The 57,671-nt window shown below is 55.6% G+C and carries 47 protein-coding genes (2 of these 47 running past the window's edge); 29 read left to right on the forward strand and 18 right to left on the reverse strand.

Annotated elements, in window-relative coordinates:
- The 8 genes from EU557_RS05785 to EU557_RS05820 form a co-directional block, all read left to right on the forward strand.
- On the forward strand, nucleotides 1–143 hold the final stretch of the coding sequence (locus EU557_RS05785; RefSeq protein WP_135529440.1) for an NADH-quinone oxidoreductase subunit D. 1,126 nt of this gene lie to the left of the window's left edge; 143 of the gene's 1,269 nt are visible here — the last part of the coding sequence; the start codon falls outside the window, past its left edge; its stop codon occupies nucleotides 141–143.
- A gap of 22 nt (nucleotides 144–165) precedes the next feature.
- Nucleotides 166–735, forward strand: coding sequence for an NADH-quinone oxidoreductase subunit NuoE family protein (locus EU557_RS05790; RefSeq protein WP_073284781.1), 570 nt, complete (start codon nucleotides 166–168; stop codon nucleotides 733–735).
- 20 nt (nucleotides 736–755) lie between these two features.
- The gene (gene nuoF, locus EU557_RS05795; protein WP_135529441.1) at nucleotides 756–2,096 is read left to right on the forward strand and encodes an NADH-quinone oxidoreductase subunit NuoF; all 1,341 of its coding nucleotides are present in this window, start codon (nucleotides 756–758) and stop codon (nucleotides 2,094–2,096) included.
- A 45-nt stretch (nucleotides 2,097–2,141) separates the two neighbouring features.
- Nucleotides 2,142–3,143 carry an NADH-quinone oxidoreductase subunit G gene (locus EU557_RS05800; RefSeq protein ID WP_135432813.1) on the forward strand — a complete coding sequence of 334 codons (1,002 nt, stop codon included), beginning with the start codon at nucleotides 2,142–2,144 and terminating at the stop codon, nucleotides 3,141–3,143.
- A gap of 65 nt (nucleotides 3,144–3,208) precedes the next feature.
- Nucleotides 3,209–4,291 carry an NADH-quinone oxidoreductase subunit NuoH gene (nuoH, locus tag EU557_RS05805; protein WP_135432811.1) on the forward strand — a complete coding sequence of 361 codons (1,083 nt, stop codon included), beginning with the start codon at nucleotides 3,209–3,211 and terminating at the stop codon, nucleotides 4,289–4,291.
- A gap of 51 nt (nucleotides 4,292–4,342) precedes the next feature.
- On the forward strand, nucleotides 4,343–4,918 hold the full coding sequence (locus tag EU557_RS05810) for a NuoI/complex I 23 kDa subunit family protein (protein WP_135529442.1): 576 nt from the start codon (nucleotides 4,343–4,345) through the stop codon (nucleotides 4,916–4,918).
- 101 nt (nucleotides 4,919–5,019) lie between these two features.
- A complete protein-coding gene (locus EU557_RS05815) occupies nucleotides 5,020–5,529 on the forward strand; it encodes an NADH-quinone oxidoreductase subunit J family protein (RefSeq protein ID WP_135529443.1) in 510 nt (169 codons plus the stop codon).
- Between the two features lie 363 nt (nucleotides 5,530–5,892).
- Nucleotides 5,893–7,548 (forward strand): serine hydrolase domain-containing protein, encoded by a 1,656-nt coding sequence (locus EU557_RS05820; RefSeq protein WP_281062595.1) that lies wholly within the window; start codon nucleotides 5,893–5,895, stop codon nucleotides 7,546–7,548.
- Between the two features lie 104 nt (nucleotides 7,549–7,652).
- Here the strand turns inward: EU557_RS05820 and EU557_RS05825 are convergent, their stop codons facing one another.
- Nucleotides 7,653–8,024, reverse strand: a complete 372-nt coding sequence (locus EU557_RS05825; protein WP_210115986.1) for a hypothetical protein — start codon at nucleotides 8,022–8,024, stop codon at nucleotides 7,653–7,655.
- A gap of 112 nt (nucleotides 8,025–8,136) precedes the next feature.
- Nucleotides 8,137–8,751, reverse strand: coding sequence for an RNA polymerase sigma factor (locus EU557_RS05830; RefSeq protein WP_245326168.1), 615 nt, complete (start codon nucleotides 8,749–8,751; stop codon nucleotides 8,137–8,139).
- 289 nt (nucleotides 8,752–9,040) lie between these two features.
- On the opposite strand from EU557_RS05830, the gene nuoK reads away from it, so the two are divergent.
- The 4 genes from nuoK (at nucleotide 9,041) to EU557_RS05850 (ending at nucleotide 14,441) form a co-directional block, all read left to right on the forward strand.
- Entirely contained in the window at nucleotides 9,041–9,373 is a 333-nt protein-coding gene (gene nuoK / locus EU557_RS05835) for an NADH-quinone oxidoreductase subunit NuoK (protein WP_135432801.1), read from the forward strand.
- Between the two features lie 123 nt (nucleotides 9,374–9,496).
- Nucleotides 9,497–11,455 (forward strand): NADH-quinone oxidoreductase subunit L, encoded by a 1,959-nt coding sequence (gene nuoL, locus EU557_RS05840; protein ID WP_135529445.1) that lies wholly within the window; start codon nucleotides 9,497–9,499, stop codon nucleotides 11,453–11,455.
- Between the two features lie 60 nt (nucleotides 11,456–11,515).
- Nucleotides 11,516–12,985 (forward strand): complex I subunit 4 family protein, encoded by a 1,470-nt coding sequence (locus EU557_RS05845; protein ID WP_135529446.1) that lies wholly within the window; start codon nucleotides 11,516–11,518, stop codon nucleotides 12,983–12,985.
- 46 nt (nucleotides 12,986–13,031) lie between these two features.
- Entirely contained in the window at nucleotides 13,032–14,441 is a 1,410-nt protein-coding gene (locus tag EU557_RS05850) for an NADH-quinone oxidoreductase subunit N (protein ID WP_135529447.1), read from the forward strand.
- A 64-nt stretch (nucleotides 14,442–14,505) separates the two neighbouring features.
- Here the strand turns inward: EU557_RS05850 and EU557_RS05855 are convergent, their stop codons facing one another.
- The 3 genes from EU557_RS05855 to EU557_RS05865 form a co-directional block, all read right to left on the reverse strand.
- Nucleotides 14,506–15,762 (reverse strand): OmpA family protein, encoded by a 1,257-nt coding sequence (locus EU557_RS05855; protein ID WP_167855097.1) that lies wholly within the window; start codon nucleotides 15,760–15,762, stop codon nucleotides 14,506–14,508.
- 1,140 nt (nucleotides 15,763–16,902) lie between these two features.
- On the reverse strand, nucleotides 16,903–17,568 hold the full coding sequence (locus EU557_RS05860; RefSeq protein WP_135529449.1) for an SdpI family protein: 666 nt from the start codon (nucleotides 17,566–17,568) through the stop codon (nucleotides 16,903–16,905).
- Entirely contained in the window at nucleotides 17,565–17,837 is a 273-nt protein-coding gene (locus EU557_RS05865; RefSeq protein ID WP_135529450.1) for an autorepressor SdpR family transcription factor, read from the reverse strand. The genes EU557_RS05860 and EU557_RS05865 overlap by 4 nt, the downstream gene beginning before the upstream one ends.
- A gap of 277 nt (nucleotides 17,838–18,114) precedes the next feature.
- Here EU557_RS05865 and EU557_RS05870 point away from each other — a divergent pair, with 277 nt between their 5' ends.
- Complete coding sequence (locus EU557_RS05870; protein WP_135529451.1) at nucleotides 18,115–19,626, forward strand: DUF4394 domain-containing protein; 1,512 nt, start codon at nucleotides 18,115–18,117, stop codon at nucleotides 19,624–19,626.
- Nucleotides 19,627–19,701: 75 nt separating this feature from the next.
- On the opposite strand, the gene aspS is transcribed toward EU557_RS05870, so the two are convergent.
- Nucleotides 19,702–21,468, reverse strand: coding sequence for an aspartate--tRNA ligase (gene aspS / locus EU557_RS05875; RefSeq protein WP_135529452.1), 1,767 nt, complete (start codon nucleotides 21,466–21,468; stop codon nucleotides 19,702–19,704).
- 284 nt (nucleotides 21,469–21,752) lie between these two features.
- Between aspS and EU557_RS05880 the strand changes: the two genes are divergently transcribed.
- The 8 genes from EU557_RS05880 to EU557_RS05915 all read left to right on the forward strand — a co-directional run bounded on the left by EU557_RS05880 (nucleotide 21,753) and on the right by EU557_RS05915 (nucleotide 31,850).
- Nucleotides 21,753–22,652, forward strand: a complete 900-nt coding sequence (locus EU557_RS05880) for an ABC transporter ATP-binding protein (protein ID WP_135529453.1) — start codon at nucleotides 21,753–21,755, stop codon at nucleotides 22,650–22,652.
- Nucleotides 22,653–22,694: 42 nt separating this feature from the next.
- A complete protein-coding gene (locus EU557_RS05885) occupies nucleotides 22,695–26,315 on the forward strand; it encodes an ABC transporter permease/M1 family aminopeptidase (protein WP_135529454.1) in 3,621 nt (1,206 codons plus the stop codon).
- A gap of 291 nt (nucleotides 26,316–26,606) precedes the next feature.
- Nucleotides 26,607–27,068, forward strand: a complete 462-nt coding sequence (locus tag EU557_RS05890) for a hypothetical protein (protein WP_135529455.1) — start codon at nucleotides 26,607–26,609, stop codon at nucleotides 27,066–27,068.
- A 114-nt stretch (nucleotides 27,069–27,182) separates the two neighbouring features.
- Complete coding sequence (locus tag EU557_RS05895) at nucleotides 27,183–27,746, forward strand: hypothetical protein (protein WP_135529456.1); 564 nt, start codon at nucleotides 27,183–27,185, stop codon at nucleotides 27,744–27,746.
- A gap of 189 nt (nucleotides 27,747–27,935) precedes the next feature.
- On the forward strand, nucleotides 27,936–28,382 hold the full coding sequence (locus EU557_RS05900) for a nucleoside deaminase (RefSeq protein WP_135529457.1): 447 nt from the start codon (nucleotides 27,936–27,938) through the stop codon (nucleotides 28,380–28,382).
- Between the two features lie 146 nt (nucleotides 28,383–28,528).
- Nucleotides 28,529–29,137, forward strand: coding sequence for a superoxide dismutase (locus tag EU557_RS05905; RefSeq protein ID WP_135529458.1), 609 nt, complete (start codon nucleotides 28,529–28,531; stop codon nucleotides 29,135–29,137).
- 207 nt (nucleotides 29,138–29,344) lie between these two features.
- Nucleotides 29,345–30,637, forward strand: a complete 1,293-nt coding sequence (locus tag EU557_RS05910; RefSeq protein ID WP_135529459.1) for a nucleoside permease — start codon at nucleotides 29,345–29,347, stop codon at nucleotides 30,635–30,637.
- 97 nt (nucleotides 30,638–30,734) lie between these two features.
- The gene (locus EU557_RS05915) at nucleotides 30,735–31,850 is read left to right on the forward strand and encodes an AAA family ATPase (RefSeq protein WP_135529460.1); all 1,116 of its coding nucleotides are present in this window, start codon (nucleotides 30,735–30,737) and stop codon (nucleotides 31,848–31,850) included.
- 274 nt (nucleotides 31,851–32,124) lie between these two features.
- Here EU557_RS05915 and EU557_RS05920 read toward each other — a convergent pair whose 3' ends face one another.
- Nucleotides 32,125–36,612 (reverse strand): DUF7619 domain-containing protein, encoded by a 4,488-nt coding sequence (locus EU557_RS05920; RefSeq protein ID WP_135529461.1) that lies wholly within the window; start codon nucleotides 36,610–36,612, stop codon nucleotides 32,125–32,127.
- Between the two features lie 502 nt (nucleotides 36,613–37,114).
- Complete coding sequence (locus EU557_RS05925; RefSeq protein WP_135432762.1) at nucleotides 37,115–37,534, reverse strand: nucleoside-diphosphate kinase; 420 nt, start codon at nucleotides 37,532–37,534, stop codon at nucleotides 37,115–37,117.
- Between the two features lie 372 nt (nucleotides 37,535–37,906).
- Here EU557_RS05925 and EU557_RS05930 point away from each other — a divergent pair, with 372 nt between their 5' ends.
- The 6 genes from EU557_RS05930 (at nucleotide 37,907) to EU557_RS05955 (ending at nucleotide 42,898) form a co-directional block, all read left to right on the forward strand.
- Nucleotides 37,907–38,950 (forward strand): DHH family phosphoesterase, encoded by a 1,044-nt coding sequence (locus tag EU557_RS05930; protein WP_135529462.1) that lies wholly within the window; start codon nucleotides 37,907–37,909, stop codon nucleotides 38,948–38,950.
- Nucleotides 38,951–38,998: 48 nt separating this feature from the next.
- Nucleotides 38,999–40,048 carry an FKBP-type peptidyl-prolyl cis-trans isomerase gene (locus EU557_RS05935; RefSeq protein ID WP_135529463.1) on the forward strand — a complete coding sequence of 350 codons (1,050 nt, stop codon included), beginning with the start codon at nucleotides 38,999–39,001 and terminating at the stop codon, nucleotides 40,046–40,048.
- Nucleotides 40,049–40,224: 176 nt separating this feature from the next.
- Nucleotides 40,225–40,656: an FKBP-type peptidyl-prolyl cis-trans isomerase gene (locus EU557_RS05940; RefSeq protein ID WP_245326169.1), complete on the forward strand. Its 432-nt coding sequence runs from the start codon at nucleotides 40,225–40,227 to the stop codon at nucleotides 40,654–40,656.
- 53 nt (nucleotides 40,657–40,709) lie between these two features.
- A complete protein-coding gene (locus EU557_RS05945; protein ID WP_135529465.1) occupies nucleotides 40,710–41,288 on the forward strand; it encodes an FKBP-type peptidyl-prolyl cis-trans isomerase in 579 nt (192 codons plus the stop codon).
- Nucleotides 41,289–41,296: 8 nt separating this feature from the next.
- A complete protein-coding gene (locus EU557_RS05950) occupies nucleotides 41,297–41,794 on the forward strand; it encodes an FKBP-type peptidyl-prolyl cis-trans isomerase (RefSeq protein WP_135529466.1) in 498 nt (165 codons plus the stop codon).
- A 135-nt stretch (nucleotides 41,795–41,929) separates the two neighbouring features.
- Nucleotides 41,930–42,898, forward strand: coding sequence for an FKBP-type peptidyl-prolyl cis-trans isomerase (locus EU557_RS05955; RefSeq protein WP_135529467.1), 969 nt, complete (start codon nucleotides 41,930–41,932; stop codon nucleotides 42,896–42,898).
- 87 nt (nucleotides 42,899–42,985) lie between these two features.
- Here the strand turns inward: EU557_RS05955 and recO are convergent, their stop codons facing one another.
- The 4 genes from recO to EU557_RS05975 all read right to left on the reverse strand — a co-directional run bounded on the left by recO (nucleotide 42,986) and on the right by EU557_RS05975 (nucleotide 47,586).
- The gene (gene recO / locus EU557_RS05960) at nucleotides 42,986–43,708 is read right to left on the reverse strand and encodes a DNA repair protein RecO (protein WP_135529468.1); all 723 of its coding nucleotides are present in this window, start codon (nucleotides 43,706–43,708) and stop codon (nucleotides 42,986–42,988) included.
- Between the two features lie 150 nt (nucleotides 43,709–43,858).
- On the reverse strand, nucleotides 43,859–46,228 hold the full coding sequence (porZ, locus tag EU557_RS05965; RefSeq protein ID WP_135529469.1) for a type IX secretion system anionic LPS delivery protein PorZ: 2,370 nt from the start codon (nucleotides 46,226–46,228) through the stop codon (nucleotides 43,859–43,861).
- 180 nt (nucleotides 46,229–46,408) lie between these two features.
- Nucleotides 46,409–47,032: a thymidine kinase gene (locus EU557_RS05970; protein ID WP_135529470.1), complete on the reverse strand. Its 624-nt coding sequence runs from the start codon at nucleotides 47,030–47,032 to the stop codon at nucleotides 46,409–46,411.
- 221 nt (nucleotides 47,033–47,253) lie between these two features.
- A complete protein-coding gene (locus EU557_RS05975) occupies nucleotides 47,254–47,586 on the reverse strand; it encodes a 2Fe-2S iron-sulfur cluster-binding protein (protein ID WP_135529471.1) in 333 nt (110 codons plus the stop codon).
- A gap of 34 nt (nucleotides 47,587–47,620) precedes the next feature.
- On the opposite strand from EU557_RS05975, the gene EU557_RS05980 reads away from it, so the two are divergent.
- Nucleotides 47,621–48,799: a hypothetical protein gene (locus EU557_RS05980; RefSeq protein WP_135529472.1), complete on the forward strand. Its 1,179-nt coding sequence runs from the start codon at nucleotides 47,621–47,623 to the stop codon at nucleotides 48,797–48,799.
- 133 nt (nucleotides 48,800–48,932) lie between these two features.
- Here EU557_RS05980 and rodA read toward each other — a convergent pair whose 3' ends face one another.
- The 6 genes from rodA to purH all read right to left on the reverse strand — a co-directional run bounded on the left by rodA (nucleotide 48,933) and on the right by purH (nucleotide 56,845).
- Nucleotides 48,933–50,231 carry a rod shape-determining protein RodA gene (gene rodA, locus EU557_RS05985; RefSeq protein ID WP_135529473.1) on the reverse strand — a complete coding sequence of 433 codons (1,299 nt, stop codon included), beginning with the start codon at nucleotides 50,229–50,231 and terminating at the stop codon, nucleotides 48,933–48,935.
- A gap of 83 nt (nucleotides 50,232–50,314) precedes the next feature.
- Nucleotides 50,315–52,153 (reverse strand): penicillin-binding protein 2, encoded by a 1,839-nt coding sequence (mrdA, locus tag EU557_RS05990; RefSeq protein WP_135529474.1) that lies wholly within the window; start codon nucleotides 52,151–52,153, stop codon nucleotides 50,315–50,317.
- A 214-nt stretch (nucleotides 52,154–52,367) separates the two neighbouring features.
- Nucleotides 52,368–52,901, reverse strand: coding sequence for a hypothetical protein (locus EU557_RS05995; protein ID WP_135529475.1), 534 nt, complete (start codon nucleotides 52,899–52,901; stop codon nucleotides 52,368–52,370).
- Complete coding sequence (gene mreC, locus EU557_RS06000) at nucleotides 52,898–53,824, reverse strand: rod shape-determining protein MreC (RefSeq protein ID WP_135529476.1); 927 nt, start codon at nucleotides 53,822–53,824, stop codon at nucleotides 52,898–52,900. The genes EU557_RS05995 and mreC overlap by 4 nt, the downstream gene beginning before the upstream one ends.
- A gap of 116 nt (nucleotides 53,825–53,940) precedes the next feature.
- Entirely contained in the window at nucleotides 53,941–54,966 is a 1,026-nt protein-coding gene (locus tag EU557_RS06005; protein WP_135529477.1) for a rod shape-determining protein, read from the reverse strand.
- Between the two features lie 343 nt (nucleotides 54,967–55,309).
- Entirely contained in the window at nucleotides 55,310–56,845 is a 1,536-nt protein-coding gene (purH, locus tag EU557_RS06010) for a bifunctional phosphoribosylaminoimidazolecarboxamide formyltransferase/IMP cyclohydrolase (RefSeq protein WP_135529478.1), read from the reverse strand.
- A 290-nt stretch (nucleotides 56,846–57,135) separates the two neighbouring features.
- Between purH and EU557_RS06015 the strand changes: the two genes are divergently transcribed.
- Nucleotides 57,136–57,671, forward strand: partial view of an acyl-CoA dehydrogenase family protein gene (locus EU557_RS06015; protein ID WP_135529479.1) — the 5' portion only. 664 nt of this gene lie beyond the right edge of the window; only the first 536 of its 1,200 coding nucleotides appear in the window; it begins with the start codon at nucleotides 57,136–57,138; its stop codon lies beyond the right edge, outside the window.

Below are 57,671 nucleotides of genomic sequence, written 5' to 3' on the forward strand. Positions count from 1 at the left end.
GCACGCCATACCGCCTGCACTTCCGCCGCCCCTGCTTTATCTACTACCAGGCCTACACCGAAATGGTAACTGGTCAAACGCTCTCCGACGCCATCGTGACGCTGTCGTCGATGAACGTTATCGCCGGCGAGCTGGACGCGTAGTTTTTTGCTGAATTTGACTTTTATGGAGACGACTGCCGTCAAGCCGCAATTTTCTGAAGCCGCGCAGGCTGAAATTAAGCGTCTGCTCACCCACTACCCCGACGAGCGTCGGAAATCAGCTCTGCTGCCGGTGCTGCACATTGCCCAGGCCGAGTTTGGTGGCTGGGTAAGCCCCGAAGTACAGGACCTGGTAGCTGAAACCCTCGGATTGAAGCCCATTGAGGTGTATGAGGTTTCTTCCTTCTACACCATGTTTAACCTGAAGCCGGTAGGCAAGCACGTGCTGGAAATCTGCCGCACGGGTCCTTGCATGCTGCGCGGCTCCGACGAGCTGACTGCCCATCTGGAGCGCATTACAGGTGCTAAAGTGGGTGGACCCGCTTCGGAAGATGGCCTTTTCACTTTGAAGGAAGTGGAATGCCTGGCGGCTTGCGGCTTCGCCCCCATCGTGCAGGTGCGTGAGAAGTACTACGAGCAGTTGGATACGCCGGAAGCGGTGGATGCCATGCTCACGGAGCTGCGCAACCAAGTGCACCGCCCCGCCCTGCCGTGGGAAGAAACTGGCCTACCAAACGCGCTGGCCAACAACTAACGTCTTTCAGCTCTGAACCTATGGGACGCAAACTGCTGACCGAACATATTAACGTTGAAGGCATCGACACATTTGAGGTATACCGCAAACACGGCGGTTACCGCTCGGTGGAGAAAGCCATCAAGACCATGACCCCCGACGAGGTGGTGGAAGAAGTGAAGAAGTCGGGCCTGCGGGGCCGCGGCGGCGCAGGCTTCCCCACCGGTATGAAGTGGAGCTTCCTGGCGAAGCCCGAAGGTGTACCGCGTTACCTCGTGTGCAACGCCGACGAATCGGAGCCCGGTACCTTCAAGGACCGTCAGTTGATGTCGAAGCTGCCTCACCTGCTCATCGAGGGCATGATTACGAGCTCGTACGCGCTGGGCGCTAATACCTCGTACATCTACATCCGCGGCGAGTTGTTGTACGTGCTGCGCATCCTGGAAAAAGCAATTGCAGAGGCCTACGCCGCTGGCTTCCTTGGTAAGAACATTCTGGGCTCGGGCTACGACCTCGACCTGCACGTGCACCCCGGTGGGGGAGCTTACATCTGCGGTGAGGAAACTGCCCTGCTGGAGTCTCTGGAAGGCAAGCGTGGTAACCCACGCAACAAGCCTCCATTCCCGGCTGTGCAGGGCCTCTACGCCCGCCCCACGGTAGTAAACAACGTGGAGTCGATTGCGGCGGTGCCGGTAATTGTGAATGAAGGCGGCGACGAGTACGCCAAGATTGGTATTGGCCGGAGCACGGGCACCAAGCTGATTTCCGCCTGCGGCCACCTTAACAAGCCTGGCATCTACGAAATCGAGCTAGGCCTGCCCGTTGAAGAGTTCATCTACTCTGATGAGTACTGCGGTGGCATTTGGAAAGGCCGGAACCTAAAGGCTGTTGTGGCTGGTGGCTCCTCCGTTCCGATTCTACCCACTGAACTGATTTTAAAGACTGCTGCCGGTGAAAACCGCCTCATGACTTATGAGTCGCTTTCTGATGGTGGTTTCGTGACGGGTACTATGTTGGGCTCCGGTGGCTTCATTGCCATGGACGAGACCACCTGCATCGTGCGCAACACCTGGAACTTCTCCCGCTTCTACCACCACGAGTCGTGCGGGCAGTGCTCTCCCTGCCGTGAGGGCACGGGCTGGCTGGAGAAGGTATTGCACCGCCTCGAGCACGGCCACGGCCACATGGAAGACATCGACCTGCTGGTAAGCGTGGCGAAGCAAATTGAAGGCAACACGATTTGCCCACTGGGCGAAGCGGCTGCCTGGCCGGTTGCTGCTGCCGTGCGTCACTTCCGCGACGAGTTCGAGTGGCACGTAACCCACGCTAAGCAAGCTGCTCAGCCGGGGGCTGTGTATCCTGGCGCGGCAGTACTGGCTTAATTTCTAGTAATTGACTTTCTCTTCCTTTTCCGGAAGCTCTGAATAATGGCTAAAATAACCTTTGATGGCGTTGAGGTAGAAGTTCCGGACGGAACCACTATCCTGAATGCAGCCCGCCAGATTGGGGGCAGCATCGTTCCTCCGGCCATGTGCTACTACACGCCGCTGAAAGGATCGGGTGGTAAGTGCCGCGCCTGCCTCGTGCGCGTAGCCGCTGGCTCGGCCAAAGACCCACGCCCAATGCCCAAGCTGGTGGCTTCGTGCGTGACGCCCGTGCAGGATGGCATGGTTGTCGAGAATACGACTTCCGAGCAAGTACTGAACGTGCGCAAGGGCATCGTAGAAATGCTGCTCATCAACCACCCCCTGGATTGCCCCGTGTGCGACCAGGCTGGTGAGTGCGACCTGCAGAACTTTGCCTTCGAGCACGGCGTGTCCACGACTCGCTACCAGGAGGAGCGCCGCACCTTCGAAAAGATTGATATCGGGCCGCTGATTCAGTTGCACATGACGCGCTGCATCTTGTGCTACCGCTGCGTATACACTGCCGACCAGATTGCCAAAGGCGACCGGGTTCACGGCGTGTTAGGCCGCGGCGACGCTGCTGAAATCGGCACCTATATTGAGAACATCATCGATAATGACTTCTCCGGTAACGTGATTGACGTGTGTCCGGTAGGTGCTCTTACCGACAAGACGTTCCGCTTTAAGCAGCGGGTGTGGTTCACCAAGCCGGTAAATGCTCATCGCGACTGCCCCAAGTGCTCCGGCAACGTGGTGCTGTGGTACAAAGGCAAGGACGTATTGCGCGTAACCGCCCGTAAGGATGAGTACGGCGAGGTAAAAGAGTGGATTTGCAACGAGTGCCGCTTTGAGAAGAAGGAAACGGCGGATTGGACCATTGAAGGCCCAGCCCATATCGACCGCTCTTCGGTAATCTCGGCCAACCACTACGAGTTGCCTGTGCTGAACCAGTCGGTAGTGGCCGACTTACCCGAAAGCACGCAGCGCGAACTGGCTAAGAACCCTCCGCTTAAGCTCGGTTAAATAAACAAACGTTGTGCGGAGCTAAGCGAAACACAACGGACGCCTTTTAGCTATTAACCTTTCCAATGATTGAACTACCCGCACTAGGCTGGCAATCCATTGTCATCTTCGTTGTATTCGCAGTATCGCTGCTGATTGCGACCTATTGCACTTACGCTGAGCGCGTAATTGCGGCGTTCCTGCAGGACCGTGTAGGCCCCGACCGTGCGGGCCCATATGGCCTAGCGCAGCCCTTGGCCGACGCCGTGAAGATGTTCACCAAGGAAGAGTTCTTCCCCGGTGGCGCTAACAAAGCGCTGTTCGTATTCGGTCCTTGCCTAGCTATGATTACGGCGCTGATGTCCTCAGCCGTAATTCCGTTTGGTAACAACCTCACCTTCGGCAACAACGCTTTCTTCCTGCAAGGCATTGAAGTGAACATTGGTATGCTGTGGATTTTCGGCGTGGTTTCGCTAGGGGTGTACGGCGTTATGATTGGTGGCTGGGCCTCCAACAACAAGTTTTCCTTGTTGGGTGCCGTGCGGGCCGCTTCGCAGAACATTAGCTATGAACTGGCCATGGGCATGGCCCTGATTGCCGTGCTGATGATGTCGGGTACGCTTTCGTTGCGCGAAATCACGCTGCAGCAGTCGGTAGCCGGCGAGTGGCACTTCTGGAACATCGTGAAGCAACCGCTGGGCTTTATCATCTTCTGCGTGTGTGCTTTCGCTGAAACCAACCGTACTCCCTTCGACTTGCCTGAGTGCGAAACAGAGCTGGTGGGTGGTTACCACACCGAGTACTCTTCAATGAAGCTAGGCCTGTACCTGTTCGCTGAGTACGTGAACATCTTCGTGGTTTCGGCCGTGATGAGCGTGCTGTACTTCGGGGGCTTCAACTTCCCCTTCCAATATGAGCTGCGCGACTGGTTCGTGAACAGCCAGGGCTGGGAGTTAACTTCGGCTCAGAACCTAATTACCATTCTGGGTACCCTAGGCCTGTTCGCCAAGATCTTCGGCTTCATCTTCTTCTTCATGTGGATTCGCTGGACCCTCCCGCGCTTCCGCTATGACCAATTGATGCGTTTGGGCTGGACGATTCTGATTCCGCTGGCCGTTATCAATATTCTCATCACCGGCGGGCTCATCCTGTTCGGGGTGATTCAGTAACATCCACTACTTTGCCCGCATCTATAAGAGGCAGGCAAAAGGACTATCTATATGCAACTCACCAACCGAGCCAAGAAACTAGAGAAAAAGCCTATGACGCTGGCTGAGCGGGCTTACCTGCCGGCTATCTTCCAAGGGCTTTCTATCACGATGCGGCACTTCTTCATGAAGAAGGCCACCATTCGTTATCCCGAGGAGACGCGCCCATTTTCGCCCGTATTCCGCGGTTTGCACGTGCTCAAGCGTGACGAGCAGGGCCGGGAGCGTTGCACGGCCTGTGGCCTGTGCGCCGTAGCCTGCCCCGCCGAAGCCATTACTATGGTAGCTGGCGAGCGGAAGAAAGGCGAAGAAGGCCTCTACCGCGAGGAGAAGTATGCCATCAGCTACGAGGTAAACATGCTGCGCTGCATTTTCTGCGGCCTCTGCGAGGAAGCCTGCCCGAAAGCAGCAGTGTACCTGCAGCCCGATAAAATGGCACCCCCACGTTTTGAGCGCGACGAGTTTGTGTACGGCAAAGACCGCTTGGTTGAGCCAGTGTCGCCAGACCAGCGCTCCGTACGTGGCATTCAGTTGACGCCCGAGCAAGCTGATGCCTTGCGCAACAAGCTTGCGGCCCAACCGGCTTAATCATATACTGCCATTCCGAGCGAAGCGAGGAATCTGAGTTAGCCTCTAGGCCAGTCCCCAGATTCCTCGCTCTGCTCGGATGACAACATCAACTTCGTAGTATGTCTCCACTCTTCCTCTTTCTGTCGTTTGTGGCGCTGATCAGCGCGCTGGGTGTGGTATTCGCCAAGAACCCAGTGCACAGCGTGCTGTTCCTGATTCTGACGTTTTTCTCACTGTCGGGACACTATTTGTTGCTAAACGCGCAGTTCCTAGCGGCCGTGAACATCATCGTATATGCCGGGGCCATCATGGTGCTGTTCCTGTTTGTGATAATGTTCCTGAACCTGAACGTGGATACGGAGCCCCACAAGCCCGCTCTAGCCAAGATAGCCGCTGCCGTAGCTGGTGGCTCATTGCTGCTGATTATGGTGGCTGCTATGCGCGACGTGCACCCAGCAGGCTATGATGCTGCTACCTTCAATTCACAGATTGGTATGGTTGACCAGCTAGGCCTAGTGCTTTACCGTCAATACCTATTGCCCTTCGAACTGGCTTCTGTGCTGTTCTTAGTAGCTATGGTGGGTGCCGTAATGCTAGGCAAACGCGAAGTGGGAGAGCGACACTTCTAGTATACTACCTCCTTTAATCCAAAACCGGCCGCTGACAATTCAGCGGCCGGTTTTGTTTTTAAGTACTCTACAGAGCTTATTTAACCTCCTATATAACCATCTAATTGTCAATCGGTCAGCGAGACTCATTTTCCTAAAAAAATCTAATTTCTTCTTTTAATCTACTAGCGCTTTTCTCAGAATTATCTAATAAAATTGCTGTAACAGCTGAGTCTCAAAAGGAGATGATTCAGGCTGCTTACCTCACTCTTACAGCAAGTTGGTTCTGTGAAGAAATTGCTGGCCTTTCTACTAGGCCTATTGGCTTTCCCGGCATTAGCACAAACTGGAGTATCGAGCCCAGAGCTTGCTTCATGCGACGCTGTGGTTCAAAAGTTCATGGAGCGCTGGAAAATTCCGGGAGCTTCAGTAGCCATTGGCCGGCAAGGCAAGCTAGTCTATGCCCGGGGCTTCGGCCACGCCGACCTAGGCAACTCTCAGCTAATGGAGCCTTCCAACTTGCTACGAGTGGCTAGTGTTTCGAAGCCAGTAACATCTATTGCCATCATGAAATTGATGGAGGAAGGCAGATTGGAGCTTCAGCACAAAGCCTTTGGTCCCGAAGGCTACCTCAACGACGCCTACTATACCAGCGTCATTACCGACAAGCGCATCTACGACATCACGGTGCAGCAACTGTTGGAGCACTCTGCGGGCTGGAACCGAAATGCCGGAGTAGATGGCTTTGATGGCTCCGACCCAATTGATTTCCCCCTGCACGTAGCGCAGGTCATGCACGTGCCCAACCCCGTGGGAGACTCTACACTCGTGCGCTTTCTACTGAGTAAAGACCTTAACTTCAAACCTGGCTCCCGCTTCTCTTACTCTAATATTGGGTATTTGGTCTTAGGGAAGATTATCCAGAAAATTACTGGTCAGCATTACGAAGCTTGGGTGCGGCAAAACGTGCTAGAGCCCAGCGGCGTGCTGGAGGCCCATCTGGGCCACAATCTGCTTGCCGACAAGCTGGAGCGCGAGGCTGAGTACTTCTGCTCAACTACTAAGAAGTCGTGTTACGGTACGGGCAAGAAAGTACCGTATGCCTATGGAGGGGCAAACCTGGAGGCAATGAACGCCCACGGGGGCTGGCTGTTCACGGCCCGCGACTTGGTGCGCCTGCTCATGGCCGTAGATGGGTCCCCCACCCGGCCTGATATTCTGCTCCCCTCCACCCTCGATACCATGACGGCACCCTCGCAGGCTACTAAGCGCTATGCGAAAGGGTGGATGATAAACAAGCATAATGTGTGGTGGCATACGGGCTGCCTGAATGGCTCTACCAGCATATTAGCCCGCAACTCCGAAGGCTATACTTGGGCCATTTTGCTAAACTCCTGCCCTAATACGAATCGTTTCTGGAACGATGTGGAAGAGCTAGGTTGGGACTGCATTACGAGCACCAATAACTGGCCTACGCACGATCTATTCCCCCCGGAACAAAATGCCAGTTCCTTACGCTTAGTCAAGGCCACTGCTGGCACGGCTACCCTGGGTTGGCATAATGGCAATGGCACGCACCGGTTGGTAGTGATGCGCGAAGATCAGCCTGTTAATGCCTTCCCGAATGATGGCCATACATACGCCAGCGGCCAGATCTTTGGCCAGGGAGATGTGCTTGGCACAGGAAATTCCGTGGTATCGGCAGGCACAGATAGCACGGTGACTATAACTGGCCTACGGCCAGGCCATACGTACTACGCTCGCGTGGTGGAATACAAGTTGGGAAATGAAACCAGCCAGCAACCGGTGTATACGCTGGAGGGCAACCCCGTATTGCAATTTCGCACATCTTCTCCCCAGCCCCTCGTAAAGGCAAAGCGTAGCTCTAAGTCAGTAGCTAAAAACCGGGGTAAGGCGGTGAAGAAGCCCACCCCTACTCCTGTTAAGTCACCATCCACAGCACCCATCGATCAGGCAGTTCATCCTTCGCCGTCACCACTTTTTCACTTGCGCACCCTCTTGAACTGGCATAAAGGGTAACCTCTAGGCCACATACTTCACTAGCAGAATAAAAGAAGATGCGGAGTAAGTGATAACAAAAACGCCCACCTGTATGGTGGGCGTTTTTGCTTGTAGTGCTGTAACTAGACTAGCGGCTGAGATTCTTCGACTGGTTTGCGCCGCATCCAAGCCGGTCCGCAAGCGCCCTGCATCTTCTGCCGGAATTTCTCTTGCTCCTCAGGCGTGAGGCTGGCTATGCGAGCCTCCATCTTGTTGCGCCAGGCGCGGCGGTGACGGCTCCAGGCACCGGGCCGGCCGCCCCGAAAGCCTCCGAACAAAATGCGCGTGAGCACTAACAGGCCTAGCGTTTGGGGGAAGGTGATAAAAGGCCCGTGGAAGAGGTCAGGTACCAGCCAGTTCCATAGCGTCATGGTGAGGTAACCGGCGGCAGCCACAAACAGGGCCGCAAAGAGAATAAACTTGAGGCCACGTAGCAGCCAAAAAGAGCGGTTCATATGAGTGTGCAACTAAATGAGTGGGAGAGGTTGATGCTGAGAGGGCAATTCAAGAGGTTGAGAGGCAAGGCCCTGTTGGAAAGCAAGGCATTGGGCAATCAACTCGGCAGCATCAGTCGGTGAACAGTTCGGTGTAGAGGGTTTGCAGGCGCTTGCGCAGGTGCTGAACCGCGTAGTGCTTGCGCGAAATGAGGGTTTTGAGTGGAACGCCTGTTTCTTCTTCCATCTCGCGGAAAGTTTTTTCCTCCAGTTCGTGCCAGATAAATACTTCCCTTTGAGCGGCTGGCAATTCTGCCAACGCATCGGTAAGGGCCTCCATCAAGGTCTCACGCAGCAGACGATTCTCCGGAGCATCGTCGGGGGCGGGCAGGATGTCAGCCAGCAGCAGAGAGTTTTCATCGTCGCCTAGGCCAGTCGGCAGCAGTTCATCCTCCAGGGAAGTAGGCTTTTTCTTCCGGTAGAGGTCCGTGATTTTGTTGCGGGCCACCCGGAAAAGCCACGCCGCGGCCTGCTCCACCGGTTTCAGCATCCGGTAGCTTTCTACCAGTTCCGCGAAGACGTCCTGCAGCACATCTTCGGCTTCGGCCGGATCAGGAATGCGGCGGCGGATGAACTGCAGCAGCCGGCCGCGCTGCGCACGCACGGCCTCCTGAATCTGCTGGTCCTGATAGCCTGCCGTCATAGGGCGCGATGCGTCGAGCGCGAGAGTGAGAGGGTGCGTTTCCATTCTACAAAGGCAGACGGATAGGCCTCCAAATTACTTGATCTGCACTCAACATTTTATTTCATGCCCCGTAGCGGTGTGGCCTAGGTTGGGCTGGACAGAACTAGTTTGGCAGATTTCAGGCCGACTGTAGTTGGATGGCTCTATGAGGCAGCGCACCTTCCCCTATAGTAGCATATACAGCTAGTGGATTTTAAGGTGGCGTTTTCCAATTTTCAGGATACCTTTGCCAGCTAATTAACGAGTAGCTGAGCTTCCGCCTGCTGCTTTATTTCGCTGTCAGCCCCACCGCATGGACCAGAACATACCGCAGGTTATCCAAACGGTTCCTCTCCAATATTACGTCTTCTTCGCCACTGCCCTGTTTTCCATCGGCGTGGTAGGGGTTCTGACCCGACGTAATGCCATCATCATTTTTATGTGCGTGGAGCTGATGCTCAACGCCGTGAACGTGCTGCTGACGGCCTTCTCGGCCTACCGCGCCGACCCCAACGGGCAAATCTTCGTGTTTTTCATCATGGCAGTAGCCGCCGCTGAGGTGGCCGTGGGCTTGGCCATCATCGTGATGATCTACCGAAACCTCCAGAATACCGACGTCAATCTGCTAAACCGACTGAAGTTCTAACCTCTCCCCAACCCCTCCGGGAAAGAGGCCTAGGCTGCTCTGGCAACGTCCTGTAGGGCGTTGTGGTGATAGCTCAGGTCCTTCGCTCAGGTAGGGATTGTAAAGAGGTTCACGCAGAATCTTATGCAAGAACAAGTAACGCAAGTAATTCCTGCAGCCGGCGCGCCGTACTCTACCCTGCTGTACGTGCTGATTCCGCTGCTGCCTTTCCTGGGTTTCCTGGTGAACGGCCTGCTGAATAAGCGGCTTTCCGGCACGGTGGCCGGTATTATCGGTAGCGCCACGGTGCTGGGTTCGTTCCTGATTTCGGCGATGCTGTTTGCCAACTTCAGCTACCCCTACACCGTCACGCTGTTCGACTGGATTTCGGTCGGCACGATGCAGATTCCCTTCTCTTACCAGATCGACCAGCTCAGCCTGATTATGCTGCTGCTCGTAACGGGTGTTGGTTTCCTGATTCACGTGTACAGTATTGGCTACATGCACCACGATGAGAACGTGGGCAAGTTTTTCGCCTTCCTGAACCTCTTCGTGTTCTCGATGCTGGTGCTGGTACTGGGAGCCAACTTCGTGATTCTATTTATCGGCTGGGAAGGTGTGGGCCTTTGCTCCTACCTGCTTATTGGCTTCTGGAACAAGGAAACGCACAACAACAATGCCGCCAAGAAAGCCTTCATCATCAACCGCGTGGGTGACTTGGGCTTCCTGCTCGGTATCTTCCTGATTTATCTCGCCTTTGGCTCGGTACAATACGCTGAGGTATTCCAAAAAGCCTCGCTAGGCCAGTTCGGCACGTATGGTGTGGGCGTGGTGACGGTGATTACGCTGCTGCTATTTGTGGGTGCTTCCGGTAAATCGGCACAGATTCCGCTCTACACCTGGCTGCCCGATGCCATGGCCGGCCCTACTCCGGTTTCGGCCCTGATTCACGCCGCAACTATGGTAACGGCGGGTATCTATATGATTATCCGCGCCAACGTGCTGTTCACGCTGGCCCCCGATACGCTCGAAGTTATTGCCATTATCGGCGCAGCTACGGCCCTGTTTGCCGCCACCATCGGTCTGGCGCAGAACGACATTAAGAAGGTACTGGCCTACTCTACCGTTTCGCAGCTGGGCTACATGTTCCTGGCTCTGGGCGTGATGGGCTACAGCACCTCCCTATTCCACGTGCTCACGCACGCTTTCTTTAAGGCTCTGATGTTCCTGGGCGCTGGCTCCGTGATTCACGCCATGAGCAACGAGCAGGACATCCGCCGCATGGGTGGCCTACGTAAGGCGCTGCCTATTACGTTCATCACCTTCCTGATTGGCTGCTTGGCTATTTCGGGCATCCCGCCCTTCGCTGGCTTCTTCTCAAAAGACGAAATTCTGACCCACGTGTATGAGCACAGCAAGGTGCTGTACGTGGTAGGCCTGTTCACTGCCTTCCTGACGGCGTTTTACATGTTCCGCCTGCTGTTCCTCACCTTCTTCGGCGAGTTCAGGGGCACCGAGGAGCAGAAGCACCACCTCCACGAGTCGCCGGCTTCTATGACGTTGCCGCTCATCGTGCTGGCTATTCTGGCCGCCGTGGGTGGTTTCATGGGAGCCCCCATGTTCCTGGGCAAGCACTACCTCGCCGACTACCTCGCGCCCCTCTTCACCTACTCACAGACGATCAACCCTGAGGCGTTTGCCGGGGAGGTTGACCACGCCACCGAGCTGATGCTGATTGGCCTCTCCGTAGGCGCCGGTGTACTGGGCATTATCCTGGCCTACGTGCAATACGTGAGCCGTGGCACCCGCCCCGCCGAGGACGACGCGCAGCGCTCTGCTCCTGAGAACGTGGTGTACCACAAATACTACATCGACGAGCTGTATAATTCCCTGTTCGTGCGCCCCATCATGGGTCTTTCGAAAGGGCTGTACCGCTTCGTGGAGAATGGCATCATTGATCCGGTAGTGAATGGCCTAGGCCGCATCACGATGGGCGGCGGGCAACTGCTGCGCTACGTGCAAACCGGCTCCGTGGAAACCTACCTCATCCTGATGGTAGTAGGCATTGTGCTGGTGCTGGCGCTGAACTACGTGAAATTCTAAACTTCCTCTGACGGCCGGACCCGACGCTTCTCGCCGGCTTCATCCGCATCCAGATAACGTATGCTGACTGTTATCCTCCTACTCTGGCCCGTGGCGGCCGCCCTGCTGCTGCACTTCTTTAAAGGCGGCGCTGCCCGGGTGGCGGCGTTTGGCGCGGCGCTGGTCGAACTCGTGCTGGCGGTTTACGCGGCCCTGACCTTTAACGTCAACCACACCGGACAATTCTCCTTCAATCACGAGTGGATTGCCTCCGCGGGTATCAACTTCCACGTGGGCATGGATGGCCTCAGCCTCCTGCTAGTGCTCTTGACGACGTTCCTGGTGCCCATCATTCTGCTGGCTGCTTATCGCCGCAAGATTGAGAATGAGTCGGTGTTCTACGCGCTGGTGCTCTTCATGGAGACTGGCCTAGTGGGCGTATTCACGGCCCAGGATGCTTTTCTGTTCTACTTCATGTGGGAAGTAGCCCTCATTCCAATTTACTTCCTAGCCGGTGTTTGGGGCGGTGAGAACCGCGCGAAGGTGACCTTCAAGTTCTTCCTTTACACTATTGTTGGCTCGCTGTTCATGCTGGCCGCTTTCGTGTACCTCTACTTCCAGACTGGCCCGGCCGCTAGTGGCCTAGCCACCCACAACTCCGACATTGCCTCGTTCTATAACCTAAACCTGAGCGTGCAGGAGCAGTCGTGGCTGTTCTGGCTGATTTTTGCGGCCTTCGCTGTGAAGATGCCCATCTTCCCCTTCCACACCTGGCAGCCCGACACCTATACCGAGTCGCCGGCGCCGGCTACCATGCTGCTTTCGGGCATCATGTTGAAAATGGGTATCTACGGCTGCATGCGCTGGTTACTGCCAGTGGTACCGTCGGGCGTAAGCCAGTGGCAGAACCTCGTGCTCATCCTCGCTATTATCGGCATTATCTACGGCGCTATCATTGCCATCCGTCAGCAGGACGTGAAACGCCTGATTGCTTACTCCTCGCTTTCGCACGTTGGCCTGATGGCTGCCGGCGTATTCTCGCTCACGCAAATAGGCCTACAGGGTGCTAGCATTCAGATGCTGGCTCACGGCATCAACGTGGTAGGCATGTTCTTCATTGCGGATGCTATTGAGCGCCGCACTGGCACCCGTACTATTGCCGACCTAGGTGGCCTAACGCGTCAGGCGCCAGTCCTGACGGTGTGCTTCCTGGTGCTGTTGCTGGGTACGGTAGCACTGCCCCTTACCAACGGCTTCGTGGGTGAGTTTCTGCTGCTGGCTGGGGTATATGAATATAACGCCTGGATGGGCGCCGTTGCTGGGGTTACTATCATTCTGGCGGCCGTGTACCTACTCCGCATGTTCCAGCGCGTGATGCTGGGCCCCGACTCTTCTTTCACCGCGACGTTCACCGACTTGACCGGTGCCGAGCTGGCCGTGCTGGTACCGCTCATCGTGCTAGTTTTCTGGATTGGCTTGTTCCCGAACATGTTCCTGCACCTGTCGGAAGGCAGCGTGATGAACATTTTGAACGAGGTGGTAAAACGCTAAACAGCTGGTAGAGCAAGGCCTTCGCCACGCGCTCCATTGAGACGACATGAATTCAATCATCCTGCTATCTGTTCTCGGCCTCGGCAACCTGTTCCTCGGGTTCCTGCGCTCCAACCGGCTGCTGCTGCCCGCCGCCATGCTCATGCTGGCGCTGGTGTTCGGCATCAACCTGATCGACTGGAATGAGGGCGCCCAATCGTACTTCAACAACATGCTGGTCATCGATAATTTCTCGGTGGCCTTTACTGGTGTTGTAATCTTAACGACGTTTCTGCTTATCCCCTTCTCGCAAAAGTTTGTGCGTGACGGTGAAGCCAACCTGGCCGAGTACTACTCTCTGCTGCTATTCTCGCTGGTAGGTGCCGTGATGATGGTGGCCTACAACCACCTGCTCATCCTGTTCGTGGGTATCGAGACTCTCAGCATTGCTATGTACGTGCTGGCTGGCTCTGATAAGCGTAACCTGCGCTCCAACGAAGCTGCCCTGAAGTACTTCCTCATGGGCTCGTTCACCACTGGCATCCTGCTGTTTGGTATTGCGCTTGTGTATGGTGCAACGGGCACGTTCCAGCTATCGGACATCAGCTTTGCCGTTCAAAACCCCATCAACGACTCTCTGCAGCCCATGCTCTATATCGGCATGCTGCTGATGCTGGTGGGAATGGGCTTTAAGGTGTCGGCGGCCCCCTTCCACTTCTGGACGCCCGACGTGTACGAAGGCACGCCTACCTTCTTCGCGGCCTTCATGAGCACTGTGGTAAAAGCAGCTGGTTTCGCGGCTTTCCTCAAGCTCATGGTGCAGGTGTTCCCGGCAGCCTCGGCTCAAGGTGTATGGCTGCCCACACTTACTGCCATGTGCGCCCTCACGCTGTTGCTGGGTAACGTAGGTGCCGTAGCACAAACCAGCGTGAAGCGTATGCTGGCCTACTCCAGCGTTTCGCACGCCGGCTACCTGCTGATTGGCCTAGTGGCCTTCAACGGCCAGCTGGAAGGTGCTTCTGCCAATGCCATCTTCTTCTACTCCCTGGCCTACTCAGTAGCTACGGTAGCTGCCTTTGGAGTGCTGAAGCTGGTAGCTGATCAGCGCCAGCGTGAAGATTACAATGGCCTGAATGGCCTAGCCAAAACCAATCCGCTGCTGGCTTTCGTGATGACGGTAGCTATGCTGTCGTTGGCCGGGATTCCGCTCACGGGGGGCTTCTTTGGTAAGTTCTTCATCTTCTCGGCGGCAGTAGAAAACGGCTACATCGGCCTCGTAGTATTCGCGGTGGTAATGTCGATGGTGAGCATTTACTACTACTTGCGCCCCATCATCGCCATGTACATGCGCGAAACGGATGTGACGACTGATGAGCCGATTCTAGTTAGTTCCTTCCAGTCGGCTGCCTTGTTTGTGCTGGCCTTGCTGACGGTAGTACTCGGAGTGCTGCCCGGCTTAATAAGCGGCATTCTCTAAGCCACTTCTCCGGTTATAGACTAAAGAAAAAGAGCGGCCTGTGGGCCGCTCTTTTTCTTTAGTCTTACTTCTTGATCACGCGCAGGCTGACGCGCCGATTCATGGCGCGTCCTTCCGGAGTGGCATTGGTGGTCAGGAAGAACTTTCCCCCGTAGCCTTTTGACTCTAGCCGTTTCATATCGATGCCGATGCTACTCAAGGCCAACATAGCCGCTTTGGCCCGACTCTCGCTGAGCTGAAAATTAGTAAGAGCGTTGCCGGTGCTGTCGGTGTAGCCTCCAAACTTTACTCGGGCCGCCGGGAAGGCTCGCAGAATGCTGGCAATATTGCGCAGTTGCTCGCCAGAGCCTTCGGTCAGGATAGCCTGCCCCTTTTCGAAATAAATTCGGTCGCAGTTGATCCATCCTTTCGTGCGGTTCACGGAATCTACCTGCATGCTCGGGTCACTCAGAAACTTATATAGTTGGCTTTCGGTAGAAGTTGCCCCAATCTTGAGCGTAGTGCCATCAGCTAACCTTAGAGTTGTAGGCTGGCCAGTATCGTAGATGTAGGTATCGGCGGTAGGGTCGTAGTGGCCGGGAGGCAGTGGCTCAGCGGCGGCCTTAGGCTCCACACTGGTGACATTGCTACGCGGCGCTGCATCCGTTTCTGTACGCTGTATAAGTGCCACAGTCGAAGCTGGGCTTTCTGCTTTAGCCTTGGTTATGGGTGGCTCTGGGTCATGCCCAATTACGTAACCTAGCCCCAGGGCTACCACCAACAGGCCTGCCAACTGCCACCGCATCATATGATGCGGTTTGCTTTGATTAGCCCTTCCAAACGGCGCCGGCGCTGCTCCCCCTTTTCTACTCATTAGCCCCTCAGGGGCCCGCACCGGGGCTTGCGCTACACCTCCAGCTCCTGGAATTGTAGCAGGCGCTAACGGCTCCCTTTTTACGAGCTGTTGAGTAGATGGAACGCGGCTATACGCTGGCACTGCCTGTAAAATCTCTCCCTCCTGGGCCTGCAACCAGTGCAAGAGCCCGAAGGCGGGCAGCTCGTACCGGCTGGCATATTTCCCTAAGGCTCCTAACGTGAAGGCCAGCGTGTAGCCCAACACCGTGGTATCTTCTACTGGCCGAATACCCGTTGCGGCAGACAGGCAATGCAGCGTCATGCCATAGGCTGGGCCTAGGGCATCTTGCATTAAGGTGGAGCAACGGCTAGCCCAATCCGTAGTGAGTAGCACCTCAGCATTTTCAGGTAGGCCAGCGGCCACTGCTTCCTGAGCCAGATGGCCTATAACATCAGTGGACCCATCCTGCTTGCCTATTTCCAGCAAACCGTTTACCGCTAAAGGTATGGTTTGGCGCAGTCCCTGCCTGATTCTCTCCTCCTCAACGGTAAACGTTGTACTTAATAACCCGATAGCGTCACTAGAGAAACAGCTCCTCACTAGGTCCAACACTTTGTGCTCCATCATAACAACACATTAAGTGGATGATACACACAAGTTACCCAATTAGTTAAAAACAATAATATTTCACTAATTATTATTACTAAATCAACCCAAAGCACCTACCCATTCTGCACAAGCAAGCTCATCTATACTCTGGCTGATAAGAATGGCCTAGGCTACTAGGTATCAGCCCTTTCTTGTCTGGTTTGGGTGAGCTAGTAGCTACTTTGACTTCACAGTGATTTTTTTAGTTAGATGACGCGAGACGCGCCTCAACTTGCGGCAGATTCTGCCAGACAAGTTGCGCCTTGGAACAACAGTTTATTCATAAGTGCAGCGGACGGCATCGTCTGGGACAGGATTATCACCCCGGAATTTGAGCAGCAGTCGGGACTTGCGGGTAATGCGAGGCCGGTCGTCTCCTCGTAATATACCTGGGCTACATTCTTGCTCTGATTATCATCATTGGGCGTAGATATCAGAACATCTCAGCCATTAGGAGCACCACTTAGCGGTAGGCTTCCTCCCTCCCAGACTATGCTCATGGTTAGGGCTGGCATCCAATGTAAAATCCTCACTTGGTACCCAGCTATACACAGCCGCGCATCAAGTGAGGATTAGCAAGGAAAAGCTGATAAGGCATCAGCCTAAAATGGTTGTACACTCTAGGCCAAGGCTGGGCTGTTGTTCAGGCAAAGGCCCACCAGAGTAATCAGTAGTTGGCGTCGAGGTTTGCTCATAGTGGTACAGGTTAGTATGAATAGATTAGGTCAGAGCCCAGAACTACCCAACTCCTCAGCCGATAGCTCCAAACCCAATGCGATATAAATATCAATAATTAATCTTCTATTCACAACAATTTTTCTTTTAGAGCTCAGCAGCAACTTGCTCTTCCAGTGCTCATTACCCAAACTCGAGAGAAACACACGCTATTTCCGTCTGCCACCAAGATGCGCAGAAATTTAGCGTGACTTGCTCCGCGTAAAGCACGCTTACCGCTTTTAAACGAAGACAGGTAGGGCTTCAGGCCGTACCTGCAAGTTTCTGCTCCTGCCGATACTGCCAATACGAATAGATATACGCTCCTACTGCGGTACCTAAAATACCGATGAGCAAGGCAGCAGTGGCCACCTCGCCCGGCCATACTAGGCCTAGCACAACGCTGAGCATACCAGTGAGAAAAAATAAGCGGCCTGCTAGCCGGTGCGTACGCGCCCAATTGGTAGGAAACTCCAGTGCCCAGGGTGTTCTGATGCCTACAAAATAATTAGGGGGCACAGTGGTTAGGTAATTTCCTATTAACGCGAAAAACAGGCCTAGCACAACGGGTAGGAGCTGGCCGGGGTGCTTCTGCGGGTGCAGTGCGGCGTACAGACTCAGAATATTAAGGCCCGCCAGAAGCCCTACCAGGGCCAGCGTGAGCTTCTGAAAATTGGTGCTTTTGGTATCAAGCCGGTGCTTAGGATCTAAGCGAGGCAGGAAGAGGAGGAGCGAGTATAGGCCTAGCGGCAAGGCTACGCAGGGCAACCACATAGTGTGCTTGTCAGTGAACCCATTGGCTTGCCCATCGGCGCCAAAGTGCGTCGGTATCTGCTCAGGCAAGGAGTTCCAGGTGTAGGCCAGGTAGAGTGCCGGCAGCAGAACGGCCGCGAGCGTTAGCAACTGCCACAGGGAGAAGGAAGATTTCATGGGGTAGAGTCTGACGACGGCTTAAACTGCAGCAGCCATCCGAGCAGCTCGTCCATCACCGTCATGTTAAGGGTATATGTCACGAATTGGCCCTGTTTGTCACTGTTCACCAGATCGGCCTGCCGGAGCAGATCGAGGTGATGGCTGATGGTGGGCTTGGAAAACGTAAAGTGGTCGGCAATTTCCCCGGCCGTGAGGGGCCGCTCGCGCAGCAGTTCCAAAATGGCCCGCCGGGTGGGGTCGTTGAGGGCTTTAAAGAGGGTATTCAATGCACCTTGTTATTTAGATAAATATCTAAATACTTCATCTAAAATCAAACATCCATTGCTGATTATTCAGCAATCAAGCGTCTGCATGTCGGCAGCTGCGTGCTCTGCTTATCTGCTTTAACGGGCTTGGATACATACGCAATTAGGGTAGCAAACCCATTTTAATTTCTTTTTAACGCCTATAAATCAATTGGTTACATTAAATATTCACCCGCTACAATCTGACTGTTCAGGTCGACTCGTAAGCCTCGACATAATCAAGACACTATCCCAGACCATGAAACAGATTTTTCTTAACAACGCTCGTTTGGTTGCTTTACTGCTCGGAACGGCCGGTGCCCTTACTGCCTGTGATGAAGATTCAGACGATGTTTCTCCCCCCAAGAGTGACTTGGTATTTCAGGCTCTTTCCGACAACAACCAGTTGTTGCAGATGAATGCTAATAATGTGGGAAGCGCACCTACGCCGTTAGCCATTACCGGACTGCAGAGTGGGGAGAAAATTATGAGTATTGATTACCGGCCGGCTACCGGGCAGCTGTACGGCTTGGGAAGCACCAGCCGCTTGTATGTCATCAACCCGACTACCGGCGCGGCTCGCATGATTGGCTCAGGGGCCTTTACGCCCGCCATCAACGGTACCACTGCTACCATCGATTTTAACCCTACTGTTGACCGCATTAGATTGGTGACTAGCTCGGGCCAGAACCTTCGCCTGAACCCCGAAACTGGCACCGTAGCCGCTACCGACGGTAACATCAATGGTGTTGCCAGCGCTATGGTCTCGGCAGTGGCCTACACCAACTCCATGGCGGGGGCAAGTTCTACCACCCTCTTCGATATTGACCCAGCCACCGACAAGCTCTACCGGCAAGACCCACCCAACGATGGTACCCTTGTGCCAATTGGCGACCTGGGAGTAAATGCCACTGGAATGGCGGGCTTTGATATTGGGGGCAATGGCAACGAAGCGTTTGCAGCCCTAACGGTCGATAACCGCTCTGGCTTATACAAAATTGATCTGGCATCAGGCAAGGCCACGCGCTACGATGATTTCTCCAGCAATATCATTGGGGTAGCCATTCCTACCCAGGCAGTGGCCTACGGCGTGGATGCCGATAACAACTTTGTGGCTTTCAACCCTACCAGCCCACTTATGCAGGTAGCTAAGCCCATTACGGGCGTGCAGACTGGTGAGCGGATTGTAGGCATCGATATGCGGCCAGCTAACGGGCAACTGTATGGCCTGGGCAGCACCAACCGCCTCTACACCATCAACCTTGCTACGGGGGCAGCTACGGCAGTGGGAGCAGGTGTGCCGCTGCCACTCACTGGTACCGAGTTTGGCTTTGATTTTAACCCCACTGTAGACCGCATCCGGATTATAAGCAATACGGGCATCAACCTACGCGTAAACCCTGCCGATGGCGTGGCCATTGTAGACGGCCCGCTGAACCCTGGTACGCCTAACGTAACGGCCGCCGCCTATACCAACAACTTTGCGGGTGCCACCTCTACGGTTCTGTTTGATATCGACTCGAACACGGATATGCTCTACCGCCAAGATCCACCGAACGCCGGCACCTTGGTATCAATTGGCGCCCTCGGGGTGAATACAACGGGCGTAAACGGCTTCGACATTGGCGGCACCAGCGGCACTGGCTTCGCCGTCCTGACGGTGGGCACCACCGCCAGCGTGTACACCATTAACCTGACCAGCGGAGCAGCCACCAAAGGCGCCGACCTACCCAAGCCTCTGCAGGCCATGGCCGTTGGCCTGGGTTTCTAGTATATATTCCAACAACGCAAAAAGCGGTTCCTGATGCATCAGGAACCGCTTTTTGCGTTCTTAAATCATGCACTCTTACTTTCCAGCTACCACATCGGTCTTGATGCTCAGCTCTTTTAGCTGCGCGTCTGAAATCTGGGCGGGTGAGTCGATCATGACGTCGCGGCCGGAGTTGTTCTTGGGGAAGGCGATAAAGTCGCGGATGGAGTCGGCGCCGCCGAAGAGGCTGCAGAGGCGGTCGAAGCCGAAGGCGATGCCGCCGTGGGGCGGCGCGCCGTACTCGAAGGCGTCGAGCAGGAAGCCGAACTGCGCTTTAGCCTCCTCATCGGAGAAGCCCAGCAGCGAGAACATGCGAGCCTGCACGGCGCGGTCGTGGATACGGATGGAGCCGCCTCCCACTTCTACCCCATTTATTACCATGTCGTAGGCATTGGCGCGCACTTCCCCGATGGTGTCGGGGTTGTCGAGCAGGGCCACATCCTCGGGTTTAGGAGAGGTAAAGGGGTGGTGCATGGCGAAGTAGCGGCCCTCCTCTTCGATGTACTCAAGCAGGGGGAAGTCAACTACCCACAGCGCCGAGAAGGTGTCCTTATCACGCAGGCCCATGCGCTGGCCCATTTCCAGGCGCAGCTCCGAGAGGGCTTTGCGGGTTTTGTTCGGCTCACCAGCCAGTACCAGCAGCAAGTCGCCGGGCTGGGCATTGAAGGCGGCTTTCCATTGCTGGAGAGCTTCCTGTGAGTAAAACTTATCCACCGACGACTTCACGGAGCCATCGGCCTCAATGCGGGCATACACTAGGCCAGTGGCACCCACTTGAGGGCGCTTCACGAACTCCGTCAGCTCATCGAGCTGCTTGCGGGTGTACACGGCCGAATTGAAGGCATTGATGCCCACCACTAGGCCAGCGTTGTCGAAGACGGGGAAGTTGTGGCCTTTCACTACGTCATTCAGCTCCACAAACTTCATTTCGAAGCGCGTGTCGGGCTTGTCGTTGCCGTAGTAGCGCATGGCATCGGCGTAGGTCATGCGGGGCAGCGTCCCGATTTCCAGGCCTTTCACTTCGCGGAACAGGTATTGCACCAGTCCTTCGAAGGTGCTCAGAATGTCCTCTTGCTCCACAAACGACATTTCGCAGTCAATCTGGGTGAACTCGGGCTGGCGGTCGGCGCGCAGGTCTTCATCGCGGAAGCACTTCACAATCTGGAAGTACCGGTCGAAGCCCGACACCATCAGCAGTTGCTTGAACGTTTGGGGCGACTGGGGCAGGGCGTAAAACTCGCCAGGATTCATGCGGGAGGGCACCACAAAGTCGCGGGCGCCTTCTGGGGTGCTCTTGATGAGCACGGGGGTTTCTACTTCAATAAACGCCTGGCCGTCGAGGTAGCGGCGGGTGGCCTGGGCCACGCGGTGGCGTAGCATCAGGTTCTGGCGCACGGGGTTGCGGCGCAGGTCGAGGTAGCGGTACTTCATCCGCAGGTCGTCGCCGCCGTCGGTTTCGTCTTCAATCAGGAAGGGCGGCAGTTTGGCCGGGTTCAATACCTCCAGCTTCTCCACCCGAATCTCGATGTCGCCAGTGGGCATCTTGTCGTTTTTGGAGTAGCGCTCTGCCACTTTCCCGGTCACGCAGATGACAAATTCACGGCCTAGCTGGCGGGCCTGCTCGCGCACTTCAGCCGACTCCACGCCTTCCTCCAGGGCCAGCTGCGTGAGGCCATACCGGTCGCGCAGCACAATCCAGAAGATGCCGCCCGCGTCGCGGGTGCGCTGCACCCAGCCGCATAGGGTTACGGTTTGACCAACGTGTTCGGCGCGCAGTTCGCCGCAGGTATGAGAACGAAGCATAAGTCTATTTTTTGACGAAGATACTAGAAGATGCCAACGGATTTCCCGCAAACCTGCCGCAGAATGCAGACAGGCCTAGGGCACCGCCGTGTGAGAATCTATGCGTTTGCTCAGCAGCACTCACCAGGAAACTTCGCTCGCAAGCCCGTTGCCCCTCTCTAAAGCCGGGTTGGTTGAAAAGCGGAAGGTGTTCATACCCCTTTTTCTATGTTTGAGATAGGTCATTCTGCCAACAGTCCGGCTCCCCTATTCATCTGTCAACCATACTCTTTCGCTCCGCTCTCATGGAACTGGCTATTGAACACCTCTCCAAAACATACCCCAATGGCACTCGCGCCCTTAATAATGTGACGTTGCGCATTGCACCGGGCATGTTTGGTTTGCTAGGCCCCAACGGCGCCGGAAAGTCGTCGTTGATGCGCACTATTTCTACACTACAGGAAGCTGATTCGGGCAGCATTACGCTCGGGGATATTGACGTGCTGCGCCAGCCGGAGCAAGTACGCCAGGTGCTAGGCTATCTGCCGCAGGAGTTTGGCGTGTACCCTAAAGTATCGGCGGCGGAGCTACTGGAGCATTTTGCGGTGCTGAAAGGCATCAGCAATAAGCGTGAGCGGCGGCAAGTGGTAGATGCGCTACTGCACCAAACCAACCTGTGGGAAGCTCGCAACAAGAACTTGGGCGGCTACTCTGGCGGCATGAAGCAACGCTTTGGCATTGCCCAGGCCCTGCTCGGCGACCCTAAGCTCATCATTGTGGATGAGCCCACCGCTGGCCTCGACCCCACTGAGCGCAACCGCTTCCATAACCTGCTGGCCGAAATTGGGGAGAACCGCATCGTAATTCTGAGCACGCACATCGTGTCCGATGTGTCGGACTTGTGCCGACAGTTCGCCATCATCAACAAAGGCCAGGTGCTGCACACCGGCGACCCACTGCAGGCCATTGAGGAAATGCGCGGACAGATCTGGCGGCGTAGCGTGAGCAAAGAGGAGCTAGGCCAGTATCAGCAGCAGTTCTCCGTGATTTCGTCGCGCCTGTTTGCGGGCCAAACCATCATTCACGTGCACAGCCTTGCGCAGCCCGGCAATGGTTTTGAGGCCGTAGAGCCCACGCTGGAGGACGTGTATTTCGCCCGCATTCACGCGGCCGAGCAGGTAGCCGCAGCAGTAACGCAAGGATAATCATACGTCAGGCACTGGCCTACACCCCAAAAGAGACTGACTATGTTTCGAGAGATATTCCTGTTTGAAATTCGGTACCGCCTGAAACGACCGGCTACGTACATCTACTTTATCCTGCTGACGGCCATGGCCTTCCTGCTCATGCTAGCCGTGGGCGGCGTGTTTGGCGCCAACGTGACCGTGGGCGGAGGCGGTGGTCGGGTGCTGGCTAACTCGCCCTACCAGATTACGGCCATCCTGATGGTCATGAGCCTATTCGGGAGCTTTATTACTTCCTCCATGATGGGTACGCCGGTGTACCGCGACTTTGAGCACCGCACGCACTCCCTGTACTACACCACGCCCATCACCAAGTTTGGCTACCTCGGCGGGCGCTTTCTGGGCTCGTTTGTTGTGACGGTGGGCATTTTCCTGGGGGCCGCGCTAGGCCTGTGGCTGGCAACCTATTGGCCTACGATGCTGCCGGCCAAGCTGGGGCCGAACCATCTGGCCACCTACCTGCAGCCCTATCTGCTCATTGTTATTCCCAACCTGTTTCTGACGGGCGCTATCTTTTTTACCGGTGCTACGCTATCGAGGTCGGCTCTGGCTATTTACCTGGGTGGGGTACTTTTCTTGGTGCTATATACCATCAGCGCCAACATTAAGCAAAACTTGGATAGCGAAACGCTGAAGAACCTGATGGACCCGCTGGGTGCCAGCGCCATCGACCTGACCCAGCGTTACTGGACCGTGGCCGAGCGCAATACGCAGCTGCTATCCTGGACGACCTATATGGTCCAAAACCGGCTGCTGTGGGGCACCGTAGGCCTGCTGACGCTGGTGGCGTGCTACGTCTTTTTCCAGTTTTCCTTCGCTAATAAAGGCGCTTCCGGGTCGCGGCCCAAAGCGGCGCTGGGTGTAGTAGCGGCTCCTACCTCATTACAGCTGCCTACTGTCACGCCGCGCTTCACTCCTGGCCTAGCGTGGGCCCAGCTGGGCCGCCTGCTCCGCCTGGAGTTTTTTAGCACCATCCGGAGCGTTTACTTTATTGGCATCCTGGGGGCGGGCCTGCTGTTTCTGCTGATTTCGGGGCTACAGGTAGGGAAAATCTATGGCACAAACACCTACCCCGTTACGCCGGTGGTGGTGCAGTTGCTGGTGGGCACCTTCGCCTTGTTCCAGCTCATCATTATCACCTTCTACTCGGGGGAGCTGGTGTGGCGCGAGCGGGACTCCAATATTCATCAGATCTATGATGCCATGCCCATGCCCAGCTGGGTGCCGTTCGTGGCCAAGCTGGGGGCTCTGATGCTGATTCAGGTGGGTTTGCTGGCCTTGGTAATGCTTTGCGGGCTGCTGCTACAAACCGGCATGGGCTATTTCCGCTACGAGCTGGATGTGTACGTGAAGGAGCTGTTCGGCTTTCAGCTGATTAATATGCTGCTGATGTGCGTGCTGGCCATGCTGGTACAGGTGCTGGTGAATAATAAGTTCATGGGGCACTTCATCATGATCGTGTACTACCTGTTCAACATTTTCAAGGGCCAGCTAGGCCTGGAGCATAACCTCTACAGCTATGCCTCCGACCCCGGCGCGCAGTACTCAGCCATGAATGGCTACGGTCACTTTGTGCTGCCTTACTTCACCTTTAAGGTGTACTGGGCGTTGTTTGCGGTGCTATTGGCGCTGGGCAGCAGCTTGCTGTGGCCTAGGGGCACCGAAACCCGCTTTTCCTGGCGCTGGCAGCAGTTCAAGAGTAGCTTCTCGCCGGGTTTGCGCGTGCTGGCGGGCGTAGCACTGGTGGCTTTCGCGGGCCTGGGCGCCTACATCTTCTATAATACCAACGTACTGAACACCTACCGCACCACTGCCCAACAGCAGAAGCTGCAGGCTGGCTATGAGAAGACGTACAAGCGCTTCGCCAAACGGCCGCAGCCGCGCATTGTGGCCGTAAACGTGGCGGTGGATATGTTCCCCGAAGAGCGCGACATTCGGTACCGGGGTTCCTACTGGCTGCTGAACCGCAGCGCCCAGTCCATCGACTCGGTGCAGATTCTCAGCAACGGCAAGGCCGACATCAAGCAAATGACCCTGGCCCGCCCCGGCAAGGAGGTACTGCATGATAAGCTAGATGAGCTGGACTTCCGCATTGTGCGCCTCACCCAGCCCCTGCAGCCCGGCGACTCGGTGCAGCTGAACTTCGACCTGGCCTACACCAACCCTGGCTTCGAGAACAACGGATCCAATACCAGCGTGGTATACAATGGCACATTCGTGAACAACTCCCAGCTGCCCCGCATCGGCTACCAAGAGGGCTACGAGCTCGGCGACGATGATGTGCGCAAAGAGCAAGGCCTGCAGCCCAAACCGCGCATGGCTTCGGTAAATGATTCGGCGGCCCGCATGCGGAACTACATCAGCGGCGACGGCGACTGGATTCGGTTTGAAGCCACCCTCAGCACCTCCCCCGACCAAATTGCCATTGCGCCGGGCTACCTACAGAAGGAATGGACGAAAGATGGGCGCCGCTACTTCCACTACAAAATGGATGCGCCTATTCTGAATTTCTACTCCTTCCTCTCAGCCCGGTACGAGGTGTATAAGGATAAGTGGAACAACGTACCCATTGAGATTTACTACCAGCCCGGCCACGAGTACAACCTCAAGCGCATGGCCACGGGCGTAAAAAAGGCCCTGGAGTACTACACGGCTAACTTCGGCCCCTACCAGCACCGGCAGGTGCGGATTCTGGAGTTTCCCGGTTACAGCAGCTTCGCGCAGAGCTTCCCTAACACCATTCCGTTCTCCGAAAGCATCGGCTTCGTGGCCCATGTAGATTCTACTGACCCCGAGGATATTGACTACCCGCTCTACGTGACGGCCCACGAGGTGGCGCACCAGTGGTTTGGCCACCAGATTGTGAGCGGCGACGTGCAAGGCGGCACGCTTATGTCGGAAACGCTGAGCCAGTACGGTGCCCTGATGGTGATGAAGCACATTTATGGCGAGGAGAAAATGAAGCGCTTCCTCAAATTTGAGCTCAACTCTTACCTCACCGGCCGCACCACGGAGCGCAAGAAAGAAGTGCCACTGTACCTGGTAGAAAACCAGCCCTACATTCATTACCGCAAGGGCTCGTTGGTGATGTATGCCCTGCAGGACTACCTGGGCGAAGCGGCCGTAAACGACGCCCTTAAGGAGTACCACGATAAAGTGGCCTACCAGCGCCCCCCTTTCACCAACTCCGTAGAGTTTGTGGGCTTTATGCGCAAACACACGCCCGATTCGCTGCAATACGTGGTGACGGATCTGTTTGAGCGCATTACGCTCTATGAGAATAAAGTAGACTCGGCTACATACCGCAAGCTCCCGAACGGGCAGTACCGGGTGCAGTTCACGGTGGATACCAAGAAGCTCTACGCCGACTCACTGGGCAACGAAACTGCCGACTCGAAAGCCCGCGACTTTATTGATGTGGGCGTAATAGGCCGCAAAAAGATTAACGGCGAGTGGCAGGATGTGCCGCTCATGGTGCAAAAGCGCCGCCTTACCCCTGGCCGCAACCGCCTAGAATTTACAGTGCCCGAGAAGCCAGAGCGGGTCGGTATCGACCCGTACAACAAGCTCATTGACCGTAACCCCAACGACAACGTGAAGGCACCGGAAGAGAAAAAGGCGTAGCCAGGCTCGTCTGTCATTGCGAGCGAAGTGAGGAAACTGGGTTACTGGCCTAGAAGCTTGATCCCGATTCCTCGCTTCGCTCGAAATGACAGTTCTGGATACCTTAACAGGCCTAGATATAGAAGCCCAGCCGTTACTGGCTGGGCTTTTTATTGGGAAAAGACCAACTACAGCTTTGCTACCTTTGCGGCCAGAAACCATTGCGGCGCTAGGCCACTAACTTTGGCCCGGAATCTGCAATACGCCTTCATAACACTGCTTTTCTGCTATTCTGCCTGTCTTCTTCTGAACATGAAACGTATCTTATTCTTTGCTGCCGCTGTGCTGGCTTTCTCTACCGCCCAGGCTCAGACGTCGCCGACCAAGGTGAAAACCAAAACCAAGACTGCTAACGGCACGGAAATCAAAACCAAGTCGGAGGCTGCTGCTGAGCCGGTTACGCTGAATGGCCCCATCAAGCGGGTAGAAACACTCTCGGGCATTGATATTTTCCCGACTTCTGACGGGCAGCGCATTATGCTCAGCTTCACGCAGCAGTTCACCGTGCCCGGCACCCTGGTAATGACCAACTATAAAAAGGTACCAGTGTACACTACCGCTCTTGACCCCCAGAACAACACCGGTGAGCCAGTTGATTTGGGCCGCATTCCGGCAGGCTCCTATCTGGTAGAGGCCAAAACTGGCAACTACGTGTACTGGAAGAAGGTCAACATCAAGTACCCTTCAACGGCGGTATCTAAAAAGCGCCGCTAGGCCACTCTTGGCACCTTCTGCAGCTCCGAAATCGTTCTGGTTTCGGAGCTTTGCTTTATTGCCCGCCGCCCAGGTGGCCTAGGGCTTCTTCTGACTCTTGTTACTTCCTTTTTGATGAAAGTATTGCAGTTTTTCCGGGCCGCGCCGCTTCTGCTGGTGCTAGGTGCTTTGCTAGCCTTTGCTGGCCCTAAGCTGAAAAAGACGGCCGTTACTAAAAATATTTCCGTGGGCGTGCCCGAAGGGTTTCAACCCCTCCCCGACGATGGCATTGCGGCCAAATATCCTGCCCCACGCAAACCGCTGGCCGTATTCAGCAACCCCAATGGCCGCGTCGACTTCAGCGTAGCGCAGAAACCTACCACCTTCAGCAACCGCGACTATCCGCTGCTGCTCAAGATTTACAAAGCCAGCATTCAGAACATGTACTCCAAGGTGGAGTTTCTGAAGGAAGAGGTGCGCACCGTGAACAAGCGCGAATTTGTGGCCCTGGAGTTTGTCTCGACGGTCACCGATAACCGCCGCGGCAGCAACCTGGCTCCCATCCGCAAGTACCAGATGGTGCAATACGCCATTGAGGGCGACCAGCTTTTCGTATTTACGTTTGATGCCCCGGCTGAGGAGCAGCGTCAGTGGCAACCCGTAGCTCAGGGGGTTATGGCTAGCATCAACATGAAATAAGCGGTGAGGTAGTAGAGTCGTATAGTCACTCAGCCCATCAGCCGCTCAACCGCCTCATCCTGACGCAGGCAGGTTCTTCTCACACTGGCAGAGTACTGGCCTAATGTAGAAAGATCCTGCCTGCGCCAGGATGAGGTGCTAAAGAGCCTTGCCACCTTCCTTCTTCACAACTTCGCAAATACACCACGTATGACTCTTTCTCTTTATTCTGATGAGCAATACATGCGCGAGGCACTAAAGCAGGCCCGGTATGCTTTCGAGGAAGAAGAAATTCCGATTGGAGCGGTAGTAGTGATGGACCGCCAGATTATTGCCCGGGCCTACAATCAAACCGAGAAGCTGCGCGACGTAACAGCCCACGCTGAAATGCTGGCCCTTACGGCCGCCGCCAACCATCTCGGCAACAAGTACCTACAGGAGTGCACGCTCTACGTCACGGTAGAGCCCTGCGTGATGTGCGCGGGGGCCACGGCGTGGTCTCAGGTGAAGCGCGTGGTATATGGCACCCATGAGCCCAAGTTTGGCTTTCGGCGGCACGGCAATCTGCTCCACCCCAAATCGGAACTGGTAACGGGCATCCTGGCCGACGAGTGCGGGGCCTTGATGCAGGATTTCTTTGCCCGGAAGCGGAGATAAGCGGTAATCGGCTACTTTTGGCCGCGTTCGTAACCCTAAGTGGGTTGCAGCGGTTATAACCTGACGCCCGGCCGCTGCTTCTCCTGAAGCGCTAGGCCAGGCATAAGGAGTTGTCTCTCATTCCACCTTACAAACACATTCCAATCATGGCTTTCGAACTGCCCCAACTGCCCTACGCCTACAATGCTCTGGAGCCGCACATTGATGCGCAGACGATGGAAATTCACCATACCAAGCACCACCAGGCCTACGTAACCAACCTCAATAATGCCATTGCGGGCACGGAGCTGGAAGGTAAGTCGCTGGAAGAGCTGATGCACAACATTGCGGCCGCTCCGGCTGCGGTGCGCAACAACGGCGGTGGCCACTGGAACCACTCCTTATTCTGGACCATTCTGGGCCCCAACGGTGGCGGTGAGCCCACCGGTGCTATTGGCGAGGCCATCACCAAGGCTTTCGGCAGCTACGAGAAGTTCAAGGAAGAATTCACCAAGGCCGCTACTACGCGCTTCGGCTCTGGCTGGGCGTGGCTCTGCAAGCAGGCCGATGGCTCGGTGCAGATCTGCTCTACGCCTAACCAGGACAACCCCCTGATGCCCGACACCGGCTGCAAAGGCACCCCCGTACTGGGCCTCGACGTGTGGGAGCACGCCTACTACCTGAAGTACCAGAACCGCCGTCCCGACTATATCGCGGCCTTCTATAACGCTATCAACTGGGACGAAGTAAACCGTCGTTTCTCGGAGGCTGGCTAACCCTCTAGCCCTTCTTAGTTCTTGTGAAAGCCCTTCTGCCACACGCGGAAGGGCTTTTTATTTGCCTAGGCGTATCCAACAAATATGAGGCGCTTGGCTAGGCCACCCACAGGCCAAGGCCGGCTGGCCTACGCACTTAGCCAGGAAAGATTTCTTGTATCTTTAGGTTCAAAATACTGTCCCCTTTCTTTTTTCAACCGCAATTACATGAGTACGAAGCTGCGTCTCATTATTCTGAGCTTTTTACAGTTTTTTATCTGGGGTTCGTGGCTGATAACTATCGGTGCGTACTGGTTCCAGACCAAGCAGTGGTCGGGGGCCCAATTCGGGGCTATTTTCTCCACCATGGGCATTGCCTCCATCTTCATGCCCTCCCTCATGGGCATTGTGGCCGATAAATGGATGAACGCCGAGAAGCTCTATGGACTGCTGCACATTCTGGGTGGCCTAGTGCTCCTCACTATCCCCTTCGTGGCCGACCCCGGCACGTTTTTCTGGGTGATTCTGCTGAACATGATCTTCTACATGCCCACGCTGGCCCTCTCCATTGCCGTGTCGTACTCGGTGCTGAAGCGCGAGGGGTATGATGTGGTTAAGTATTACCCACCCATTCGGGTGTGGGGCACCGTTGGCTTCATTGTGGCCATGTGGACGGTGAGCCTACTAGGTTTCGAGAAATCAGCCAACCAGTTTTACGTGGCAGCCGCGGCGGCCATTCTGCTAGGCCTCTACTCATTTACGCTGCCCAAGTGCCCCCCCACTGCCAAAGACACGCCGAGCCGTTCTCTGGTAGATGTGCTGGGCCTCAAGTCGTTTGCCCTGCTGCGCGACACCAAGATGCTGACCTTCTTCCTGTTCGCACTCCTACTGGGCGCGGCGCTGCAGCTCACCAATGCTTACGGCGACACTTTCCTGCACGATTTTGACAAGGTGCCAGCTTACCAGGATACGTTTGCGGTGAAGTATCCGGCCATCATCATGTCTATCTCGCAGATTTCCGAGACGCTGTTTATCCTGGCTATTCCCTTCTTCCTGCGCCGCTTTGGCATTAAGCAAGTAATGCTGTTCAGCATGCTGGCCTGGGTGCTGCGCTTTGGCCTACTGGCCTACGGCACCCCCGATAACCCCGGCATCTGGCTGATTGTGCTTTCCTGCATTGTGTATGGCATGGCCTTCGACTTCTTCAACATCTCCGGCTCGTTGTTCGTCGAAACCCAGACGGCATCGTCCATCCGGGCCAGCGCCCAGGGCTTGTTCATGATGATGACCAATGGCTTCGGCGCGGTGCTCGGCAGTTCAGTGAGTGGCATCGTTATCGAGAAGTACTTCACCGCTGCCGACGGTATCACGAAGGACTGGCACAGCATCTGGCTAGCATTTGCTGCTTACGCCCTGGTTATTGCGGTGCTATTCGTTGTTCTTTTCAAGCACAAGCACAATCCGCAGCAGCTTGAGGATACCGAGCCTTCCGAGCACTTGTTGTCGGTGGAGCCGGCCTAGGCCTACCATACGCATAATGAGCTAACCTGCGCCGCCCGTGCCGCCATCTGGCGGGGCGGGCGGCGCAGCCATTTTCTCTTCCTTTATCCAGTCAGATATGAGTACAGAATTACCCATTATTTCTGCCTCAGCGCCCAGTTGTGCTGATACGTTCGATAGTACAAACTACTTTCTCCCACTGGCGTGGTTTAACCAGCACTTTGGTGTGCTGCCGCGCAAGCTCATCTTTCAGCTGGCCAATACCGACGCCCGCACGGCTGTACTGCAGGCTCTTGGTGCTCGCTATGACTTGGAGCAGGCCACCGTAGCCCACTCAGTATACATTGAAAAGGTAGACCAAGATCCTGAGTTAAACGTATGGGCGCTGCGGCTAGCCCCGCACCTGCTACTGCTTGTCGGCGACTACGGGACCTACAATGAGCGGGGCGTACAGGTTTTTTACTCTCCCGCCACCGATGCAGCCGAACTGGCGGCCCTACGTGAACTGCTACTGGCACACGTTGAAACCGGGCAGCAAGAGCGGCAGCGGATTCACGTGCTGCGCCTGGCCTACAACGACCTGGAGTTCACGCCCCTCGACATCAAGATTCCGGCACTGGACCTAAGCACTCACTACAACGACGACCTGCTGCCCGCCCACGAGACCATTGTGCGGCGCCTGCAGCAGCCCCAAGACAAAGGAATTGTTATTCTGCACGGGCCGCCCGGCACTGGCAAGACCAGCTACATTCGTCACCTCTGCGGCCTTACTGATAAGCCCAAGCTGTTCATTCCGCCCAACCTAGCTGCCCGCATCGCCGACCCCGAGTTTATCAACCTGCTCCACGATAATACCAACTCCATCCTCATCATTGAGGACGCGGAGGCGCTACTGACCAAGCGCGACGCGGCCGGCGGTGGCCCTAGCGCCGTCAGCAACCTACTCAACCTCTCCGACGGGTTGCTAGCCGACTGCTTCCATATTCAGGTAGTGTGCACTTTCAATACCGACCTCTCCCGCATCGACAGCGCGCTATTGCGCAAGGGCCGGCTAATTGCAGCATATCATTTTCAGCCCCTTGCCGAGGCTAAAGCCGAAGCCCTAGCTAGCAGTCTAGGCCACCACTCTGTACTGGGAGCTGCCACTGTACTAGCCGATATCTATAACCGTGAAGAGGGAGAATATGAGGTAGGTAAAACTGCCAAACGCATCGGTTTCGGAGTGCATAAGTAAGCTCCTCAGTACATATTCAGTATAAATCTGGCATTAAACCAGTATAAATAAAAAGCCGCTTTGCACTCAGCAAAGCGGCTTTTTGTGCAATATAAGAGGCTCTGATGCTTAGAGCTACTCACGGATGCAGAAAGAGATATAGGCCCCGTTCAATCCTGCTTTTTAAGCTAAGCTCCTTAAGATACAAGGCTGCTGCATGAGACGAATAATTACGCTGAGCATAGTCACCATAGAGGAACGCCATCAGATAATAAACGGCATTCCTTTGGGCCTACTACAGCACAGTAATACGCTTCATAATCCGGCCTTTTGCAGTTTTCACCACCACTACGTACAACCCGGCCCGATGCCTTGCTAGTGGCAGTGTGAGTTCATCGCCCACAGCCGCAGATGCCGTTTGGCTGCTGATTAAGCTACCACGGGCATCATACACCCACACCTGCTGTACCGTAACATCTGCTTTCTGCCAATTGACTTTCACATCTCCTTGCGTAGGGTTAGGATACACCACAACGGCATCATGAGGAGCAAGTGCCGTGACAGTAAAGTTCTGAGAGGAGCGCCCCTGGCCTCCCACCCCCGACACCATTAAGGCGCCCGTGCTGGCTCCGCGGGGCACTAAAGCTAGTAGGCGAGTAGCCGAGGTTTCCAGTACTTGCGCAGCCACACCGTTGAAATAGATGGAATCGGCTTTTCCTTCCTCATGGAAGTTTCGCCCTTCTATGGTCACCAGGGTTCCTACCGTTCCCGCTTGCGGCGAAAAGGATGTGATAGTAGGCGCGGGAATAACCGTAAAATCAGCGGCACCCATGGCTTCACCCCCTGGAGTCTGAACCTTAATTTGGCCTGACTGAGCTCCAGCGGGTACTTTCACCAGCAAGCTGCGGCTGGCAGCCTGTTGCAGCACCTGGGCCGTGCGGCCGCCAGTAAACGTAACCACGTTGCGGGCGGCGTTGGTGGAGAAGTTTGTACCACTTAGGCTTATCGTTGCCCCTACACTGGCTCTACCCGGTGCTACGGCCGTAAGGGTAGGCGCATACCACACCATGAAGGCTTGCGGGCTTTCCACTGCTCCCCCTCGCGTACGCAACCGAAGTTTGCCCAGCGTAGCTCCAGCAGGCACCTCCACCTGTAGGGTAGTAGCAGAAGCCTGCAGCACGCGAGCTGCTACCCCGTTAAACTCAACCGTGTCTTGTGCAGCCAAAGCTGAGAAATGGGTACCCGTTACTGTGACAACAGTTCCCGGGCGTCCTTCACTGGGTGCAACGTCCGTGATAGTCGGCGGCTGAAATACGGTGAAGTTGCTACGGCTTGTGCCATCAGAAGTGGTTAGCACCAGTGAGCCAGTAGTAGCTCCGGCTGGTACCCGTACCGTGAGTGTGGTAGCCGTAGCACTCAGCACAGGCGCTGCTACTCCGTCGAAAACAACACGATTTGCCGTAGCCGTAGGTAAGAAATGGCGGCCGGTAAGCGTAACAAGCGTACCGAAGCGGCCTTCCGCAGGCGCTACGCTGGCAATAGCGGGCAGCGCTAGCACATCAGAATAGGAAAGCGCCACGGCTGGATCAACCGTACGCGGCACATCATAGATACGGTTGGTGGTTGTGTTCGTGCGTACTGGTTCGTTGTAGTCGAAGAAAATATCAGCGAAATTATCGATGCGGGTACGGGCCGCAAGCACCGCCTTCGGCCGGATGCTAAACTGTATCAGGCCGTTGCTACCCAAGGGGTTGCTGGCACTGTCGGGCAGCATAATGTTGTCGAAGGTGAAGGTGAGCACCGGGCGCTGCTGGCCTGCTACCGCAAGCCGGTATGAATGTGACGCCGCGTTTATTTGCAGAGTGCTCAGGTCCAGATCAGCCGAAATCGTATCAACCACCACTACCCGGTAGGCCACATCATTGCCGGTATTTTGAAACCGCACTTGGTAACGCAAGGCCTGATTGGTAGGCGTAAAATGCTGGGCCGTGACGCCTACGGGCACTACTTGCTTATCATTGGGGTCATACGAGTCGAGGATGGGCTGGCAATCTTCGGCCATTTCTGGAGCGGTTTCCGCTGGAGGCATTGCCATCATAGCTGGGCTAGGCGCCGAGCTGGTGCGCAGCCCGGGTAGCTCCACCGTGGCACTGGCCACTCTACTGGTTGGATGCTGATCAGGCTGGTCAGTTTCGATGCGGACGACTGGGCCCGTAGCCGTCCATCTAAATACTAGGCTGTCGCGCGAGGCCAACGATATGTTGCGCTGTAAAGCAAGTTGCGCATCCTGGTAAATGCGTAGGCCTACACTATCGGTGGTAGCGCCTAGGCCACTATTGCGCACCACAAAGCGCACTTGGTTACCAGCTTGCTCATGGCCACTGACGGTGAGGGAAGCCTGGTCCCAGCCAGAGGAGGTGGGGTACGTATTACCGGGAGTAATCCAGGCTTTGGTACATAATGTAAGGCCCCGAATGCCTGTATTACCGCAACTCACGGAATCCTCAATGCTGATTATACCGCGCTGGTTGGGCTGCAGGGTACCCACTTCAAAAAGGTAGTTGCCTGCGGCATCACGGGTATGGGGCACATTGGCGCGCAGAAAGTTGACGTACTGCGGCAAGGCTACTTTAACCACAGCATTGCTTGCCGCAGCGTACCCAATGTTGGCGTACGAAACAGTAGTGACGTTCCGGGCGCACCGGCGACGGCGGCCAGCTACGTTGATGGTCAAGTACGATGCGGCGCTTACTCGGTCACCAAAATCAGGACCTACCACTGAGGTGCCGTAGGAGGTAAACCGGAGGGGCACTGAATTGCTACAAAGCGGCTGAACTATGTGGCCTGGCTGCTGGGTAGGCACTATCTGGCGCAGAACAAACGTGCCGGTATCTACCTCTATACTGTAGTTGCCATTTTCGTCTGAAAGGCCATAATAGTTACCCGGCTCGGCCACTATCACCATGTTTGGTAGCCCCGGCTCCGTCGGGTCTGGCGTGCAGTTGTTATTCAGGTCTTGGTACACCCTGCCTGTAATCAGGTTAGCGGGGTGCAGGTCAGTGGCGGTATAAAACCGGAGAACATCATTGTTTACCATACCCGTCACAAGCCGGGTACCATTTGAGTTTATGGCCAGCAAGTTGGCCCGTACAGGCAGCTTTTTCTGCTGGCTACTGTTAGCGGCATACATGGTCACGAAGTCATCTTTGCCCACACTGGCGTAGATGTTGCCCGCTCCATCAACTGCAAAGCCGGCATCGTAAGGACTTAATGAAGCCGAACCGGTAAAGGAGGGTGGAAACACTGAAACCACTTCCCGGATGAGCTGCCCAGTAGACGTGAACTTTTGTACCCGGCTCCCAGCTCCGTCTAGCACATACACGTTGCCACGAATGTCTACCAACACACCTCGCGGAGCATAGAACTTTCCGGGTCCGGGCCCAGGCCAGCTGCCGCTTCCACCTGCCCCTATATTCTGCAAAAACTGCCCCTGCGGGCTGTACTTACGCACCCCACTATAATGATCGAGTACGTACAGATTACCAATAGCATCAACTGCAAGGTCGGTGGGCCAATACCCATTGGGATTTGTCTGCGGGTTGGGTAATGGAATTTTGCTCAGGAAGCGGCCTTGGGCATCAAATTTCTGAATGCGCGGTTCACCGCTTTCCAAGGCATACACATTGCCAAGCGCATCCAAGGCAATGCTGGTCACGGGGCCGTTAAATTGGCCATTAGCTGAGCCACGTGACCCAAATGCTCCTACTTCCAGACCAGCCGGATTGCGCCGAACTATCTTCTGCTGTTTAGCATCATAATAGTACAGGTTACCAGCTTGATCGAGGCGCAGATAGTTTCCTAACACGGCCTCATTGCCCCATTGCTGCACCAAACTACCCGTAGCACTATACTTGCGAATAGTGCTGAAGCTAGGGTCCCGATCCGTAGCATCAACGGCGTACACATTACCCGTCGCATCTATGCCTAGGGCTGCATGAATCCCATAAAAAGTAGGGGCTCCCGAGCCGAAAGCCTCAAGGTGGTTTCCCTGTGGGCTGTATTTCTGGATGTAGCTCAGGCGTGAGCTAACCAGGTAGATGTTGTTGCTTGCATCCAACAGCATCCCATTGCTTTGGTCATTGAGCGTAGAGCCCGGTACCCGCAACGATAGGCTGTTCAGGAGCTGCCCAGATGGGCTAAGCTTCACGGCGGTATAATCCCGGTTGAGCACGTACACGTTGTTATCCGGCCCAAGCTTCACATCGGTAGGCTGTACCAGTGCCAAGCTGCCGCCCGGAGCATACACCCACACTACCTGCCCGTTCGCAGCAAACTTCTGCACACGGTTGTTGCCAGAATCTGCCACGTAGATATTGCCGGCGGCGTCTACCGCTGCTCCTTTGGGCTGCAGCAGTTGCCCCTGCCCTGCTCCCTGAGTCCCAAATTGCGTAAGTGAATCGCCGACAACGCTGTATTTTCGAATAAAGCCCAGTGTTTGGTTTACTACATAAATGCTCCCGTGGCCATCTAATGCCAGGGCACTCCAATCAGGAGTGCGCGTGGCAGAGCGCAAGGGAATCACTCCCCTGTACTGACCATTCGGGTCAAGCTTGGTAATCCCTAAACGATCCAGCACATACATGTTGCCGGCTTGGTCCAGCTTGATATCCAGCGGTAGGTCTAGGGGAGTACCGAGCATTCGCTCTAAACGAAACTCACGAAGCTGTCCGAAGGCCGATAAGCAACTTGTAAGAAGTAGTAGCAGCAGTAAACGTTTTCGCATTCAATGGATAATTAGATAGAAGACTAGTTGATGCAAGCCAAAGGTACTGCTACTCAAGTTGGACTTTACCAGCAATCTCAAATTTATTAGCAGTACACACCAGCGCTTGGGAAAGAAAGCTTGCAACAGAAAATCAGCTGTTCAGTTAACTAGGCTTACAGCCATCGAAAGAGGCATAGTAAATCAGGATCAGCCGCTTTGAGGGGGTCTACAGACATTACTGCAACGCCTTATCACCGCATGCGATGCCTATGTGCGAGGCAGCGGCCCAACCTTTCCTGCTCAACAAACTGAACAAGGCAGACTTTCGGCGCAATAAGATTTTTACCGTAATCGCATTAAAATATATAAGGATAACAAAGTATACCCTGCGGCTTTAATTATAGGTCACTATACAGGGCGACCCAAACTAAGCAGCGCTACTCCCAGACTTTTGCCAATAAAAAAAGCCGCTCTGCAGTACGCAGAGCGGCTTTTTTGCGCAATATAGGCGCTAGGGCAATTAGAATTGCTCGTCAGCCGAGAAGAAGAAGTCGCCTTCAATCTGTGCGTTTTCGTCGGAGTCAGAACCGTGCACGGCGTTGGCCTCAATGCTCTTGGCGTACTTCTTACGGATGGTGCCTTCAGCAGCTTGGGCGGGGTTGGTAGCGCCAATCAGGGTGCGGAAGTCAGCTACGGCGTTGTCCTTCTCCAGGATAGCTGCCACGATGGGGCCCGAAGACATGTACTTCACCAGGTCGCCGTAGAAAGGGCGCTCAGCGTGTACTTCGTAGAATTTACCAGCACGCTCAGGAGTCAAACGTACTTTTTTCAGCGACACGATGCGGAAACCACCCTCTTCGATCATGCTCAGGATACCACCGATGTGGTTTTCCTGGGTAGCGTCGGGCTTAATCATCGTGAACGTGCGGTTGGTGGCCATACTAGTGGGGCTAAAGTTGGGGTTGGAATAAAATCGTGAGGAGCCACAAACAGGAAGTTTGCGGCCGCAAAAGTAGCCGTTTTATTTGGTGTGGTGAAGCCCCAACGGTTTTCACCCAAGGCCCAAGGGCCCTCTACAGGTAATGCTATTGACGAACCGCTCCCATTATTGAACCTTATCTCGGCGCTACTGCTTCTGCTTTTTATGCAGAAGGTAACGCTTACGGCTCCTAGGCCTAGTCGTTACGGAGTTAACAACCAGCTAAATGCACCAATCTGAGGCCGGTTTTGTTGATACCCGGATTATTTCCGACTTTTGCCGTCTTTGTACGCGGCCTAACCGACCGAATTTCAGTCACCTACCCCGTAGGCAATGTCCACAATATCTGAGTTGAAGGAGCTGCTAGCGCAGCCCCGGCAGATCTTCATCACCACACACCACAAGCCCGACGCCGACGCGCTGGGCTCTTCCCTAGGCCTAGCGGGCTACCTTCGCAAGAAGGGCCACTCCGTTACGGTTGTCACGCCTTCCGACTATCCGAGCTTTCTGGCTTGGATGCCCGGCAACGACGAAGTGGTAGTGTACGAACCGCGCAAAAATGATGCGCAGGTGCGTGAAATCATCGGCACGGCCGAAGTGCTTTTCTGCCTTGACTTTTCCTGTCTGGGCCGCATTAGCGAGCTAGGTGAGTACGTGCGGCAGGCGCCGGGCACCAAGGTGCTCATCGACCACCACCAGGAACCCGAGGAGTTTGCCGACCTCGATTACTCCAACTCCAAAGCAGCCGCTACCGCTGAGTTGGTGTTTGAAGTAATTCGAGACTTGGGCGACCAAAACCTGATTGACACGGGTATTGGCGAATGCCTGTATGCCGGCATCATGACGGATACGGGCTCGTTCCGCCACCCTAGCACGTCCCGCAATGTGCACCTAATTATTGCCGAGCTGCTCAACGCAGGAATTAATCTCTCCGACGTACACCGCCGCATTTACGATTCCCATTCTGAGGAGCGCCTGCGCTTCCTGGGCTTCGTACTGAAAGATAAGCTAGTGGTGCTGCGCGAGTACAACACGGCCTACATTGCTATTACCGCCGACGAGTTGCGCCAGTACCATTCTAAAACTGGTGATACCGAAGGGCTTGTAAACTTTGCTCTGAGCATTGAGGGCATTGTATTTGCGGCTGTATTCATTGACCGGGGCCAAGCCATTAAAATTTCTTTCCGCTCCGTTGGAGACTTCTCCGTGAGCGAGTTTTCGCGCCGTCACTTTGAGGGCGGTGGCCATCATAATGCAGCAGGCGGAATCAGCCATATTCCGCTCAACGGCACAGTAGACCGCTTTCTGGGCCTCCTTCCACAGTACCAAGCCGACCTAGTTACGGCTCCGTTGGCGGTGGTGCCGCCAACGGCATAATTCGGCGTAACTTGGCCGCATAGTTTGTCTAACCCCCTAAACCCTTTCATGCTCTTCCAACGCAACTTTCTGAGCCTGGCCCTCGCTGCTGGTGTTCTGGGCCTCGCTTCCTGCAACAAGGGCGGCGGCGATTTCGCCAAAACCAAGTCGGGCATCGAGTACAAAGTATTCAAAAAAGAAGGCAGCAAGTACGACTCCCGCGAGATTAGCGCGGATGGCGACGCTACCTACAAAGACCGGATTGGCAAGATCATGGCGCTGCACGTGGAGTACCGCACCGGCAAAGACTCGGTGTTGTTCAACTCGCGTAAACAGCAGATGGGCTTCCCAGTGCGTGTGCCGCTTGACTCCGTGCGCAAAGCCCAGAAGGGTGGCCTAGAAGAAGCTATTTCCTTGCTGCAACCCGGCGACTCGGCCGTGTTCCGCTTTAATGTAGATACCATCTTCGCTAAGTCGTTCCGCCAGCCGGTGCCGCCTTTCATGCAGAAAGCCGGTAAAACCATGACCATGTTCGTGAAAGTGGACAAGATCCAGAGCCGCGACGAAGCCATGGCCGACGTGCAGAAGATGCAGGTGGAGCAGCAGAAGAAAATGCAGGTCTACGCTAAGCAGCAGCTTAAGAAAGACGACGTAGTACTGCAGGACTATATCAAGAAGAACAACCTGAACGCTCAGAAAGACACTTCAGGTGTGTACTACGTAGTGACGCAGCCCGGCTCGGGTGCTAAGCCCAAGGCTGGCCAGATTGTGTCGGTACAGTATAAAGGCACCTTGCTCGATGGCAAAGAGTTTGACTCTTCAGCTAAGGGCAACGGCGGCAAGCCTATTGAGTTTCCCATTGGCGTAGGCCAGGTAATTCCAGGCTGGGATAAAGCCATTCCGCTCCTGAACAAGGGCTCGAAAGCGACTATCCTGATTCCTTCGTCGCTGGCCTACGGGCAGCGCGGTGCGGGGGCTAACATCCCGGCCGATGCTGTTCTGCGCTTTGATGTAGAACTAGTAGACGTGAAGAATGCACCGCCGCAGCCCGCTGGCCCTAGCCAGGCTGACATTCAGCGGCAGATTGAGCAAATGCAACAGCAACAGCAGGGTCGATAAGCACCGATTCGGCTAGCACATTACCCCCGGTCCGGTGCAACCGGGCCGGGGCTTTTTGTATCTCCACTTTGACAGCCTCTTTCTCTATGCGTAAGCACCTATTGTTTTCTCGTTTACGGCCGACGTTGCTACTCGTGCTGTTTTTCTCGCTCACTTCGCCACTGTTGTTTTCCTGTATGAAAAACAACGACCCGGCATTAGACACCACTGATTATTCGGCCCGCGATGAGGAAATTATTAAGGCCTATATCGCAGCCAATAATTTAACGGCTCAGCGTCAGGCGTCAGGGTTGTACGTTGTGATTACTGAACCTGGAACGCAGCCTCTGCCTGTGAAAGGTCAGATGGTATACGTGCTCTATACGGGTACAACCCTCGACGGTAAAGTGTTTGACTCTACGGCCAGCCGCGGCAACACCCCGTTCAACTTTCCTATTGGCATGGGGAAAGTAATTGCTGGCTGGGATGAAGGCATTGCATTGCTTGGCAAAGGCGGTAAAGCTACGCTTCTCATTCCCTCTGGCCTGGCCTATGGTCCTTATGCCGTTGGGCCTATTGCACCTAACTCGGTGTTGCGCTTTGATGTCGAGCTGACAGATATTAAGTAATTTCAGGACGGCGAACCTGTTGTTGGCTTCGCTACTATTTTCTGCTTCACCCCATGCGTAACGTATTTTCCCTGGCTCGCCCTACCCTAGTACTTCGGTTAGCCGCTTTGTTATTAGTAGCGGCACCAGTTCTTTCTGCCTGCGACTCGAAAGGCAGCATAGCCAAGCAGACCGAGAAACTCCTTGAACAACAGAAAGCCGCTGATGAAGCTAGCATCCAAGCCTACTTAACTCGGCACAACATCAACGGCTCCAGCTATACACGCACCTCTACCGGCCTTTATCTGATAAACGTGACGGATGGTCCTGCAAGCAACCCTCTAATCAAAGCTGGACAGAAAGTTACTACTGTGTACGTAGGAAAGTACATCGGTGAAACTACCGAGAACCAGGAATTCGACAATTCTAGCAACAACCGGACAGCTTGTGGCTGCCTGAACTTTGTGTCGGGAGCAAACAGTGTCATTGCTGGTTGGGAGGAAGCTGCTCTGCTTATGCGAAAAGGTGATCGGAAAATCCTTTTAATACCTTCAAGCTTGGCAACTATGTCTAATGGAGCCTTCTTACTTGCTTCTCAAGGCATTGCAGCACAGCCTTTGCTGTTCGATATGGAAGTAACCGACGTTAAATAAACCCCTACATGGTCTGTACTCCTCAATACTGGTTTTTGAGACTGGCATTGCTCTTAGGAGCAGGAGGAGTTATGAGCCCGGTGCTAGGCCAGCAGGCTCTCCCTACTACACCAGTTCAAGCCCCAACTGATAGTCTGCTAGGTAGGGCAACGCAAACTAAGTCGGGGCTGCGCTATGCGGTGCGGCACCCTGGTAATGGGCCCACCGCTCACTCCGGCGACAAGGTAACGGTGCATTACACCGGCTTCCTACCGAATGGCCACGTCTTCGACGCCTCCGTGAAACAAGGGGGACCATTGAAGGTACGCGTAGGCCGAGGAGAGGTAATAAAGGGCTGGGACGAGGCGTTGCAGCTGCTGCCAGAAGGAACTAGGGCCCGCATCTGGATTCCGGCCCGACTAGCCTACGCGGCCAAAGGCGTCCGGGACCCGGATGACGACCGCCGCTACTTAGTTCCACCACAAACCGACCTGGTGTTTGAAGTGGAGATTTTAAGAGTAAGATAGTTTACTACGTGCTGGCCCCGCTGATCTGTATGATGCAGACGGCGGGGCCACATGTTGTACAATCATAAAGTTAAATCCGGCTCTGTTTTGCATTGCACAGGTATCAATTGACGCCTAGTGCATAATATACTCTGTATGCTTTCCTTCCCTCGTATACTTACCGCGTGGCCTACGTTGCTGGGCATGGCGGCCCTAATGTCTTTCCAAGGCGACCCGAACAGCTTCAACAGGCTGCGCTCTGGTGTAGAGTACCGCATTTATCAACGGGAAAACGGTAAATACGTGCGCCGCCCTGCCCAAGCACCCACCGGTGACGCAACCTATGCCAGCCGCATAGGCAAAATCATTAGCCTGCACATGGAGTTCCGCACTGGCCGCGACTCGGTGCTGATGAGCTCTCGTCAGCAGCCCGGTGGTCAGCCCGCTCGGGTGCCTCTCGATACGATTCGCAACGCTCAGCGCGGCGGTATTGAAGAGGCGGTATCCTTGCTGCAGCCCGGCGACTCAGCGGTATTTCGCTTCAATGCCGATACAGTATTTGCCAAGTCATTCCGGCAGCCCGTGCCGCCCTTCATCCGGAAGGCAGGCAATACCCTCGTGGTGGTGGCTAAAGTAGACAAGATCCAGACCCAGGAGGCAGCCATGCAGGAGGTGCAGGAAATGATGCGCCAAGCCCAGGAAAAAGAGAAACAGCAGGCAACTCAGCGGCTGGTGCAGGAAGATACTCGCATTCAGGCCTACCTTAAACAGAACAAGCTGAAAGGGGTAAAAGCGCCGGGCGGAGTCTACTACGTGGTTACGAAACCCAGCACGGGCGTTAAGCCCCAGGCCGGCCAAACCGTGTCTGTGCTCTACAAGGGCATGTTGCTGGATGGGAAAGTCTTTGACTCGTCGGAGCGCAATGGCAACCAGCCAATTGAATTTCCACTAGGCCAGGGGCGCGTGATTCCGGGCTGGGACCAAGGCATTGCCCTGCTCAACAAGGGTAGCAAAGCCGTACTGCTTATTCCTTCCTCCCTGGCCTACGGCCCCCGCGGAGCTGGTGCCGACATCCCCCCGAATGCTATTCTTCGCTTCGACGTGGAACTGGTGAATGTGAAGTAAGAGGTATAACGTATCAGGGGGTGGAATATCCGGTTGGTGTTAAGTGTACACAAGCTGGTATTCCACCCCCTGGTACGTTATACCTCATTACAGCTCCGCCAGCACCTCCGACAGAACAGAAAGGGAACGAACGTCGCCGAGGCGCTCTACGTGCAGCTGATAGTAGCGAATAAGCACCCCCAGCAATTCCCGCCGAACGCGGCCATTGGGGATTTGAGCGGTGTCTGGAGTGCGAAGCAAATCATCAAAATGCTGCTCGAATTCCTGGAAGCGCAGGGCCGTGGGGCCGTGTCCGATGGTAGCGCCGGGTACCTCTGCGCCAAAGGCTACCTGGGAGGTAATCTGCTCACCGGTTTCGGGGCCGAAGCCTAGGTACTGACTTAGCTGCAACAGAAATATCAAGGCAAAATTCTCAAACCCTTCCTCCTGCCGGTCGAAGGCCAGGATAGAGTCGTGGAGAAAATTGAAGAGCGGCTCGTTTTCTTCTTCTTCCAGCAACACTCGGCTCACTACCTCGGAGAGGAACAGGGCAATACTGCTCTTGCGCACATCGTAGGGCAGCGTGCGGAAGGGCTCCGCGCAGCGATACTCGGAAAGGCGCGTAATGCCCCCCTGCCGCGAGGTATAGGCCACCAGATCCAGCATGGTGAAAGGCTGGAAAAGCGCAATGCGTCCGGGCGGCTTAGCCTTACGCACCCCATTTACGAGGTAGCTCTGCAGCCCCAGCCGTTCGGTATAAATCCGGGCAATTATGCTGGTTTCACGGTAACGGATGAAGTTAAGAACAATACCGCGGGTCTTGATTAACATGCAGTGGGGAGCTTAGGTGGTGTCTTAAGTACGGTTGCGGGCCCAGGTTGGCCAATTAGCCTTACTGCTGGCCCAGCAAATAAGAACAAGCGCTGTAAGCTCGCCCGTTCCCCAAAAACAGCTTCTAGGCCACTATTTACGTGGCCCGCGCTATTTTTCTACCACGGCCACTTTGCTGATGCAGCCGTTCTTGCCATCGGCATCTGACGAGAGAACCAGATACACCCCCGACTGCACTTTGTGCCCGTTGTAATCGGCCAGGTTCCAGACTAGGGTGCCACCAGTGGCGCGGGTTTGATAGACCAGCTTGCCGGTGACGTCGGTAATTTTTACCTGGGCATTGTTGGCTAACCCTGAGATGCCTACCTGCCCCGTGAAGTTGGTGCGGACTGGGTTAGGGGACACTTTCGCGCAGCTGGGTTTGCCCTCCGTAACCGTAGCGGAGCCCCGGTAGGCCACTACCCCGGCATCGGTAGCCACGAAGACTTCGCCGGTTTTGTCGTTCACCTCCACATCCACAATCCGGTCGGAGGGCAAGGGGCTATTGGCGGTGGTGAAATGCTCCAGCGCTTCAGTAGCATCTTCATTAAATAGCCATAAGCCCCGGTCAGTAGCAAACCACTTGCGGTTGGCACCGTCTACGGCAATAGCGCGTACGGCTTCGCCACCCAAGGCCACGAAGCCCGACCCCTCCCCCCTACTCACGAATGGCGTTTGAAAGCCGAGGCCAGTGCTGGGGTCGAAGGCCGAAATAGGGTCGTTGAAGACAGCAGGCCCTTTGATGGTCGCCACCCAAATATCTCCCCGACGATCTTTCACAATGTCATAGATCTCACCCGACGGCAGGCCTTCGCTTTCTGAGAAAGACCGGGTAGTGCGGCTTTCCTGGTTGTAGGCCACTAAGCCGAGCTGAGTACCTACGGGCGCCCGGGCTCTTGATATCCAGACCCCACCCACGTCATCCAGAGCAAGGCGCTCCATGTTTTCGCTACCGCTAAAGTACGGCACAATGGCCCAGGTGCTGGCCGCGGGGTCAAATGTAAACACGCCAGAGAGCCCTGGTATCTGGTGGCGGTTCACTACCCACACTTTACCATCGGGCGCTGCTACCACATCAGTCACGCGGGTATACGTGGCATCAACGGGAGGCCCCACCACTGGGACAGGGTACCGCAAGGGGTTGGGCAAGCCTGACACCGGATTAAACAGCCGAAAATTACCCGGCCCCTTCCACTCCAGCACGCCGTTGCCGTAGCTGGCCACGTAGAGCGTACCATCGGGCGTGCGGGTGCCGCGAACCGGATCAAGCAGGTTGGGATATTGAGCAGCCGAGAGCGAAGCAGAAGTAATATTCTGCCACTGCCCTTGAGCGTACTCATAAAAACCCAATTGGCTGCGCTCCTGCACGTACCGGTCGCTGTAGGCGCCACTGAAGATGTCTACCGTGTTCGTGCGGGCATCGGCCAGCACGCTGTACGACTTGGTACTGGCGGGAGCGTTGGTCAGATACTGCTCTGCCTGCTGGCCAGTAGCCGATACCTTCAGCAGCCCGTTGGCAAAATCAGCGAGGAAGTAGTTGCCATCTTTGGCCCGCACAGCAGCCTGCGGATTCTGGAGCAGGGCCGGGCGCAACGTATTTGCTACAACGCCGGTAGCGGGGTTAAGCACCGAAACCTTCTGGTTATCGGTTACGAGCAAGCCCGCCCGGGAGGAAGACAGCTGACGAAACTCCACGCCCGTTACGCCCCCCACAGGCTGCCAACTTTGCGCTGGCTGGCTGGGGTTGTAGCCGTAAAGCCGGTCGCCGTTGATGCCGAGGTACACAACCCCGTTGTGCACCCCCAGCGTCCGGAAGGGATTGCCAGCGCGGGGAGCAAAATCAGTAGTCCAAACGCGGTAATCGAGTAAGTTATCGGTGAGGCGGGCGCGCAGCACACCGGCCGAGGTGGCCGCAACAAGTACTCCGTTGGCCGCTGCCGTTGAATACACCTCCACTATGGTGCCGCCGGGCCCAATATTGGTATATGAGTCGCGGATTTCCAGCTTCACTAAATCCACCGCCACTATCCCGAAGCTGCACGCCAGATAAGCTATTTTGTTGTTGATGCTGATCTGGTTGATCCTCTTCGTTCCTTGAATCTCTTTGCGGGCAATATCATTCAGGTTGAGGATGGCCCCATCCGAAAGGCGCAGGATATCGAGGTTGGTAGAGCGGTAGGCCACTACTACCTGCTGACTCACGGAGTCGTAGGCCAGGGTGCTGACGCCTACATCGTGCAAACCATCGCGGCGCGAAAGCAAGCGGGTGGTGTTAAGATCCTTATCGAAGTAGAAGAAGGCATCTTCGGTAGCCACATATACCCGGCTGCCCACATCGGCTAACGACTTTGCCCGGTTAATAGGTAAGTGCAGTTGCCAGTCGCCAAAGCCCGCCGTTGACTGGCCTAGAGCCGCAGGCACCGTTAACAGCAGAAAGCCGAGGCTGAACACGACCCGGCGCAGGCGTAGTAGTAGAATCATCGGCAGGAAGTTGCGACGCGAATAACGAACCGGCAAGGTAACGACGAGCCGCAGGCTTTAGTGCAGCTTTAAGCTTGTAAGCACTAGTATAAAGCTGATGGTGTGGGCTAGAACAGCAACAGAGGTGGCCTAGAGAGTGCCGGGCCCTCTGCTGTGCTTGGCCTTGCCGTTTAGAGCTACCTAGCGGGCCGCGGCTTTGCTTATGGGTTCAGCCGTTTTTTCCTTCATGCCTTCCTGAAAGCAATAGCGGCAACGGGCCTCATACGCATCGGTCTCCCCTAGCAAAATCTTGTCTTCGGACGCCGCCACACGGAAAGAGTAGGAGGCTATTTCCCCGCAACACACGCAGATGGCGTGCACTTTGGTCACGAACTCAGCCACGGCCATAAGCGCGGGCATCGGCCCGAAGGGCTTACCCAGGAAGTCCATGTCTAGGCCTGCCACAATCACGCGAGTGCCCTGGTTTGCCAGCTGCACGCACACGTCTACCAGTGATTCGTCGAAGAACTGCGCTTCGTCAATGCCTACCACGTCGCAGCCGCCAGCCAGCAGGAGCATTTCCTGGGCTACGGGCACTGGCGTGGAGCGGATGCTATTGGCATTGTGCGACACCACGTCCTCAACGTGGTAGCGGGTATCGAGGGCGGGCTTGAAGATTTCAACCCGCTGGCGGGCAATTTTAGCACGGTTGAGACGCCGGATCAGCTCCTCGGTTTTACCCGAAAACATGGAGCCGCAGACAACCTCAATCCAGCCCCGGCGAGCTACGCCCGGACCCGTACCAACGCGGGGTTCTATAAACACAGACTTGTCAGTTAGTAGTGGGCAAGAGTCAGGAGCCTGACGACCTTCGGAACCTCTAAAGTACAGCTTTCAGCTGCTAGCCTCAAAGCCAGCTTCGCCATTTTCCCTTGAAGCGAGGCTACCAGGCCGGCGGTTGCCAACAGCAAAAGGCTTGCTATCAGTCGAATGCCGCGCACCTATTTGGCTTAGCCACTTTTGGCAGACCACCCGATACCAAGTACCTAGGGCAAGTCGTTGAGATAGGTCACGTGCGGGAACTGCACGGGCTCAGGTACCCGGCCTACTACGTCGCCAGCGGGCAGGCGTGTTTGGCAGGTGAGGCGCTCGGTGGGCAGCAAGCGGCCCAGGGCGCGGTAGCGCAACTCGGCGTCGGAAGGCGGCGTTAGGAGGTCGGCTCCGCTGAGTACGTGCAGGCGGCAGGTGGTGCAGCGGCCCTTGGCCCCACAAGCATGCATCCAGTCGTGGCCAGCGGCTTGCAGCGCGGCCAGCAACGTAGCGCCAGGCAGTACCGAAACCGGAGCAGCAGGCAGATTTTGAACTGTTAGAGTGGGCATCTTTCCCTAAATTGCCCGTTGAATCAGGCTTTCAATGAATAACAAATATAGCCTCGCCAAGCGCGAACATTACGGGCGCCTGCTGGCCGCTCTGCTCTGCGACCAGCACTTCGGAGCCCGCCCTACGGCTACGCTCGACGGCCCGGCCGTACTGCGCTTTACCCCCATCCGACAGGTAAACCTGTTTGTGGTGCAGCAGCTGCTAGGCCAGTGGATGTTGGAAATGGGTAACCTCCGTAGCCCCTATTTTGATTTCGAGGATGCGGAAGTGCGCCAGGCCCTTACGCAGTTTATGAACGTGCTCTCGCGGCGCATCAAGCTAAGCCGGCCGGTATTTGAGCCGCTGCTAGCTCAAGCCATCTGCGACACGCTACTGGGCGGCATTGATCCCGCTGAAACCTTCGTGCAGAAGCTAGTAGGTGAGCAGGCTTCAACCTCCCCGGAGAAGCTTCGCGACACATTGCGTTATCTGGAAGTAAACAAGCCCCTGTTCGCGGGCTTTCTAGATACCCTCCCCGCGGATGAAGTGCAGGAGCGTGATTACCTGCTGAGCCGCTTCCGCCTGTATGTAAAGTCGCACGCCCAAGACCAGCAGCCTTTAGCTGCTATTGTACAGGAGTTTAACGCTTTGCTCCCGCTCACTGAGGCTGATTTGTTTGAGGAGGCTGCGCCAACTCCATCTCCCACTCCTGCGCCAGCAGTACCGCCGGCACCCGTCGCTCCTGAAAAGGTTGCGCCCGCTCCGCCTGCCCCTACACCCGTAGCAGCAGCTCCTACTCCAGCACCCGCCCCAGAACCTAAAGCGCCTGCAGCACCAGCTACTCCCTCGGAGCCGCGCACATTGGTACAGGAGGCTCCGGCAGCTGGAGTACCGCTTTACGCTAAGCTGCAAGCTGAGCAGCCGGCAGCTCCTTCACTCAGCGAAACCCTGCGGCAAGAGCGCCCAGCCGCCGCCACGCTAGCAGAAAAAGCCCCTAAAGTAGAGTCATTGCGGGAGGCCATTTCCATCAACCAGCGGTTTAGCTTCATCAATGAGCTATTCAATGGGGAGAATATGGAGTATCACTCAGTGATTCAACACCTAGATACGCTGCCCAATGCGGAGTCAGCGAAGCGCTACGTGACGGAAAACCTGGCGGCGCAGTATAACTGGTCGCGCAAGGAGGAACACGTAAACAAGCTTCTAAAGCTCATTGACCGTAAGTTCGCCTAAGCATACTTCATCAAGCCCAGCTAAAAGCCCCTACTGCTCAGACGACACTGAGCAGTAGGGGCTTTTTTAGTTGCAGTGGAAGAGATACAGGTAGCGCTGCGAAGCTGCTGGCTGCGCTCCTAGGCCTGAGTACTTAATAGCGCTCTAGGTCTTGCTTGCGGTAGGCATCAATGGCCAACAGAATAAAAAGCAGGGTGGTGAAGGACCAGAGGGAGGAACCACCATAGCTGAAGAAGGGCAGCGGAATCCCTACCACGGGCGCTAGGCCTATGGTCATGCCAATGTTGACGCAGAAGTGGAAAAAGATGATGCTAGCCACGCAATACCCATACGTGCGCCCAAAAACCGACTTCTGCCGCTCCGCCACGTACAGTATGCGCCCCAGCAAAACCATGAATAGAATGATAACCACCATGGTGCCTACCCATCCCCACTCCTCGCCTACCGTGCAGAAGATAAAGTCGGTGCTTTGCTCGGGCACGAAGTCGAACTTGGTTTGAGTGCCCTGCAGAAAGCCTTTGCCCGCGAAGCCACCTGAACCGATGGCAATTTTCGACTGCGTCACGTTCCAGCCCACACCCAGGGGGTCGGCGGAGGGGTTAATGAGTACTTCGATACGCTTGCGCTGGTGGGCCTGCAGCACGTTGTTAAAGAAAAAGTCTACCCCGAACACCATACCTACTACCACGGCCCACACCGATAACGCTAGTACCAAATGATGCCGGAATATTCGGGTGTTGAAAGCAAATACTAGCCCTAGCAGCACCGTGAAGGCACCTACCAGCCAGAGCTTAGGTACCAGCAGCGAAAGAATAAGCACGACACCTGCTGCGGCCAGAATCAAGAGAATGAGCGGCGACATGCCTTCCCGAAAGTAAGCCAGCAGGAAGGCACCGAAAACCAGCGCCTGCCCCGTTTCGTTGGCGGCAATAATGAGCAAGGGAGGCAGCAAGGTGAGGCCCGCTAGCACCAGCTGGTCGCGGAAGTTTTGCTGGCGCAGGTTAATGCCCGCCATGTAGCGAGAAACCGCCAGAGCCGTAATGAACTTAGCAAACTCAGCGGGCTGCAAACGCACCGGGCCTAACTCCAGCCAAGAGCGTGAGCCAGCAATAGGCCTAGCAATAAACGGCGTAACAATTAGCAGCAGAATCATGGCCCCGTAGAGCACAAACGCGAAGGTATCGTAGGCCTTGTAGTCGATAACAAGCAGCACAACAATGAGCACCACTGCCGTGCCAATCCACAGAATCTGCTTGAACCAGTTGAAAGCCATCAATTCCTGGAAGCTCAAATGGCTGAACGGATTTTCGGGCGCATCAGGTGAGTAGCTGGCCGCATACACGCTCAGCCACCCCACTCCCACCATGAGCAGATAAATGAGAACCGTTATCCAGTCGATGCTGCGCGAATATCTGGCCGGTGAAGTGGGCATATGGGTGGATTTATTCTGAGGAGTACCTGAAAGCTACCTTCTGCAGCAGGCTCCAAAAACTTCTTTTGGTTTGGAATACCAGCTTAGTGGTGTTTCACGAATCGTTCTGCGGGCCCCGGCAGCCAGCCTTCCCAGCGCCGGCGCCAGGGGGCAATGTTGCCTCGCAAGTATTTTTCTATCAGCAGTGCCGACAAAGGAGCGGCAGAGCTGCCCCCGAAACCGGCATTTTCAATAAACACGGCAATGGCAATCTTCGGGTCTTCAGCCGGAGCAAAGGCCGCGAAGGTAGCGTGGTCATCGCCGTGGGGGTTTTGCACGGTACCCGTTTTACCGGCTACGGAAATGCCCACGTCGAGCAGGCTAGCGTTGCCACCAGTACCTCCACGGCCATCTACCACACTCTGCATCCCCGGTATAATCTCGTCGAAGTGAATGGGGTCAACACCTACGGTGTGGCGCACCGTGTACTGCGGAAGTGGTCCGCCCTGCCCAATCCCCTTCACAAAGTGAGGGGTGTAGTACCAGCCCCGGTTGGCAATGGTTGCCATGATGTTCGCCATCTGTAGGCCAGTAATACCAATTTCGCCCTGCCCGATGCTGAGTGAGTATACCGTGCGGTAGTTCCAGCGGTGATAGCCATTGCGCTTATCGTAGAAATCAGGGGAAGGTATCAAGCCTCTTTTCTCCTGCGATAAGTCTACGCCGAGCTTTTCGCCGAGCCCAAACTGCATCACCTTCCGGCGCCATTCACCTAGGCCTAGGCGGGCGTCCTCGAAGCGGTTAGCCGAGCGGCCCCGCAGCACCGCTGCCCGCATCACTTGGTAGAAATAGGGATTACAGCTGTTCTTGATGGCAATACCTACGTTACTGGGGTACTCGTGGCGGTGGGTACAGCGCACCAGCTTCCAATTACACGCAAACCCTGTTTGCGGTGTTACCACACCCATTTGCAATGCCACCAGCTCGTTCACCAGCTTGAAGGTGGAGCCGGGAGGGTAAGTTGCCATCAGAGGGCGGTTGAACAGGGGGCGCTCTGGATTATTGAGCAGGTCCATATACCGGTTGCCCATGCCCTTGCCTGAAAGAGTAGCCGGATCAAACATCGGCGCCGATACGAACGCCAAAATTTCGCCGGTTTTAGGGTCTAAGGCTACTACCGAGCCGCGCTTGCCCGCCATTAGCTGCTCGGCGTAGGCCTGCAGATCGGAGTCAATGCTCAGGTGCAGGTCTTGCCCGGCTATGGAGAGCGTATCAAACTCGCCCCCCCGGAAGGCGCCTTTCTCAATGCCCCGCACGTTTACCATGCGGTACTGCACACCCCGGCGGCCCATAAGCTGGGGCTCGTAGAAAGACTCTAGGCCTGTAATACCCAAGAACTCGCCGGCCATGTACTTGGAAAACTTCGGCTTTTCTAAAAAGGCCGGTGTAATGGCTCCTACATACCCCAAGGCGTGGGCCATATTTTTGGTATTGTAAGAGCGAGCCATACGGGCTTTGATGCTGAAGCCCGGAAAGTCGATGAGGTTGTCTTGAATGGCGGCCAGCTCAGGAGTGCTTAGGTTTTGCACCAGCGGCGAGGCCTTCACTCGGCTATACGCCCGTGCCGCCTTCATGCCCTCCCGTACTTCCTCAAGGGGCAGCTGGAGCAATTGGCAGAAGCGAGCGGTATCCAGCTTCTTAACCTCCCGGGGTACCACCATGAGGTCGTACACCGGGGTGTTCTGCACTAAAATCTGACCCTTGCGGTCGTAAATCAGGCCCCGGTACGGAGCCTGTACTATGCGCTGCAGGGTGTTGCGGTCAGCGGCAAGCTTATAGCTGCCATCCAGCACCTGAATGTAAAAGAGGCGCGCCGCGAAGAGCAGCGCCACGGCCAAGAAAATGGCGTGGACCACGTATTTGCGGCCTTCGAGGTATTGCAAAGCGGTGGATTCTGAGAAGTAAGCACTTACGGCCCATCGGCCGGATTTGCAAAGGTACAACGAATGCTCGCCTCTGCTAGTCTCTGGGGTTAGAAAGACAGCATGCTGCTCTAACCCCTTGGAGGCTGCCGTACTTGGTTTAGCACTTGCCGCGGCCCTTGCGCCGTACGGCGGAGCTTATACAAAGCGTATCGCCGCCCGCAAGTTCCCGAGCTTACCGGCTGCGGCGGCGCGTGGGGAAAAACACCAGCTGAATAATCAGGAATACAACACTCGTGTACAGAGTGCTCACCAGAATTTTGAGCAAAGTGAGGCCCAGTACCTGGAAGCTGCCCAGCTCCAGCAGAAAAAAGGCGGCGTGGTGAATAGCCACCAGCAGCAGCAGGTACACGATAACCCACTGCCCGCCCATTTGGTGAATGTTCACTGAGTCTTGGGCATCGTACCCGTCGCGGGGGGTGAGCAGGCGCAGCACCCAGGGGCGCAGGTAGGCCACTAGCACGGCCGCGGCGGCGTGTACCCCACCCGAGTCGAAAAACACGTCCATGGTGTAGCCCATGACGAAGCCCAGCAGCAATTGCAGCACGATGGGCGTGCTAATAGGCAAGAACAGCAGGAAGCCTAAGTAGAAAAAACACCAGCCTAGGTTAAACAGCACAAAGTCTGGCCCACTGATAAGCAGCACGTAGAGGCCTACGTAGAGCGCAAACCGCAGCACTTGTAGCAGAATGGTTCCTACTCCGCTCATGGCTGATCGTCGGTTTCGGGTTTCACGCCGGCGCGAGCCTCTACCGTATCGCGCTCAATTTTAGGACGGCTGCTAACCACGTACACATAGGTCAGGTTAGAGAAATTGACAGCGAGCCGCACTTTAATCGTCCAGAAGTTTTTGTCGGGCTCCCGAACAAACGACTCAATGGTTCCTACCATTATGCCCTCGGGAAACACAGCGTTATAACCAGATGTCACTACCGTGTCGCCGCGCACCAGCTTGTTTTGGCGTGGAATGTTATCCAGCAGCACATACGCTGGGTCATCTCCAAGCCAACGAATGGTTCCAATGGTGCCATCGCGCTGAATGCGTGATGATATAGCGGTTTTGGAGTGCAGTACCGAGGTAATGGTAGTATAATGCTCACTTGTTACCAGCACACGGCCAACCACGCCCGCAGCCGCCACTACGCCCATCCCGGGTTTCACCCCATCTACGGCCCCCACATTCAGGGTCAAGAAGTTATCAACGCGGCGCTGGGTGTTGCTTACCACCCGGGCCGGAATTAGGGGATAATCGGGGTCACGGGTGGGAAGCTGGCGGAGGCCTAGCAGCAAGGAATCGGGGCGGCCCAGGAGGGCAAGTCTTGCCTGCGTGACGCTATCCTTGCTAACGGGTAAGGAATCAGCTTGCCGGCCGCTTAGGTCGGAGCGATAGAGCTGTTGCCGTAGCAGGGCGTTTTCCTTTACCAGCTCATGATTTACCTCTACCAGCCGGAAGTAGTCATAAATGCGCGTGCGCAGATCCAGTACCTGGCCTACGTAGCTGTTGGCTGAGTTGAAAAACGCGGCCCGCTGATACGCGCTGTTGCGCACCAGCAGAAACAAGCTCAACACTTCCAGCAGCGCAAACACGAGGATACCCCGGTAGCGAAACAGAAAGGCGAACAAGTTACCCACAGCATTCGTGAACTGAGAAGTAAGAAGTGAGAAAGAAGACTCGTGAGATACAGCAACAAGTTGTTACTGCTCACCTAGTCTTCCTTCTCACTTCTCAACTACTTGATAATAAAAGATTAGGTAAGCAGCACCCCGCGGAAGCCGAGGATGTTTTTGATGGCAGCACCCGTGCCGCGTACTACTGCACGCAACGGATCCTCGGCAATGTGAATAGGCAGCTTGGTTTTCACGGCCAAGCGCTTGTCTAGGCCACGCAGCAAGGCCCCACCGCCGGTCAGATGGATGCCGTTTTCGTAGATATCGGCGGAAAGCTCAGGCGGGCTGATTTCCAGCGCCTTCAATACGGCCTCCTCAATTTTAGCTACCGATTTATCCAGGGCAATGGCAATTTCAGCCGAGGTCACCTTGATAACTTTCGGAATACCGGTCATCAGGTCGCGGCCGCGCACCTCAAAGTCGGGCGGAGTTACTTCCAGCTCCGTGAGGGCAGCACCCACTTCAATCTTGATGCGCTCGGCGCTCCGCTCCCCAATCAGCAGGTTGTGCTGGCGGCGCATGTAATCAAGAATGTCCTGGTTGAATACGTCGCCGGCCGTCTTGATAGACTGGTCGCAGACAATACCCGACAGCGCGATAACGGCAATTTCAGTAGTACCACCTCCAATGTCGATAATCATGGAGCCGACGGGCTGCTCCACGTCAATTCCGATACCGATAGCGGCGGCCATGGGTTCCTGAATCATCCAGACCTCCTTGGCCCCGGCGTGCTCAGCGGAGTCACGTACGGCGCGCTTTTCTACCTCCGTAATGCCCGAAGGAATGCAGATGACCATGCGGTGCGAGGGCTGGAACAGCCGCGTACGCGTGTCAATCATCTTGATCATGCCCTTGATCATTTCCTCGGCGGCGTGGAAGTCGGCAATAACACCATCCTTCAGCGGACGGATAGTTTTGATGTTGTCGTGGGTTTTCTCGTGCATTTGCTGCGCTTGCCGGCCCACGGCAATTACCTTATTTGTAGTGCGGTCTTTCGCAATGATGCTCGGCTCATCCACCACGATTTTGTCGTTGTGAATGATGAGGGTATTGGCCGTGCCCAGGTCAATGGCAATATCGCTGGTCAGAAAATTGAAGAAACCCATCGAGTTACGGCAAGTGAATGAGAACGGGCTGGTTGCGCCCGTCAAAAGTGGGGGCAAAAGTAAGCAAGTTTCGGCGAAGCCCGGCATGTCGGCTCAGCATTGTAGACCGACAGTGAAGCAAGATCTACTTATGAAGCGCAGGCCGCCCAATAATGTGCAGCTCCCAACGTCAGGAGTGGCTTTTCATTGTGGAGCAGGCAAGATAAAGCTTCTTGGCTACAGTCCAGCTACTCAAAATAAAGCAGCCCCCGGCAACCAGTTTGGTGCCCGAGGCTGCTTTAGTATCAAGAGGTTGCCAGCGCTAGGGCCATTGCTGGCCTAGCCCTGATCTTGCCCGTATTTTTTAGTGCTTGAAGTGGCGCACACCGGTCATTACCATCGCCATACCTAGCTGGTCGCAGGCGGCAATGCTGTCGGCGTCCTTGATAGAGCCGCCGGGCTGCACTACGGCCCGAATGCCAGCTTCACCCGCAATTTCTACGCAGTCGGGGAAGGGGAAAAAGGCATCAGACGCCATTACTGCGCCCTTCAGGTCGAAGCCAAAGGCGCGAGCCTTCTCAATTGCCTGCTTCAGCGCATCTACTCGGGAGGTCTGGCCTACACCCGATGCCAGCAATTGCCCCGCCTTGGCTAGCACAATAGTGTTGCTCTTGGTGTGCTTGCAAACCTTTATAGCGAATTCCAGGGCCTCTACTTCCTCGGCCGTCGGGGCCGATTTAGTTACCGTGCGGAACTCGTTGGCACCTTCAATTACGCGGTCAAAGTCTTGCTCAATCAGGCCATTGAGCAGGGTTTTTACTTGCTTCGTGGGGAAATCAACGGGCTTTTGGCGGAGCAGAATGCGATTTTTCTTGCTCTGTAGAATGGGCAGGGCGTCCTCGGCAAACTCGGGCGCAATCAGCACCTCAAAAAAGAGCTTGTTCAATTCCTCGGCCGTTGCGGCATCTACCGCCCGGTTTACAATGATAACGCCCCCAAAGGCTGATATAGGGTCGCAGGCCAGCGCATTCAGGTAGGCCTCTTTTAGCGTCTCTGCTTGGGCTACGCCGCAGGCATTGGTATGCTTGAGAATGGCGCAAGCGGCGGGACCTTCGGCAAATTCCTGCATCAATAGCACGGCAGCATCTACGTCTACCAGGTTATTGTAGCTAAGCTGCTTGCCGTGGAGTTGGTCGAAGAGGGCCGATAGGTCGCCGTAGAAGGTGCCGGCTTGGTGTGGATTCTCGCCGTAGCGCAGAGGCGTGGCGGGCTTCTCGCTAATTTTCAGGGCTGTGCCGCTCAGCTCCGTGCCCTGAGCCATGTAGCGAAAAATCTGGGTATCGTAGTGCGAGGTGGCCTCAAAAGCGGCGGCGGCATAGTGGCGGCGGTCTTCGAGGTCGGTAGCGCAGTTTTTGGTGGTCAGCAACTCCGTCACGGCCGCATATTGGTCGCGGCTGCTCACAACCAGCACATCGCGGAAGTTTTTGGCGGCAGCGCGCAGCAGGGAAATGCCCCCAATGTCAATCTTCTCGATAACGTCCTGCTCGGCGGCCCCGGAGGCAACAGTTTCCTCAAACGGGTACAGGTCAACGATAACCAAATCAATGGGCGGAATCTGGTGCTGCTCAGCTTCGGCTAGGTCACTGGCTTCGTGGCGGCGGTGCAGAATGCCCCCGAATACCGTGGGGTGCAGCGTTTTTACCCGGCCCCCGAACACGGCCGGAAAGCCCGTCAGGCTCTCTACGGCCGTCACCGGCGCACCCTGCTCTTCAATGAATTGCTGAGTTCCTCCCGTCGAGTACATCGTCACGCCGTGCTGCTTGAGCAGGGCCACTAGGGGCTCAAGGCGGTCTTTGTAGTAGACAGAGATAAGGGCGGAACGAATGGGCTGCGAAGGCATGGCAATAAAGCTTGGATGAAGGCGAAATGCGCCGCGAAGGTAGGAACCCCTCGGGCGTGCTGCCACCCAACTATGTTACGGAATTGTTACGCCCCACCTATCAGGGCACCCGCTTAGGGCCTTTTCGAGCTTTGAGCGCGCGATTTATGCACGATTGTCTGCACCAAATTTTCTTACTGCCCAGTTCCTATTTCCTGCCGTATATACCTCAAGCTCCTCTGTTCTGATCAAACCAGGCAGTTGCTCTTTTCCCCGCCAAGCTCGGTTTGGCATCCGCCTGAATCTTCATCATGTCAGAGACACTCCTACATTCACCCGCCACTGCTGCGCGCCCAAAGCCGGCCGTTAGCTCGCTCCCGGAGCCTCCACTTTACTCAGCAGAAGTAAGTGTAGAGGCTGCCGCCAGCTTGGCCCCACGCTTATTCACGCAGGCCCCTTTTTCTGACCAAGAAGGCGGCTTCCCAACCGAAGAGTTCAAGTGGATGCGTGAAGCTGGTCTGCTGACTGCTGCACTGCCTCCCGCATTGCGGGGTACTGGCCTAGGCCACTCCTCCCAAGCGTTGCCACTACTTCAGACCTTACAGCATATTGGGCGCGGAAATTTGGCAGTGGGCCGCATATATGAGGGGCACGTCAACGCCCTACTCTTACTCCAGCGTTTTGGGCAGCCGAAACAGGTTACCCGCTGGGCGGCGGCGGCCCACGCCGGGCACTTATTTGGCGTTTGGAATACGGAGGCGCACGACGGCGTAAAACTGGAGCCACTAGCACATAACCGCTACCGCCTGCATGGCAGCAAAACCTTCGGATCGGGGGCGGGCCACCT

Origin of the sequence: Hymenobacter wooponensis (genome assembly GCF_004745865.1) — a bacterium.
Lineage (GTDB): Bacteria > Bacteroidota > Bacteroidia > Cytophagales > Hymenobacteraceae > Hymenobacter > Hymenobacter wooponensis.

Excerpts from the sequence above, each read along its gene's own strand:
- EU557_RS05955 (WP_135529467.1), top strand. The coding sequence starts at position 41,930 with ATGCTTTCCTTCCCTCGTATACTTACCGCGTGGCCTACGTTGCTGGGC.
- porZ (WP_135529469.1), bottom strand. The coding sequence starts at position 46,228 with ATGATTCTACTACTACGCCTGCGCCGGGTCGTGTTCAGCCTCGGCTTT.
- EU557_RS05930 (WP_135529462.1), top strand. The coding sequence starts at position 37,907 with ATGTCCACAATATCTGAGTTGAAGGAGCTGCTAGCGCAGCCCCGGCAG.
- EU557_RS05850 (WP_135529447.1), top strand. The coding sequence starts at position 13,032 with ATGAATTCAATCATCCTGCTATCTGTTCTCGGCCTCGGCAACCTGTTC.
- aspS (WP_135529452.1), bottom strand. The coding sequence starts at position 21,468 with ATGCTTCGTTCTCATACCTGCGGCGAACTGCGCGCCGAACACGTTGGT.
- nuoL (WP_135529445.1), top strand. The coding sequence starts at position 9,497 with ATGCAAGAACAAGTAACGCAAGTAATTCCTGCAGCCGGCGCGCCGTAC.
- EU557_RS05845 (WP_135529446.1), top strand. The coding sequence starts at position 11,516 with ATGCTGACTGTTATCCTCCTACTCTGGCCCGTGGCGGCCGCCCTGCTG.
- EU557_RS05935 (WP_135529463.1), top strand. The coding sequence starts at position 38,999 with ATGCTCTTCCAACGCAACTTTCTGAGCCTGGCCCTCGCTGCTGGTGTT.
- recO (WP_135529468.1), bottom strand. The coding sequence starts at position 43,708 with ATGTTAATCAAGACCCGCGGTATTGTTCTTAACTTCATCCGTTACCGT.
- EU557_RS05895 (WP_135529456.1), top strand. The coding sequence starts at position 27,183 with ATGAAAGTATTGCAGTTTTTCCGGGCCGCGCCGCTTCTGCTGGTGCTA.
- EU557_RS05880 (WP_135529453.1), top strand. The coding sequence starts at position 21,753 with ATGGAACTGGCTATTGAACACCTCTCCAAAACATACCCCAATGGCACT.
- EU557_RS05830 (WP_245326168.1), bottom strand. The coding sequence starts at position 8,751 with ATGGAAACGCACCCTCTCACTCTCGCGCTCGACGCATCGCGCCCTATG.
- EU557_RS05870 (WP_135529451.1), top strand. The coding sequence starts at position 18,115 with ATGAAACAGATTTTTCTTAACAACGCTCGTTTGGTTGCTTTACTGCTC.
- EU557_RS05905 (WP_135529458.1), top strand. The coding sequence starts at position 28,529 with ATGGCTTTCGAACTGCCCCAACTGCCCTACGCCTACAATGCTCTGGAG.
- EU557_RS05800 (WP_135432813.1), top strand. The coding sequence starts at position 2,142 with ATGGCTAAAATAACCTTTGATGGCGTTGAGGTAGAAGTTCCGGACGGA.
- EU557_RS05975 (WP_135529471.1), bottom strand. The coding sequence starts at position 47,586 with ATGCCCACTCTAACAGTTCAAAATCTGCCTGCTGCTCCGGTTTCGGTA.
- EU557_RS05810 (WP_135529442.1), top strand. The coding sequence starts at position 4,343 with ATGCAACTCACCAACCGAGCCAAGAAACTAGAGAAAAAGCCTATGACG.
- nuoH (WP_135432811.1), top strand. The coding sequence starts at position 3,209 with ATGATTGAACTACCCGCACTAGGCTGGCAATCCATTGTCATCTTCGTT.
- EU557_RS05890 (WP_135529455.1), top strand. The coding sequence starts at position 26,607 with ATGAAACGTATCTTATTCTTTGCTGCCGCTGTGCTGGCTTTCTCTACC.
- rodA (WP_135529473.1), bottom strand. The coding sequence starts at position 50,231 with ATGCCCACTTCACCGGCCAGATATTCGCGCAGCATCGACTGGATAACG.
- EU557_RS05920 (WP_135529461.1), bottom strand. The coding sequence starts at position 36,612 with ATGCGAAAACGTTTACTGCTGCTACTACTTCTTACAAGTTGCTTATCG.
- EU557_RS05995 (WP_135529475.1), bottom strand. The coding sequence starts at position 52,901 with ATGAGCGGAGTAGGAACCATTCTGCTACAAGTGCTGCGGTTTGCGCTC.
- EU557_RS05825 (WP_210115986.1), bottom strand. The coding sequence starts at position 8,024 with ATGAACCGCTCTTTTTGGCTGCTACGTGGCCTCAAGTTTATTCTCTTT.
- EU557_RS05860 (WP_135529449.1), bottom strand. The coding sequence starts at position 17,568 with ATGAAATCTTCCTTCTCCCTGTGGCAGTTGCTAACGCTCGCGGCCGTT.
- EU557_RS05915 (WP_135529460.1), top strand. The coding sequence starts at position 30,735 with ATGAGTACAGAATTACCCATTATTTCTGCCTCAGCGCCCAGTTGTGCT.
- EU557_RS05910 (WP_135529459.1), top strand. The coding sequence starts at position 29,345 with ATGAGTACGAAGCTGCGTCTCATTATTCTGAGCTTTTTACAGTTTTTT.
- EU557_RS05980 (WP_135529472.1), top strand. The coding sequence starts at position 47,621 with ATGAATAACAAATATAGCCTCGCCAAGCGCGAACATTACGGGCGCCTG.
- EU557_RS05950 (WP_135529466.1), top strand. The coding sequence starts at position 41,297 with ATGGTCTGTACTCCTCAATACTGGTTTTTGAGACTGGCATTGCTCTTA.
- purH (WP_135529478.1), bottom strand. The coding sequence starts at position 56,845 with ATGCCTTCGCAGCCCATTCGTTCCGCCCTTATCTCTGTCTACTACAAA.
- nuoF (WP_135529441.1), top strand. The coding sequence starts at position 756 with ATGGGACGCAAACTGCTGACCGAACATATTAACGTTGAAGGCATCGAC.
- nuoK (WP_135432801.1), top strand. The coding sequence starts at position 9,041 with ATGGACCAGAACATACCGCAGGTTATCCAAACGGTTCCTCTCCAATAT.
- EU557_RS05815 (WP_135529443.1), top strand. The coding sequence starts at position 5,020 with ATGTCTCCACTCTTCCTCTTTCTGTCGTTTGTGGCGCTGATCAGCGCG.
- EU557_RS05940 (WP_245326169.1), top strand. The coding sequence starts at position 40,225 with ATGAAAAACAACGACCCGGCATTAGACACCACTGATTATTCGGCCCGC.
- EU557_RS05925 (WP_135432762.1), bottom strand. The coding sequence starts at position 37,534 with ATGGCCACCAACCGCACGTTCACGATGATTAAGCCCGACGCTACCCAG.
- EU557_RS05885 (WP_135529454.1), top strand. The coding sequence starts at position 22,695 with ATGTTTCGAGAGATATTCCTGTTTGAAATTCGGTACCGCCTGAAACGA.
- EU557_RS06005 (WP_135529477.1), bottom strand. The coding sequence starts at position 54,966 with ATGGGTTTCTTCAATTTTCTGACCAGCGATATTGCCATTGACCTGGGC.
- EU557_RS05900 (WP_135529457.1), top strand. The coding sequence starts at position 27,936 with ATGACTCTTTCTCTTTATTCTGATGAGCAATACATGCGCGAGGCACTA.
- EU557_RS05945 (WP_135529465.1), top strand. The coding sequence starts at position 40,710 with ATGCGTAACGTATTTTCCCTGGCTCGCCCTACCCTAGTACTTCGGTTA.
- EU557_RS05790 (WP_073284781.1), top strand. The coding sequence starts at position 166 with ATGGAGACGACTGCCGTCAAGCCGCAATTTTCTGAAGCCGCGCAGGCT.